This window comes from Streptomyces sp. NPDC048361, assembly GCF_040651795.1.
Lineage (GTDB): Bacteria > Actinomycetota > Actinomycetes > Streptomycetales > Streptomycetaceae > Streptomyces.
In genome coordinates this window covers 58691-115559 of sequence record NZ_JBEZKW010000017.1, presented here as the reverse complement: position 1 = coordinate 115559, position 56869 = coordinate 58691, and the positions used below count along the sequence as shown (strand labels likewise).

Sequence of the window (56869 nt, the reverse complement as noted above, 5' to 3'; positions counted from 1 at the left end):
GCGGTCTCTTCGATGTTCTTGCGGGGCGACACCACGGTGGGAGCGCTCTCGGGCTCGGACATGTCGGTCCCGTCCTCTCAGCTGTGCGGGTGGTGCGGATGCGGATCAGGGCTCTGCAGCAGGGTGTGCACGAAGAGGAACTCGGCTCCGCCGTGCGAGGCGGCGGAGATCCGGTGCGGGGTCAGCGAGTCGAAGTGCGCGCTGTCGCCCGGGTCGAGTTCATGGGTGGCCTCTCCCAGGCTCAGCCGGAGCCGCCCGGTCAGGACGTAGAGCCACTCCTCACCCGGGTGCACCCGTACGAGCTCCTGCTGGGTGCCGTACGGGACCTCGACACGCAGCGTCTGCATGGCGCGGCCCGGTCCGCCGGTCTGGCGGTACGTCCAGCCGTCGGCCTCGCGCGGCGCCGCGCGGCCGGCCCGGATGACGGGCTCGCGCTCCGCCGGCATCTCGCCGAGCAGCTCCGAGACCGTCGTACCGTAGATACGGGCCAGCGCGAGGAGCATCGGCAGCGACGGCTGGCGTGCGCCCGTCTCCAGGCGGGACAGGTGGGCCGGCGAGAGTCCGGCCCGCTGCGCGGCGGCCTCCAGGATGAGTCCGCGTCGGCGGCGCAGTTCGCGCAGCCGGGGTGCGACGCCCGGGAGAGCGGCGATATCGTCGCCAGGAGTGCTCATGCACTCCATTCAGGCAGGCGCTTGCCTCAGAGGCAAACTTTTTGCCTCTGAGGCAAAACCACGAACCCTTCAGGTGCCGGTCAGCGGTTGGCTCAGGTGCCGGTCAGCGGTTGGCGACCGCCTGCTTCACCAGGGTCCGGCCGAAGTCCCACATCAGTCCGCCGCCGGCGTGGGCGTCGTCCATGACGGCGGTGAACGCCTCGACGAACCGGTCGACCTCGCGCTCGGTGACGGTCAGCGGCGGGATCAGCTTGATCACTTCCAGGTGGTCGCCCGAGACCTGGGTGAGGATCCGGTGCTTCTGGAGCAGCGGCACGACCACCATCTGAGCGAACAGTCCCTTGCGGGCGGCCTGGAGCATCGTCCAGCGGCTGCGCAGCTTGAGCGAGGACGGCCGGCCGAACTCGATGCCGATCATGAGCCCACGTCCTCGTACGTCCGAGAGCAGCTCATAGCGGTCGGTCAGGGCGGCGAGCCGGGTGCGCAGCAGATCACCGGTGACGCGCGCGTTCTCGACGATCCCCTCCTGCTCCATCACCGACAGGACGGCGAGCCCGGCCGCCATCGCCTGGGCGTTGGAGCCGAAGCTCGCCGAGTGCACCAGGACGCGGTCCATCGACGAGTAGACCTTCTTGAAGATCCACTCCTTGCCGAGGGTGGCGCCGACCGGAACATAGCCGCCTGAGAGCGCTTTCGCGACGCACACCAGGTCCGGCTCGACGCCCGCCTCGTGCTGGTAGGCGTAGAAGTCGCCGGTGCGGCCCAGGCCGGTCTGCACCTCGTCGGCGATGAGCAGCGCCTTGTGCCGGTGCAGCAGCTCCTGCGCTGCGAGCAGATAGCCGGGCGGCGCCGCGTGGACGCCCTTGCCCTGGATCGGCTCGACGATGAGGGCTGCGACGTCGCCCCGCTTCAACTCCCTTTCCAGCGCGGCCAGATCACCGAGCGGCACCGCCGTGTCGGGCAGCAGCGGCGCGAAGCCGTCGCGGAAGCCGGACTCGCCGTTCACCGAGAGCGAGCCGGTCGTCAGGCCGTGGAAGGCGTGCGAGCAGTAGAGGACCCTGGGCCTGCCGGTGGCGTAGCGGGCGAATTTGAGAGCGGTTTCAACGGCCTCGGTGCCGCTGTTGCCGAAGAAGACCCGGTCCAGGTGCGGGCTGTGCGCGAGGAGCTTCTCGGCGAGCAGGCCGGGCAGCGGCTGGCAGTCGAAGCGGGTCAGGTCCGCGAGCGAGGCGTCCAGGACGTCGTGCAGCGCCTTGCGCACCACGGGGTGGTGGCGGCCGAGACCCATGACGCCGAACCCGGCGAGCATGTCGAGGTAGTCGTTGCCCTCGCTGTCCCAGAAGTACGCGCCCTCGGCCCGCTCGTAGACCTTGTCGAAGCCGATGGTGTGCAGCATCCGGGGAAGCTGGTGGTTGAGGTACTTGGTGTGCAGTTCGTAGCGCTCTCCCCCGCGCTCGGCGAGAAGCCGCGCCAGGTCGAAGGCCTTGCCCTGCGGGGCCGCCGCCTCGGTGTCCGGGACGGGGAAGCCCTTGCCCGGGGAGGTCGCCTCCGTGTCCGGCACCGGGGCACCCGTGCCCCGCGAGGTCGCCTCCGTGTCCGGCACCGGGAAGCTCTCGCCCCGCGAGGTCGCCTCCGTGTCCGGTGCTGATGCGAAGGCCTGCGGATCGCCGTCGGTCATGCGTCGTTCTCCTTCCCGGCCGCCGCGGCGGCTTCCTCCGTGGCCGCGAGCGCGGCGCCGATCCGTCCCGCGATCTCCACCGGGGTCAGCCCGATGTCGGCCAGCACCTCGTCGCGCTTGGCGTGCGCGAGAAACTGGTCGGGGATGCCGAAGCCGCGCAGCGGCACATCCACACCGGCATCCCGCAGGGCCTGTCCGACGGCCCAACCGACGCCGCCGGTACGGACGTTGTCCTCCACCACCGCGACCAGGCGGTGCGCCGCGGCGAGCGGGGCGAGCTCTTCGTCGACGGGTTTGACCCAGCACGGGTCGACCACCGTGCAGGTGATGCCGCGCCCGGCGAGCAGCTCGGCCGCCTGGAGACAGACGGGGGCGAGCACGCCGACCGCGACCATCAGCACATCGGCGTCCTCGTCCCGGCGCAGTACGTCCATGCCGCCGAGCCGGGCCAGCGCCGGGATGTCGGGGCCGGCCGACTCCTTGGGGAAGCGCAACACCGTGGGTGCGTCCGTCACCTCGACGGCTTCGCGCAATTGCGCTCTCAGCCGGCCGGCGTCGCGCGGCGCGGCGATCCTGAGACCGGGCACGACCTGGAGCATCGACAGGTCCCACATCCCGTTGTGGGAGGGACCGTCGACGCCGGTCACGCCGGCCCGGTCCAGGACGAACGTCACTCCGCACCGGTGCAGCGCGACATCCATGAGCACCTGGTCGAAGGCCCGGTTGAGGAAGGTCGCGTACACGGCGACGACCGGGTGCAGGCCGCCGGTGGCGAGCCCGGCCGCACTCACCGCGGCATGCTGTTCGGCGATCCCGACGTCCCACACCCGCTCCGGGAAGCGCTCGGCGAACGGACCGAGGCCCGTGGGGTGCAGCATGGCGGCGGTGACGGCGACGATGTCGGGCCGTTCGGCGCCGAGCACGACCATCTCCTCGCCGAACACCGCGGTCCAGGAAGGCCCGTTGGACGGTGTGAGCGGCGCGCAGGTCAGCGGGTCCATCGCGCCGACCGTGTGGAAACGGTCGGCTTCGTCGTCGAGGGCCGGCTGGTAGCCGCGGCCCTTCTCGGTCAGGCAGTGCACGAGGACCGGCCCGTGGAAGCACTGCGCGCGGCGCAGCGCCGACTCGACGGCCTCGGTGTCGTGTCCGTCGATCGGGCCGAGGTACTTCAGGCCGAGGTCCTCGAACATGCCCTGCGGTGCGAACGCGTCCTTGAAGCCCTTCTTCGCCCCGTGCAGCGACCCGTAGAGCGGCTGCCCCACGACGGGCGTCTGCTGGAGCACCTCCTTGCCCCAGGCCAGGACCCGCTCGTAGCCGTCGGTGGTGCGCAGGGTCGCGAGGTGCCCGGCGAGACCGCCGATGGTCGGCCCGTAGGAGCGCTCGTTGTCGTTGACCACGATGATCAGCGGGCGGTCACGGGCGGCAGCGATGTTGTTGAGCGCCTCCCAGGCCATGCCCCCGGTGAGCGCGCCGTCCCCGATGACGGCGACGACGTGGCTCTTCCCGCCGAGCACCTCGTTGGCTTTGGCGAGGCCGTCGGCCCAGCCGAGCACGGTGGAGGCGTGGCTGTTCTCGATGACGTCGTGCTCGGACTCGGCGCGCGACGGGTAGCCGGAGAGGCCGCCCTTGGTGCGCAGCTTCGAGAAGTCCTGCCGCCCGGTGAGGAGCTTGTGTACGTAGCTCTGGTGGCCGGTGTCCCACAGGATGCGGTCGGCCGGGGAGTCGAAGGCCCGGTGCAGGGCGATGGAAAGCTCGACCACGCCCAGGTTGGGCCCCAGGTGGCCCCCGGTGCGGGCTACGCCGGCGATGAGGAACTCCCTGATCTCCAGGGCGAGTTGGCCCAGGTCGGCCTGGTCGAGCGCTTGCAGGTCGTGCGGCCCCCGGATGTTCTCCAAGATCGTCACGTTCGGGCCCCCTCCTGTGGATCCTGTTCAGCTCACGATCGTCCTCGGGTGCGCTCGACGGCCGCCGGCCGAGGGCGCGGCGAGTCCCGGGCTGGGCTCGACGGCCGCCGGGTCTGCGGCATGGCGAGCCCTCGGCCGGGCTCGCCGGCACCGCCGGGCCGGCGACGCGGCGAGCCCCGAAGAGACCGGCTCTCCGGGGCTCACGACGTCACGCGCGGTTGGCCTGGATGGTCTCGCGGACCGCCCTGAGCGACTCCTTCAGGGACCCCATGGTGGCGAGCACGGCGGTCGGCTCGTAGCCGCAGTGCGCCATGCAGTTCGCGCACCGGTCGTCCTTGCCGCGGCCGTACTTGTCCCAGTCGGTCTCCTCGACCAGCTCACGGTAGGTCGGCACGTACCCGTCGCTCATCAGGTAGCAGGGACGCTGCCAGCCGAAGAGCGAGTAGTTGGGGATCGCCCACGCGGTGCAGGGGAAGTCGGCCTTGCCCTCCAGGAAGTCCAGGAAGAGCGGCGAGTGGTTGAGCCGCCAGCGGGCGCGGTTGCCGCCGGAGAAGGCCTTCTTGAAGAGCTCCCGGGTCTGCTCGACCCCCAGGAAGTGCTCCTGGTCGGGCGCCTTCTCGTAGGCGTAGGCGGGCGAGATCATCATCTCGTCGACCTTGAGGTCGTCATTGAGGAAGTTGAGCACCTCGATGATGGTCTGCGGGGTGTCGGTGTTGAAGAAGGTCGAGTTGGTGGTGACCCGGAAGCCCTGCCGCTTGGCCTCCTTGATCGCCTCGACCGCCTCGTCGAACACCCCCTCCTTCGCCACCGACTCGTCGTGCCGCTCGCGCAGCCCGTCGATGTGCACGGCGAACGCGAAGTACGGCGACGGCGTGAACTTCTCCAGCTTCTTGCGCATGAGGAGCGCATTGGTGCACAGGAAGACGTACTTCTTCTTGGCCACCAACTGGCGCACGATCTCATCGATCTGAGGGTGCATCAGCGGCTCGCCGCCGGCGATGGACACCATCGGGGCACCGGATTCCAGGACGGCGCCCACGGCCTGGGCCACCGGCATCCGCTGCTTCAGGATCCCGGCCGGATGCTGGATCTTGCCACAGCCCTCACATTTCAGGTTGCAGGCGAAAAGCGGTTCCAGCTCGACGATCAGCGGGAACTTGTCACGCTTGCGCAACTTCTGTTCAAAAAGATAGGTCCCGACCCTGATGGACTGACGAAGCGGCATGGCCATCTGGCTCACCTCCTGGGGAGCAGCAAAGAACGGTGCCATTCAAAGAAAGCGGGAAGAACGGCACGAAGAACGCGGAAGGCTGATATTCCACCGCGTACCGTGCCAATTCGGACGAGTTCATGTTCTGGAGCGTCCACGACCACTCGGACGGCCGCAACCGGACGCGGTCCGGTCTGCCGGGCGGCCCACAGCGTGGCGGCGGACTCCATGTCCACCGCGATCGCCCCGGTCGCCCTCAGATCGGCCCGCTCAGGTCCGCGTACGACGTGGTCGGAGCCCGCGAGCGGGCCGGTGTGGACCGTACGGCCCGGCAGCGCCTCGGTGAGTGCCCTGGCGAGCACCTCGATGGAGCTGCACACGGTGGTGCCCCGCGGATCGCGGGTTTCCTCGGCGACGACCAGGTCCCCGGGGTGCATCCCGGGGACGAGGCCGGCGCAGAAGCCTGAGGCGATGACCGCGGCGTCCTGGGTGGCGGCCGCGCTCAGCGTGCGTCGGAGAGCGCGTTCGGCCGCCATGGGGCCCATGCCGCTGCGGACCACCGTGACCGGGGCCGCCGCGCCGCGGGCGCCGCGCAGCGCGAGCCGCTCGATGGTGAGCGCGCACGCGATCACCAGCGGAACGGGCCGCGGGGCCTGGGGTGTGTCCATCAACCCCCCTTGGCCGCGTGGAGGGAGAACGGTTCTCCGTGGAGATAGCGGCCGAGCGCGGTCAGCGGGAAGACCTGCCGGTAGAGGTGGTAGTTGATCGAGAAGTCCCAGGGGAACCCGGTTCCGGTGAAATACGGCTCGTCCCAGGAGCCGTCCTCGCGCTGGTTCTCGGCGAGCCAGGCGATGCCGCGCTCGGTGGCCTTCTTGTCCCGCTCCCCCGCCGCGAGGAGCGCGAGCAGCGCCCAGGCGGTCTGCGAGGCGGTCGAGGGCCCGCGGCCCACCCATTCGGTCTCGCCGTAGGAGCGCAGGTCCTCGCCCCAGCCGCCGTCGTCGTTCTGCACGGACTCCAGCCAGCTCACCGCGCGGCGGATCGCGGGGTGCGATACGGGGATGCCGGCGGCGGTCAGTGCGGGCACCACCGACCCTGTGCCGTATACGTAGTTGACGCCCCAGCGCCCGAACCAGGCACCGCACGGCTCCTGTTCGGCGAGGAGCCACTCGATGCCGCGCCGGGTGCGCGGATCGTGGGCCTTGCCTTCGTGGGCGAGCATCTCCACGACGTGGGCGGTGACGTCGGCCGACGGCGGGTCGATGACCTCACCGAAGTCGCAGAACGGCAGCCGGTTGGGGAAGGCGCTGGTGTTGTCCGCGTCGAACGCGGCCCAGGCGCCGTTCTTCGACTGCATCCCGAGAGTCCAGCGCGCCCCGCGTTCGACGGCCGCGTCCACCCTCTCCTGCTGAGGGTGCTTGACGCGGCGCAGCGCCAGGATCACCTCGGCGGTGTCGTCGATGTCCGGGTAGTTGTCGTTGTGGAACTCGAACGCCCAGCCGCCCGGCTCCAGTTGGGGCCTGCGCACCTTCCAGTCGCCGGGCCGGGTGATCTCCTCGGCGAGCATCCAGTCGGCCGCCTTGACCAGCGCGGGGTGGTCGGCCGGCACGCCCGCGTCGGCGAGCGCGATGGCCGCCAGGCAGGTGTCCCACACCGGGGACTGGCAGGCCTCGACCATCCGGGCACCGTCCTCGCGCCACACCGCGAACCGGTCGAGCGAGGCGAGTCCGGCCCGCATCACCGGATGGTCGAGGTCGTAGCCGAGCAGATGCAGGGCGATCACCGAGTACACGGCGGGGGGCTGGATGCCGCCCCAGCAGCCGTCGTTCTCCTGGCGCTCCACGATCCAGCGGGCGGCGCTGCGCATCGCCGCCCGGCGCAGCGTGCGGGGCGCCACCCTGCGGTAGGCGTGCAGCACCTTGTCGAGCCGCTGGAACGCTCCGCTCCAACTCGCCACGGACGCAAGGGGCTTGGGAGGGTTGGGCCGGGCGGCATCGGTGTGCAGCTCGTCGAGCGCGAAGGGCGCGGGGCGCACCGGGCGCTTGGCCGACACCACGGTGAGCGGCACGATGGTCTGCCGGGCCCAGCAGCCGAAGTCGTAGATGTTGAGCGGGACCCACGGCGGCAGGAAGATCAGCTCGGGCGGCAGCTCGGGCAGGTCGTCCCACTTCCACCAGCCGAACAGGGCCAGCCAGATCCGGGTGAACACCCGGGCGGAGGCGATCCCGCCCCTGGCCCTGATCCAGGCGGAGGCGCGGGCCATGTGCGGGTCCTCGGGCCGGTCGCCGGCGAGCCTGAGGGCCACGTACGCCTCGATGGTGGCGGACAGTTCGCCGGGCCCGCCGTAGAAGGTGGCCCAGGTGCCGTCGTCACGCTGCTCGCCCCGGATGAACAGGGCCGCCGCCCGCAGCGTCCGTTCGTCCTGGATTCCGAGGAACTGACGCAGCAGCAGGTCCTCGGCGTCCATGGTGACGTTGGTTTCCAGGTCGCCCTTCCACCAGCCATCGGCGTCCTGTCTCGCCAACAGGTGCGCAACGCCGCGATCCGTTGCCAGCCGGGCGGCGTCGAGCACCTCGTGCGCGCCGGGGGCCGTCCCGGCGGTCGTACTGGCCGCGGCTGCCCGGGGCTGGGTGGCCCCGGCGCTTCCGTCGGTCGTCGCTGTCATGGCTTCCCCTTAGTGCAGTGGCTACTTCTGCTGTGCTGGGGTCTCCGTCGGAGCGAGCCCGGTTGCCCGGGCCCCTCCGGCGACTGCGAGTCATATGCGAATGGCAATCATCTCTTTCGTACGACGACGAAGTCGGCCAGCGCGGTGAGCTGGGCTCGGACGAGTTCCGGCATGTCGACGCGGCGGAGCGCCTCGATCGCGACGGTGTGCTGCCTGCGGGCCTCCTGGGAGGTCCACTCGCGGCCGCCGGCCTCCTCGATCAGGGCCGCCCGGGTGGCGAACTCCGCCTCGGAGAAGCTGTCGAAGTCGTTGCTCTTGGCGTCGGCGGCGAGCAGCTCGGCGAGGCGGGTGGAGGCCGGGCCGCCCGCGGCGAGCGCGGCGACGACCGGCAGTGACTTCTTGCGCTGGCGCAGGTCGCTCCAGGTCTGCTTGCCGGTGGCGTCCGGGTCGCCCCAGATGCCGAGGAGGTCGTCGACGGCCTGGAAGGCGAGGCCGAGGTGGTAGCCGTACGCCTCCAGGGTGTCGGCGGTCTTGTCGTCGGCGCCGCCGAGGACCGCGCCGATCGAGCAGGCGCAGGCGAGCAGAGCGCCCGTCTTGTTGCCCTCCATCTCCAGGCACTCCTCGACGGTGACCCGCTCGCGGTGCTCGTAGGAGATGTCCTGGGCCTGACCGTCGATCAACTTCAGTGTGGCGCTGGTGAGTCGGCGGGTCGCGCGGCCCGCTTCGACGGTGCCGAGCTCCAGGAGGACCTCGTTGGCGAGGGCGAACAGGGCGTCGCCGACGAGGATCGCCTGCGCGGGGCCGTGCACCTTCCACACCGTGTCGCGGTGGCGGCGCTGCTCGTCGCCGTCCATGAGGTCGTCGTGCAGAAGCGAGAAGTTGTGGACGAGCTCGACGGCGACCGCGCCGGGCACGCCGACCTCGGCGGCGGCGCCGGCCGCCTCCGCGGAGAGCAGGGCCAGCGCGGGCCGTACGGCCTTGCCGCCGTCACCGGTCGAGGGGCGGCCCTGGGCGTCGATCCACCCGAAGTGATAGGCGGCGACGGTGTCCATGGGAGCCGCGAGCCGGTCGACGGCCGCCCGCAGCTCCGGAGTCGACAGCGCGCGCCCCCGCTCCAGCAGGGCGGTGACGTCCACGGTGTCCACAGCCGGATTCGCCGAAGCCGAAGGCACAGTCGGCACAGTCTCTCCTCTTGTTCCAGTACTGCTAACAGTCATGCCGCCTCCTGAAGCGGATGAACGTGGGGGCGGCCCAGAGCGGCGAGCGCGGCGCCGGCGGCGCTGAATCCGCTGCGTACGGCGCCTTCCATGGTCGCGGGCCAGCCGGTCGCGGTCCACGCGCCGGCCAGGTACAGGCCGTCCGCGCGGGTCCGTGCCGACGGCCGCAGCCGGCCGACGCCGGGGGTGGGGGCGAACGTCGCTGTCCGCTCCCGGGTGACGAAGAAGTCGAGGATCCCGGCGCCGCGCGCCGCGGGCAACAGCTTTTCCAGCTCGGGCAGGTAGCGGGCGCGCAGTTCGGCCACGGGCAGCTCGATCTCGTCGCCTGCGTTCGACTGCGAAAGCGCCAGGTACTGGCCTTCTCCGGTGAGCCCCGATGAGTCCGTACGGTCGAAGACCCACTGCACCGGGGTGCCGAGCGCCGCGAAGAAGGGCTGTGGCAGCACTTTACGGTCGTAGACGACGTGCACGTTGAGGATGGGCGCGGTCCCGATGGAGAGCAGCTTGTCCGGCTCGTCGAGGGCGCCGTCGGGCAGCAGGTCGTACGTCTCCTTCTGCGCTGTGGCGAGCACGACGACCTCGGCGTCGAGCGTCTCGCCGCTCAGCGTCACCTGCCAACCGCCGTTGTCCGTACGGGAGATGGCCTCGGCCTTGGTGCGCGTCTCCACCCGTACGCCCGCCGCGTCGAGCGCCTTGCGGGCGAGGGTGTCGTGGAGGTCGCCGAGCGGTACGCGGGCCCACCCGATGTCGGCGGCGCCCGCCTCGGAGAGCAGGCCGGTCTTGAAGACCATGGCGGCGAGCCCGAGCGAGGCGTGCGGGGCGGTGGCGTTGAGGGTGGCCACGCCCACCAGGTCCCACAGCGCCTCGATGGTTCGCTCGGACTGGCCGTGCCGGCTGAGCCAGCTCGCGAAGTCCACGCCGTCCAGGGCCGGGTCGGCGGGGTCGAGCTTCTTCAGGGCGAGCGCGGCACGTCCGACGGAGGCGCGCTCGGCGAGCGAGAGGTGCGGGTAGGTCGCCAGGCTCCGCGCCAGGTGCAGCGGCACCGGCAGCGCGTCGCGGCGCAGCCGGCCGAGCCGGGGGCCCCTGGGGTGCGCCACGTCGAGGACGGGCACGTCCAACTTGGCCTGGACGGGGGCGAGTTCGGCGCCGCCGACCCGGTCGAGGAACCAGCGGTAGGCGGTGCAGCAGCGCAGATAGACGTGCTGGCCGTTGTCGACGGTCAGGTTGCCGCGCCGGAAGGAGAACGCGAGGCCGCCCAGGCGCGGCCTGCCCTCGGCGAGGGTCACGTCCAGGCCCGCGTCGGCGAGTTCGAGCGCCGCGGTGATGCCGGCGAGGCCGCCGCCGACGACCACGGCGCGCTGGGGCCGGGTGCCGTTCATACGTCCTCCCCTCGGAACGTCCGGGCCGCGCCGGTGGGGTGCGTATGGCGCGCCGATGCCGTCAGGGACGCGGCGGTGTGCCCACAGGTTGCACGCAGGGCCCGTGTCATGACGCTCGGCCCTTCGTCGGGGTACGCGTGGTGCATCAGGCGCGCCTCCTGGCGCTCTGGCGGGACACGTACCGGGTGTCGAGCCCGGAGAGGCCGCGGACGGCGACGTACGCCTTTTCGCGGCCGGGCAGCGAGACCCGGCCGCGGAGCACGGCCTCGGGGTCGCGTTCGATGCGGTCGAGCAGGCGGCGGTAGATGCCGGCCATCGCGGCGACGCAGGCGCCGCTGCGCCGGTCCAGCATGGGCAGCAGCCGGTAGCCCTCGGCGAACAGGGCGCGGGCGCGCCGCACTTCGAAGTGGACGAGGCCGGCGAAGTCGGAGCCGGGGGGCGGCAGCGGGCCGTCGAACCCGGTCGAGCAGCCGAACTTGGCGAGGTCGTCGGCGGGCAGGTAGGTCCGTCCGGTGCCGGCGTCCTCGCGAACGTCCCTGAGGATGTTGGTGAGTTGGAGCGCGAGCCCCAGCGTGTCGGCGTACTCGGCGGCGCGCTCGCTGCCGGGCGCGCCGGGCTGCGTACCGAACACGCCGAGCGAGAGCCGGCCGATGGCGCCGGCGACGCAGCGGCAGTAGGCCTTCAGGTCGTCCCAGGTCTCGTACGTCTCGCCGTGCACATCCATCAGGACGCCGTCGATGAGTTCGTCGAGGCCGCCGAGCGGGATCGGGAAGCGGCGTGCCGCGTCCGCGAGGGCCACCGCCACGGGGTCGGTGTCGTCCTCGTCGACCGCGCCGTCCCGGATCCGCCCGAGCAGCGCCCGGGTCTCTTCGAGCCGCGTCCGCTTGGCGTCCTCGGCCAGCGTGCCGTCACCGATGTCGTCGACCCGGCGCGAGAACGCGTACAGCGCCGACATCGCCTGCCGCTTGTCGGCCGGCAGCAGCCGGATGCCGTATGCGAAGTTGCGCGCCTGCTGCCCGGTCACGGCCTCGCAGTAGCTGTATGCGGCCTGTACCGGTGCGGACACGGGTGCCTGTGCCTCCACTGTCCGGCTCACCCCTCTCTACGCGCTGTTCGCAAGACGGCTCCCACCTCGCGCACCAGCCTTGCCTTGGTGGGCTTGGGCGGCCCCGGAAGTACGTCGTGGCCGGCGGCAGCCACCGCGTCGAGCGCGGCACGGCCTCCGGCCACGAATCCGGCCAGCAGTAGCTTGAGTCTGCCGTGGACGCTACCCACCAGGGGGGTGCCTTCATTCAGCAACGACCCGGCGCGTTCCGCTTCGAACGCGACCAGGGCGCGCACCGAAGCGCTCCCCCGGGGGGCGGCCAGATCGGCCTGTGTGACATGGAAACGTGCCATGTCCTCGGCCGGCAGATAGATCCGGTCGCGGCCGAGGTCCTCCTTCACGTCCTGGAGGTGTTCGACGATCTGCAACGCGGTGCAGATCGCGTCGGAGCGGCGGATCCGCTCCGGGCTCGCAGTGCCGGTGATGGCGAGGACGAGCCGCCCCACGGGATTGGCGGAGAGCTCGCAGTACGCGACCAAGTCCTCGTACGTCTCGTAGCGGCGCACCCGCTGGTCCTGGCGGTTGGCCTCGATGAGGCCGAGGAAGGGCTCGGGGGTGAGCGCGCGGCGGCGCACGGTCGGCTGGAGCGCCCGCAGGAGCGGGTGGTGCGGGACGCCCTCGAAGACCCGGTTCAGGTCCGTCTCGAAGGCGTCGAGCAGGGCGAGCCGGTCGTCGGCGTCGGCGGGGGCCACGCCGAGGTGGCGGGCGTCGGCGCCGCCGGGGGCGAGGTCGCCGTCGCCGATGTCGTCGACGAGGCGGGCGAAGCCGTAGATCGCCATCAGGTCGTCGCGCCAGGCGCGCGGCAGGAAGAAGGGGGCCACGGGGAAGTTCTCGTCGGCGGCCTTGTCGAGGGTGGCGCGCGCGGAGGGCACGGAGGGCGCGGAGGGTCCGGGGCGCACATCCCGGCCTTGGGTCACCGGGTACCGCCCGGGGCGGGAACGGCGGCCGTCCCTGGGAGCTGGAGATCTTCCGTAGCCATGGCCGTCACATCTCCCGTTCTACACCGCCGACCCAAAACATCCTATTTCGGACACGCCGCCTGACCTCCCCGGACGGGGCGTCCCGTCGCGCGAGGAGCCCGGGGCGTATTACCCCACTTGCCGCGAATCAGCACCGGTACAGCTTACGTTGTACAACGGCCGCCGACACGCGGGGGTGTTGCGAGCATTACAAGAACACTCCGATCGGGCCCAACTTTCTCCGCATACTGGCAACTTGACGGGATCTTGACTGCCGGACCACACCCTAGGACGCACAAGCCCCCGCCGGGGTTGATCGACAGGGGCTCGTTCTCCGCGGCGGCGCCGGGTGACTGAGCGTCAGCGGCCGGACTCCTTCTGGTACGCCTTGACGACCTCGTCGGTCGGCCCGTCCATGAGGAGCTCGCCGCGCTCCAGCCACAGCACCCGGTCGCAGGTGTCCCGGATGGAGCCGATGCTGTGGCTCACCAGGAAGACGGTGCCCGCGTGCTTGCGCAGCTCGCGGATCCGTTCCTCGGAGCGGATCTGGAACTGACGGTCACCGGTGGCGAGCGCCTCGTCGATCATGAGGACGTCGTGGTCCTTGGCCGCGGCGATGGAGAACCGCAGCCGGGCCGCCATGCCGGAGGAGTAGGTCCGCATCGGCAGGGAGATGAAGTCGCCCTTGTCGTTGATGCCGGAGAAGTCGACGATCTCCTCGTAGCGCTCCTTGACCTCCTCGCGCGACATGCCCATGGCCAGGCCGCCGAGGATGACGTTGCGCTCGCCGGTGAGGTCGTTCATCAGCGCCGCGTTCACGCCGAGCAGCGAGGGCTGGCCGTCGGTGTAGACGCGCCCGCTCTCGGGCGGCAGCAGGCCGGCGATGGCCCGCAGCAGCGTCGACTTGCCGGAACCGTTGGAGCCGATCAGGCCGATCGCCTCGCCGCGGTACGCGGTGAACGAGACGCCCTTGACGGCGTGCACCCGGCGCATGCCACGCGAGGTGCCGCCGGTCTTGTCCTTCTTGACGATGCGGCTCAGGGCCGCGGTGGCGCTGCCCCTTCCGCCGCCGCCACCGTTGACGGTGTACACGATGTGCACGTCGTCGCAGATGACGGTGGGAATCCGCGCGTCCTCGACCGCCACGCGGTCCTTGATGTCCTCAGCCACGGCCATAGCGCTCCTCAGCCTTCCAGAAGTACACGAATCCCAGGGCGCCCACGACGACGGCCCAGCCCGTCGCCAGGGCCCAGACGTGCGGGGGCAGGGACTTGCCGCCGTACCCGTCCAGCAGGGCGTACCGCGCCAGATCCATGTAGACCGCCGCGGGGTTGATCTGCAGCACGTGCTTGAGCCAGCCCGGCTTGTCGTGGAGCACGGCGGTGATGCTGAACATCACGCCGGACGAATACATCCACGTACGCATGATGAACGGCATCAGCTGCGCGAGGTCGGGTGTCTTCGCGCCGAGCCGCGCGAAGATCAGCGCGAGCCCGGTGTTGAAGACGAACTGCAGCGCGAGCACCGGAACGATCAGGATCCACGTCATGCCCGGTGCGAAGCCGGATGCGACCACGACGATCATCAGGACGATCATCGAGAACAGCAGCTGCTGGAGCTGCTGCAGCGCGAAGGAGATGGGCAGCGAGGCGCGCGGGAAGTGCAGCGCCCGCACCAGGCCCAGGTTGCCCGAGATCGCCCGTACGCCCGCCATCAGCGAGTTCTGCGTGAACGTGAACAGGAACACGCCGGTCACCAGGAACGGGATGAAGACATTGTTGGGAATGCCCTTCCTCGTTCCCATCAGCACGCCGAAGATGAAGTAGTAGACCAGCGCGTTCAGCAGGGGCGTCGCCACCTGCCAGATCTGGCCGAGCTTCGCCTCGCTGTACTGGGCGGTGAGCTTGGCCGAGGAGAACGACAGGATGAAGTGGCGCCGGCCCCAGAGCTGCTTGATGTAAGCGGTGAGCCCGGGCCGGGCACCGCTCACCGACAGCCCGTGCCGGGCGGCAAGGTCCGCCGGGGACAGGGTTGTGTCACTCACAAGTGGAAACTTTCGTGTGCAGGAAGTACGCCCGATGGTCTCAGAGCCGAGGCTCTCAGATGACGGGGGGACGGCCCAGCCGGGTGAGCTTCACGACCGTACGCCACTTCATGGGACGGCGCGGTCCGCACGGCGTCGTCCAGCCCTCCTTGAACCCGCCGAACCAGGCCTTCAGGGCCGGGCCCGAGGGCTTGCGCGCCAGGGTGAGGAGCAGCCAGACCCCGAGGTAGACCGGGACCAGGAGCGCCGGCAGGTTGCGCCGGGCGAGCCAGACCCGGTTGCGGGCCACCATCCGGTGGTAGACCGCGTGCCGGGACGGGGCGGTCGTCGGGTGGTTGAGGACCATGTCCGCGCGGTAGTCGATCATCCAGCCGGCGTCCAGGGCCCGCCAGGCGAGGTCGGTCTCCTCGTGCGCGTAGAAGAACTCGTCGGGCAGACCGCCGACCTCGGCGAAGACCCGGGTCCGCACGGCGTTGGCGCCGCCGAGGAAGGTCGTCACGCGCGAGGAGCGCATCGGGTCGGCGGCGCGCAGCCTCGGGACGTGGCGGCGCTGGGTGGCACCGGTCTCCGGGTCGGCGATGCGGAAGCTGATGATGCCGAGCTCCGGGTCGGCCGCGAAGGCCTGGCGGCACAGTTCGGCGGTGTCCTGATGGGCGAGGAGGCCGTCGTCGTCGAGGAAGAGCAGGATGTCCATCTCGGCGCCCGAGGGGCCGAAGGCCTCGATGCCGACGTTGCGGCCGCCCGGGATGCCCAGGTTCTCCGGCAGTTCTACGGTGCGTACGCCCTCGGGGACGTCCGGCACGGGGGCGCCGTTGCCGACCACGGCGACCTCGACCCGGTCGCCGTCCTGCTTGGCCACCGAGTCGAGCAGGGCGCGCAGTTCTGCGGGGCGGTTGCCCATGGTGATGATCACCGCGCCGACCTTCAGGGGGCCGCCCTGCACCGGGGCGCTCACTTCAGCCTGCTGGAGGCGAGGACGGACACCAGGTGCAGCAGCGTCTGAAGGAGCGCGATGCCCGCGAGCACCGCGACGCCCAGACGCGAGAAGTACAGGTCGCCGCGGATCTGGTCCAGGACGGCGAGGACCAGAATCAGCAGGGACGCCTCGATGCCGAGGACGAGCCGGTGGAACTTGAGCGCGGCGGCGGCCCTGCGGGCGAGCGCCATGCCGGACGAGCGCGGGGTGGCGGCCGCGTCCTTGACCTGCGGGAGCCCGGCCTGGTGGCGGGCGACGCCGACCAGGTCCGTCTCGGCCTTGATCAGGATCGCGCCGAGCGCGGCGAGCGTGCCGAGGAAGGCCCACAGCCAGTCGATGCGGCCGTGGCCCCACAGATCGGCGGCGCGCAGGCCGAAGCCGACCAGGACCGCGGCGTCGCACAGGTAGGCGCCGACCCGGTCGAGGTAGACGCCGGAGAGCGAGAACTGCTTCTTCCAGCGGGCCACTTCGCCGTCGACACAGTCGAGCAGCAGATAGCCCTGGACGGCGATGACGCCGAGGACGGCGCCCCACACCCCCGGCACGAGCAGGGCCGGAGCGGCGAGGACACCGCTGAGGGTCATCAGATAGGTCAGCTGGTTCGGCGTGACCTTGGTGGTGACCAGGACGCGGGTGATGCGCAGCGAGATCTCGCGCATGTAGAGGCGGCCGCCCCAGTGCTCGCCGCTGACCCGGTCCTTCACACCCGCCGGGTGCACGACCGGACGGAGCTCAGCTACGGATGGTCTTGGCATAGTCGGCGTACGCGTCCCTGATCTGGTCGGTGGACAGGTCGAGGTGTTCGAGGATGGTGTAGCGGCCGGGGCGGGTCTGCGGGGCGAACTCGACGGCCTGGACGAACTCGTCCACGCTGAAGCCGATTCCCTCCGGGGTGACCGGCAGCCGGTGCCGCTGGAGCACGCTCGCCATCAGCGCGGACTCCTCCACCGCGCCGCGCAGGTGCATGGCGAAGGCGGCGCCGAGGCCCACTTGTTCGCCGTGGCTCGCGGCCCGCTTGGGGAAGAGGAGGTCGAAGGCGTGGTTGATCTCGTGGCAGGCGCCCGACGCGGGGCGCGAGTCACCGGAGATCGACATGGAGATGCCCGTGAGGACCAGGCCCTCGGCGAGCACTTGGAGAAAGCCGTCGTCACCGACGCCGCCGGGATGGCGCAGCACCGCCTCGCCGGCCTGGCGGGCCATGGCCGCGGCGAGACCGTCGATGGACTCGCCGGTCTCCCGGTTCGACAGCTCCCAGTCCGCGATGCAGGAGATGTTCGAGATGGCGTCGCCGATGCCCGACCGCACGAAGCGGGCGGGAGCCTCGCGGATGACGTCCAGGTCGATGACGACGGCGATCGGCGTGGGCACCCCGTAGGAGCCGCGGCCCGCGTCGTTGTCGAGCGTGGCGACCGGCGAGCAGAGGCCGTCGTGCGCCAGGTTGGTCGGGACGGCGACCAGGGGGAGACCGATGCGCGCCGCGGCGTACTTGGCGCAGTCGATGATCTTGCCGCCGCCGAGTCCGACGACGGCGTCGTAGTGCCCCGACTTCATCGCGTCGGCGAGCTTGATGGCGTCATCGAGCGTGCCGCCGCCGACTTCGTACCAGTCGGCGCCGGGCAGTGCCGGAGCGATCCGCTCGCGCAGCACCGCCCCGGAGCCGCCGCTGATGGCCACCGCGAGCTTGCCCGACGCCGAGATGCGCTGATCGGCGAGGACGCACGCCAGATCGTCCAGCGCCCCGGCCCGGATGTCGACGACGACCGGCGACGGAATCAGTCGCGTCAGTACTGGCACGCGATCTCACGGCCCTTCGCCAGGTCGTCGTGGTTGTCGATCTCGACCCACGACACCTCGCCGATGGGGGCCACGTCGACGGTGAAGCCGCGGTTGACGAGCTCCTGGTAGCCGTCCTCGTAGTAGAGGTCGGGGTCGCGCTCGAAGGTGGTCTTCAGGGCGTCGGCGAGCTCTTCGGCGGCCTCGGCCTCGATGAGCGTGACACCGATGTACTCGCCGGTGGCGGTCGCCGGGTCCATCAGCTTGGTGATGCGCTGAACGCCCTTGCCCTCGGCGGTGATGACCTTCATCTCCTCGTCGGCGAGGGACTTCACCGTGTCGAGCGCGAGGATGATCTTCTGGCCCTGGCCGCGGGCGGCCAGCAGGGTCTTCTCGACGGAGACGGGGTGGACCGTGTCGCCGTTGGCGAGGATCACACCGCGCTTGAGGACCTCACGCGCGCACCACAGGGAGTAGGCGTTGTTCCACTCCTCGGCCTTGTCGTTGTCGATCAGCGTGATCGTGACGCCGTACGTGGCCTCCAGGGCCTCCTTGCGCGCGTACACGGCCTCCTTGCGGTAGCCGACCACGATGGCGACTTCGGTGAGGCCGACCTCGGCGAAGTTCTTCAGCGCGATGTCCAGGACGGTGGTGTCACCGTCGACAGGCACGAGGGCCTTCGGGAGCGTGTCGGTGTAGGGGCGCAGACGGCGTCCGGCACCGGCTGCCAGTACGAGGCCAATCATGCTGTTTCTCCTTCGTCATGTACGGCAGGTGCTCCGGAGGACACCCAGAAGCGGATGGACTCCACGAGCACCACGAGCGCGATGACCGCCGCAAGGGCGGTGAGCGCCAGGGTGAAGTCTGTGTCTCGCGTGGCGAGGACGGCGGCGAGCACGGTCACCACGAGCGTGCGGCCTTCCTGGCCGCCGATCACCCGCACCAGCCACTGCGGCGGCGCGCCGGAGCCGCCCTTGATGCGGTAGACCGTGTCGTAGTGATGGTAGGCGACCGCTGATACGAGTCCGAAAGCCGCGGGAAGGGCCCCGTTCACGTCCGAGCGGGCCGCCAGGATCAGGACCGTGCAGTATTCGGCCACCCGGAAGAGTGGCGGTACGAGCCAGTCGAGGGCGCCCTTGAGGGGGCCGGAGACGGCGAGCCCGGACAGGACCGCGTAGAGCACGGCGGCGCCGATCACCAGGCCGCTGCCGACGGGCAGCGTCAGAGCGGCGGCGATCAGTACGGCGGCGCCGAGGCCTGCGACGACGGGGGCGGCCGGGATCCGGGGCGCCTTCGCCGCGACGAGCTGCGCGAGCGGCCCGCTGTCGGCGAGCTCGGCAAGGGCCCGGGCGGCGCGGTCGGTGCGGGTGGCGCGGCGGGTCAGGGAGCGCAGGACGCGGCCCGCGGTCGTGTAGCAGGCGGCGAAGGCACAGCCGATGAGCAGCGCGTAGAAGACGATCCGGGGCGTGGTGGCCGCGGTCAGGATCGCGATCATGGCCCAGCGCTCACCGATGGGCAGCACGATCATGCGCCGCACCCACACCGTCCAGCCGACCGAGTCGAGCTTGTCGGAGAGGGCCGCGGTGGGGCTGGTGTTGGCGGACGCGTCGTGATTGGCCTCGTTGAAGGAGAAGTCCACGACGTGCCGGCAGGTCTGGAGGACCATCGCGCCGAGCGCGAGCGCCCACACGTCGTCACCACCCCGGGCGGCGCCGAGGGCGAGGCCGGCGTAGTACGCGTACTCCTTGGCGCGGTCGAACGTCGCGTCGAGCCAGGCGCCCATCGTCGAGTACTGGAGCGAGTAGCGGGCGAGCTGCCCGTCGGTGCAGTCCAGGACGAAGGAGAGGATCAGCAGGACGCCGGCCGCGACATAGCCGCCGCGCGTCCCGGTCGCCGCGCAGCCGGCCGCGATCAGGGCGGTGATCAGCGAGGCCGTGGTGACCTGGTTGGGGGTGAGCCCCCGGCGGGCGCACCAGCGGGCGACGTAACGGGAGTAGGGGCTGATGAAGTGGGTGGTGAAGAAGCCGTCGCGGGACTTGACCGCGTTGCGAAGGCGTACGGCCTCGTCGTCGACGGCGGCGACAGCGCGGGCCGCGTCGGCCGCCCCTTCGTCGTCGGCCGGGACGGTCGCGACGAGCGAGCCGAGCTCGGGGCGGTGCACCGCGACGCCGTCCGTCTCGATGGCCGCGGCCACGTCGTCGGTGAGGACGGAGGCGATGCGGACCGGAGTCGTGGGGACCGCGGCGGCGTCGGCCACGGCGCGGGCGAGCGCCGGCCGGGCCTCGGCCTGCACGGCGAGCGCGCCCGGGACACAGGCCGCGGGGAAGCGCGGGTCGGTCAGCGCGAGCCGCAGCGCGTGGAGGTGCCCGACGAACCGCGGGTCCACCAGGGCGACGCGCTCACCGGCCGGCACCTGGCCGACCAGGCGGGGCAGCTCGTCGGGGAGCAGGACTTCTCGTACGTCGAATCCCAGTGCGCGCAGATCGGGTCCGAGCTGCGATCCGGGTACCGGCGGACCGGTAAGGATGGCGGTCGACAGACGAATCCACTCCTTGCGACTGACATGGCTGAAGTCCGACGGCCCGGCCCGGCAGGGGGCGGGCGGCACGTCGGCAGAGGCTATCGGATGCACGGAAGCGGAAATTCACTGGCCGTTCACGCCCGATGGAGCCCGGGGGCTCCCGGTGCGGGGCGCCGCGATCATCATGGTGGATCAAGGGCGCGCCCCACAAACCAAGGGGGCGAGGTGCTCGTCCGCCGCGCGGCGCGGCCGGGCCACGGCGAGCGGCCCGCGATCGGTGCGACGCTCTGACCTGCGAGCATTTCCGCAGGTCAGAGCAGATGACAACGGTGTTCACTGCCGTGTTGCAGATACCCCCTACCCGTAGTTCACTGGCCCCCTTGAAGAGACGCGTGGAGACTCGTAAAGACGCGTAGAGACGTCGTTGTCGATCGGGAACGGATCCGGGAGGGCCTTTCATGGGGGCTGGGCACGACCACGGACACACACACGGCGGGCCGCCGCCGACGGGCACCGCGGCCGCCGCCTACCGGGGACGACTGCGGATCGCGCTCGGCATCACACTGACCGTGATGGTTGTGGAGGTCGTCGGTGGTCTCCTCGCGGACTCCCTCGCGCTCGTCGCGGACGCGGCGCACATGGCGACGGACGGCCTGGGGCTCGCGATGGCGCTGCTCGCCATCCACTTCGCCAACCGCCCCGCCGCCGGCAACCGCACCTTCGGGTTCGCCCGTGCGGAGATCCTCGCCGCGCTCGTCAACTGCATGCTGCTGCTCGGGGTGGGCGGCTACATCCTGTTCGAGGCGGTCGCCCGCTTCCTCGAACCGGCCGGCACCGCGGGGGGCACCGCCGTCGTCTTCGGCCTGATCGGCCTGGTCGCCAACTCCGTATCGCTCTGTCTTCTGATGAAGGGGCAGCAGGAGAGCCTGAACGTGCGCGGCGCCTTCCTCGAAGTGCTCTCCGACGCCCTCGGCTCGGGGGCCGTCGTGGTGGCCGGTCTGGTCATCATGACCACCGGCTGGCAGGCGGCCGACCCGATCGCATCCCTGGTGATCGGCGTGATGATCGTGCCCAGGACCGTCAAACTGCTGCGCGAGACCCTCAACGTCCTGCTCGAATCGGCTCCCAAGGGGGTCGACATGGCCGAGGTCCGCTCGCACATCGTGGAGCTGCCGGGCGTCGAGGACGTACACGATCTGCACGCCTGGACGATCACGTCCGGGATGCCGGTGCTCTCGGCGCACGTGGTGGTCAGCCAGGAGATGCTCGACTCGGTGGGGCACGAGAAGCTCCTGCACGAGCTGCAGGGATGCCTGGGCGATCACTTCGACGTCGAGCACTGCACGTTCCAGCTGGAGCCCAGTGGCCACGCCGAGCACGAGGCCCGGCTCTGCCACTGAGCAATGCTGTCACTGGAGCGGTGCCGGCACTGAGCGGTGCTGTCACGGGAGCGGTGCTGTCACGGGAGCGGTGCTGTCACCGATTCGGGGCGGTTCCGGCGGCACCGCGTGGGGCATGACATGCGGATGCCGGTCAATGGCGGACACACCGCTTTTGTACGGCAGACTGGGCAGCCGAGGACCGAAGCGAAGGATGGTTATGCCGAGCACACCAGCCACCACGGCGAACAACTCGTCGAACGGGACCACGGGCGCCGCCGCACCGGAGATCATGCTCGAACTCGTCGACGAGAGCGGCAACACCATCGGAACCGCGGAGAAGCTCTCCGCCCACCAGGCGCCCGGTCAGCTGCACCGGGCGTTTTCCGTTTTCCTCTTCGACCCGGCGGGCCGGCTCCTGATCCAGCGCCGGGCCCTCGGCAAGTACCACTCCCCCGGCGTCTGGTCCAACACCTGCTGCGGCCACCCCTACCCCGGCGAGTCCCCGTTCGCGGCGGCCGCCCGGCGCACCTACGAGGAGCTGGGCATCTCGCCGACGCTGCTCGCCGAGGCGGGCACGGTGCGCTACAACCACCCGGATCCGGAGTCGGGTCTGGTGGAGCAGGAGTACAACCACCTGTTCGTGGGGCTTGCGCAGTCACCCCTGCGGCCGGACCCCGAGGAGATCGGCGAGACCGCGTTCGTGACGCCGGAGGAGCTCGCCGAGCGGCACGCCATCGCCCCGTTCTCGGCGTGGTTCATGACGGTGCTCGACGCGGCGCGGCCCGCCGTGAAGGAGCTCACGGGGCCCGACGCGGGCTGGTGATGCCCGGCAGAGGGGCCAGCGGGAGTGCGGCCCACACGATCTTTCCGCCGCTCGCGGTCTGCTCGACGTCGCACACCCCGCCGGCCTCCTCGGTGATCTCACGGACCAGGAGCAGCCCCCGGCCGCCGGTCTGGGCGTAGTCCGCCTCCAGGGCCTTGGGCCGGTAGGGGTGGTTGTCCTCGACGGACACCCGGATCCATTCCGCCCCGATGGCCACCTCGACGGCGACCTCGGGCGAGAGCAGCGCCGCGTGTCTGACCGCGTTGGTGACCAGCTCCGAGACGATGAGCAGCAGCCCCTGTACGAGGTCGTCGTGGGCCGGCACGCCCTGGCGGCGCAGCAGGTCGCGCACCGCGTGCCGGGCCTGCGGCACGGAGACGTCGACGGCGGGGGCGGTGAACCGCCATACGCCTTCGTACGACTGCTGCCGGGCCGGGGCGGCGGGTTCGGGCGGGAGGCTCCCGCGGATCTCCATGTTCTGGCACCCACCTTTTGCGGCTCGACGGCACACCCCACTTCTCACGAGTGTCGGGAGTGCGCTGGTCCGGGCCGGCCCACTGAACAGAAGTCAGCATCTATCGACGCTTTTTGATGAGCGATGAGAGAGAAAGTCACCTCGGCGGCTGGTTCTGATCCCCTTCTGACGGCTTTGCCATGGCTTGCGGGGGTGTCGGAGCCATCGGCGGTGTGCTCTTCGCGGCCTCGGGCGATGTCACCGCGTCGCTCACAAGAGTGACGATTCTGCGTCCGCCGACTCCGATGGCGATCAGGCCCAGGCCGTCGAAGAGAAGAGCCAGCGAGAAGAAACAGCCGATGACGTACCGGCTGTTGCTCGGCCAGCTCACCAGCACCAGGATGCCCAGGAGCACCCCGAACGCGCCCTGCACCAGCGTCCAGCCGAACTGCGGCCCGCGCACCACCACGCTGCCGGCCAGCCGGAAGACCCCGCCGGTCAGGAAGAGCAGCGCCGCGAACATGGTGAGCGCCTCTGCGCTGCCCTCGGGGCGGCGGATGATGACGACGCCCGCGGCGAGGTTCAGTGCGGCGACCACGACGGCGAGCCAGAAGAAGTTCGAGCCGCGCGACTGGATCGCGTGGGCGAGGCCGACGACACCGCCGATGAGCAGCAGCCAGCCGAAAAGCAGCATCGTGGTGAGCGTCGCGAACTCGGTGTAGCCGAGGCCCACGATGCCGGCCACGACCAGGATGGCACCGAGCAGCGCGAGCAGACCGAAGCTGCGGCTCAGTCGTCTGCCTTCGCGCCCGGCGTCGGGCCTGCCGCCTTCGCCTTCGACGTTCCGCGTGGGTTTGGCCATCAGCGTCTCCTCAGCGAATCGCGTGCGACCCCCCTTGCGATCATAGGTAGCGGGTGCCCGGATAGCATCCGGCGCATGCAGCCGCAGCTACAGCAGAGCGTGAGCGAGGGCGTCGCCACCGTCGTCATCGACAACCCCGCCAAGCGCAACGCGATGACCTCCGCCATGTGGCGTGCGCTGCCGCCCCTGCTCGACGATCTGGCGGCCGATCCGGGCGTACGGGCGCTGGTGCTGACCGGAGCGGGCGACACGTTCTGCGCCGGGGCGGACATCTCCTCGCTGCGTGAGCCGGGCGAGGACCCGAGGGCGCTCGCGGTGCGGGCCGAGGAGGCACTGGCGGCCTTCCCCCGGCCGACGCTGGCCGTGGTACGCGGGCACTGTGTGGGCGGCGGCAGCCAGTTGGCGGCCGCCTGCGATCTGCGCTTCGCGCGTCAGGGCGCGCTCTTCGGCGTGACACCCGCCAAGCTCGGCATCGTCTACCCGGCGTCCTCGACCCGGCGCCTCGCCGCACTGGTGGGGCCCGCGACCGCGAAGTACCTGCTGTTCTCAGGGGAGTTGATCGACAGCGGGCGGGCGCTGCGCACCGGGCTCGTGGACGAGGTGCTGCCCGAGGGTCAACTCGCCGAGCGGGTGGCCGAGTTCACCCGCGTCCTGGTGTCACGCTCGCAGCTCACCCAGGCGGCGGCGAAGGAGTTCACGGACGGCCGGGACGAACGCGAGGCGTACTGGGCGGAGCAGGAGCGCGGCAGCGGCGACACCGCGGAGGGCATCGCCGCGTTCTTGGAGCGCCGGCCCCCGCGGTTCACCTGGCCACTCGAACCCGGAGGGCCACTCGGCCCCGGAGAGCCGCTCCGTCCCGGAGAGGCCTTCAGCCCCGAGGAGCCCCTCCGTCCCGGGGAGGCCCTCAGTCCCGAGGAGCCTCTCCGTCCCAGGGAGCCCCTCAGTCCCGGGGAAAGCCGTTCGACCTGAACTGCTCCACCAGATCGGCGGGCGCCTTGTGGGGCGAGCCCGCGTCGTAGGGCGGCTGCGGGTCGTACTCGATGAGGAGCTGTACGGCCTGCGCGTACCGGTCCCCCGCGATCGCCCCCAGCAGGGTGAGCCCCATGTCGATGCCGGAGGAGACACCGGCAGCGGTGACGTACTTGCGGTCGACGACGACCCGCTCCCCCGTCGTGCTCACCCCGAACGCGGCGAGCTGGTCGAGAGCGAGCCAGTGTGAGGTCGCCCTGCGCCCCTTCAGGAGCCCGGCCGCACCGAGCAGCAGCGAGCCGGTGCACACCGAGGTGGTCCAGGTGGAGGCGACGTCGGCAGCCCGCAGCCACTCCAGGAGCGGCCCGCCGTGCAGATGCGGCTCGACGGCCGCGGGCGGGGCGCCGGGCACCACCACGATGTCGGGCCGCAGCACCTCGGAGAACGCCTTCTCGGCAACGAGGGTCAGGCTGCCGTTGTCGTTGCGGACCGGGCCGGCCTGTTCCGCGATGAACACCGTCTCCGCACCGGGGAGCCGACTGAGGGTCTCGTAGGGGCCCACCGCGTCGAGCGCGGTGAACCCGGGGTAGAGGACGACGGCGATCAGCATGGGCTGTCCTTCATCGGGAGGTCGGTCGAGACGAGCTGGACGGACACGGGACGAGACCTCGGCGGAGGCACGGAAGCTAGACGGACGCGGGCCGGAAGCGGCGGCGGTACTCGGCCGGGGCGGTGCCCAGCGTTTTGACGAAGGCGCGTCGCATCGCCTCGGGCGTGCCGTAGCCCGCCGCGCGGGAGATCTCCCGCACCCCGTCGGGGGTCTCCTCCAGGAGGCGCCGGGCGTGTTCGAGGCGGACCCGCTCGACGTAGCGGCCGGGGGTCGTGCCGGTCTCGGCATGGAAGGCGCGGGCGAAGTGGCGCGGCGAGAGTCTGGCGCGCCGCGCGAGGGTCTCCACGCACAGGTCGTCGCCCGGGTGCTCGGTGATCCACTGCTGGAGTTCACGCAGCGGCTCCCGCCGTGCGGTCTGCGCGGCGAGCTGCGCGCTGAACTGGGCCTGGTTGCCCGGCCTGCGCAGGAACACCACGAGGATGCGGGCGACGGCCAGGGCGGTGTCCCTCCCGTGGTCCTCCTCCACCAGGGCGAGGGCGAGGTCGATCCCGGCGGTGACGCCGGCCGAGGTGGCGATGCGGCCGTCCCGTACGAAGATCGGGTCGGCCTCGACGCGTACCGCGGGATAGCGGCGCGCCATGTCGGCGCAGGACGCCCAGTGCGTGGTGGCCCGGTGCCCGTCGAGCAGTCCCGCCTCGGCGAGGAGCAGCGAGCCGGAGCACACCGAGACCAGGCGTTCGGCGCCGGGCCCGTTGGTCCGCAGCCAGGCGACGAGGCCGGGCGCGGGGCGGTGCGCGCCGTCGCCGCCCGGGACGAGCAGCACATCCGCGGCTCCGGCGTCCGCGAGGGCGCAGTCGGCCAGCAGACGCAGGCCGCTGTGCGAGGCGACGGGCCCCCCGTCGAGCGAGGCGAAGCGCGTCCGATAGGCGCCGGGGTCGCCCAGAACGCGGCCGGCCGTGGCGAACACCTCTGCGGGTCCGGTCACATCGAGACTCTGGACGGCGTCGAAGAGGACGACCAGGACGGAGCGCTGCGTCATGCTCCCCATCCTTCGGCTCGGCGGCCATGGCCGCAATGACAAGCAACCCACCTTTCCTGCCATCGTGGAGGAGGGTACGAGGCCGGGCACGACCTGTGCCGTGAGAGCGCCCCACCCCTTCACGGCGTACCGACCAGTCGGTAACGTGCTGGTCATGAGCTCTCTCCCGGCCCGCGCCGCACGCCGCTGTCACAGCCCCGTCAACTCGCTGCACTCCACGATCTACTTCTCGCCGGACCTCACCAAGGAGCTCGCCGGGCTCGGCATCGAGGACCGCAGCGCCGCCTACTTCGCCGGGCGGTCGGCCGCGATGGGAGCGGTGGGGCCGGGCGTCGTGGCCGCGACCTTCTACAACTTCAACTACGACCTCATCGCCCGGCACGTGCCCGCGGTGTGGCGCACCGCCTCCCCCGATGCCGTCCTCGCCGCCCGGCTGCGGGCCGTCGACAGCACGCTGCGCCGGCTGCTCGGCGAGGAAGCCTGCGGCTCCGATGAGATGGCCGAGGCGGCGCGGCTCGCCCTGCGCGCCGCCGAGGGCTGCACCCGCCACGCCCGCCCCCTGTACGCGGCCCACGCCGACCTGCCCGTACCGGACCAGCCGCACCTCGCCTACTGGCACGCGGCGACCCTGCTGCGCGAGCACCGGGGCGACGGCCACCTCACCGCGCTGCTCGAACTCGGACTGGACCCGCTGGAGGCGCTGGTCAGCCACACCGCGACCGGCAAGGGCATGGTGCCGCGCTGGGTGCTCGCGACCCGCGGCTGGCAGGAGTCGGACTGGGACGCGGCCGCCGCGCGGCTGCGTGAGCGCGGACTGCTCGACGCCGGGGGCGAGTTGACCGAGGCCGGGGTGGCGCTCCGCGCCGACCTCGAAGACCGCACCGACCGCCTCGACCTCGCCCCCTACGAACTCCTCGGCGAGCAGGACGTGGCGCGGCTCACCGAACTCGCCAAGGGGTTCCTGGTGACAGCGGCCCTGGCAGGCGGCTTCCCGGCCGACCTCGTCGGCAAGGGCTGATCGCCGATTGCCGTCGCCGCCTGCCACAATGGCGCCTCAGGCTCAGCGAGAAGGCGGTACGGCAACGTGACGACGTCCATCGAAGGCAGGATCGCCGGGGAACTCGGCGTACGGGAGCGGCAGGTGAAGGCCGCCGTCGAGCTGCTCGACGGCGGGTCCACCGTCCCGTTCATCGCTCGCTACCGCAAGGAAGCGACCGAGATGCTGGACGACGCCCAGCTGCGCACCCTCGAAGAGCGGCTGCGCTACCTGCGGGAGCTGGAGGACCGCCGCGCCGCGGTCCTTGAGTCGGTACGCGAGCAGGGCAAGCTCACCGACGCCCTCGAAGCGCAGATCCGGGGCGCCGACACCAAGGCCCGCCTGGAGGACATCTACCTGCCCTTCAAGCCCAAGCGGCGCACCAAAGCGCAGATCGCGCGGGAGGCAGGCCTCGAACCGCTTGCCGAGGGCCTGCTCGGCGACCCGTCGGTGGACCCGCTCGTGGCGGCCGCCGCGTTCGTGGACAGCGACAAGGGTGTCGCCGATGCGGCCGCCGCCCTGGAGGGCGCCCGCGCCATCCTCGCCGAGCGGTTCTCCGAGGACGCCGACCTGATCGGTGAGCTGCGCGAGCGGATGTGGACCAAGGGCCGCCTCGCGGCGAAGGTGCGCGACGGCAAGGAGGAGGCGGGCGCCAAGTTCGCCGACTACTTCGACTTCACCGAGCCGTTCACCGCGCTCCCCTCGCACCGGGTCCTCGCGATGCTGCGCGGCGAGAAGGAGGACGTGCTCGACCTCGTCCTGGAGCCCGAGGAACCGTCGGCCGAGCCCGGCCCGTCGACGTACGAGAACATGGTGGCGCGCCGCTTCGGTGTCGCCGACCGCGGCCGGCCCGGCGACAGGTGGCTTGCCGATACGGTGCGTTGGGCCTGGCGCACCCGGATTCTGGTACACCTCGGCATCGACCTGCGGCTGCGCCTGCGTACGGCCGCCGAGGACGAGGCGGTGCGCGTCTTCGCCTCCAACCTGCGCGACCTGCTGCTCGCGGCCCCGGCCGGCACCCGCGCCACGCTCGGCCTCGACCCCGGATTCCGTACGGGCGTGAAGGTCGCGGTCGTTGACGCGACCGGCAAGGCCGTGGCCACCGACGTGATCCATCCCCATGTGCCGGCGAACAAGTGGGACCAGGCACTGGCGAAGCTGGCCGCGCTCTGCAAGGAGCACACCGTCGAGCTGATCGCCATCGGCAACGGCACCGCCTCCCGCGAGACGGACAAGCTCGCCGGTGAACTCATCGCCAAACACCCGGAGTTGAACCTCGCCAAGGTGATGGTGTCGGAGGCCGGCGCTTCGGTGTACTCGGCCTCGGCCTTCGCCTCGCAGGAGTTCCCCGACATGGACGTGTCGCTGCGCGGCGCGGTCTCCATCGCCCGGCGCCTCCAGGACCCGCTCGCCGAACTGGTGAAGATCGACCCGAAGTCCATCGGGGTCGGCCAGTACCAGCACGACCTGTCCGAGGTGAAACTGTCTCGTTCGCTCGACGCGGTGGTCGAGGACTGTGTGAACGGCGTGGGCGTCGACGTCAACACCGCGTCGGCGCCGCTGCTTTCGCGCGTGTCCGGCATCGGCTCGACGCTCGCCGAGAACATCGTGGCGCACCGCGACGACAACGGCCCGTTCCGCTCACGGCGGGCGCTGAAAGACGTGGCGCGGCTCGGCCCGAAGGCGTACGAGCAGTGTGCGGGCTTTCTGCGGATCCGCGGCGGCGAGGACCCGCTGGACGCCTCCAGCGTGCACCCCGAGGCGTATCCGGTGGTGCGGCGGATGGTGAAGACCGCGGGCACCGAGGTCGCCGCGCTCGTCGGCAACACCGGGGTGCTGCGCTCGCTGCGGCCGGACGACTTCGTGGACGACACCTTCGGTCTGCCCACCGTCACCGACATCCTGCGCGAGCTGGAGAAGCCGGGCCGCGACCCGCGTCCGGCGTTCAAGACGGCCACCTTCAAGGAGGGCGTCGAGAAGATCGGCGACCTGGAGCCCGGGATGGTGCTCGAAGGGGTGGTGACCAATGTGGCGGCGTTCGGCGCGTTCATCGACATCGGTGTGCACCAGGACGGGCTCGCCCATGTCTCGGCCCTGTCGAGGACGTTCGTGAAGGACCCGCGCGACGTGGTGAAGCCGGGCGACATCGTCAAGGTGAAGGTCCTCGACGTCGATGTACCGCGCAAGCGGATCTCACTGACCCTGCGGCTCGACGACGACGCGTCGGCGCCGGGCGGCGCGCCCCAGCGGGATCGCGGTGAGCGCGGTGAGCGCGGCGGCGGGGGTCAGGGAGGCCAGAGCCAGGGCGGCCGGCCGCCGCGGCAGCGACAGGGGCAGGGTCAGGGTCAGGGTCAGGGTCAGACGGGCCAGAACCAGCAGCGCCGGGGTGGCGGCGGCGAGGCACGCGGCGGCAACCGTCAGGGCGGCGGCGGCCAGGGCCGCGGCTCGGCGCCTGCTCCGTCCAACAGCGCGATGGCGGACGCCCTGCGCAAGGCGGGCCTGGTAGACCCAAAGGGGCGCGGCGGCCGCTGAGCCAGCAGGGGGCGGCCGCGAGGGGCCGGGAAGCGAGGGCCGGACGCCCTGGCGCCAAGCCACCATGGCCCCCCGCGCAGCCACCCCGAGTCTCCGCCTGGCACCACGGTGGGCCTCCGCCCCGGCACCACCGCGGGCCGGGCGGCCCTCAAGGGCGCGAGGAACCGCGCGAGCAACCACCGCCGGCCCGCAGCCGAAGAGGTTTTTGGGGGCGCGAGGAACCGCGCGACCAGCCACGCAGGTCAGAGCTCGGTCACCCTCCCGGCCGCAACCTCCAGGCGGCGCGTCGTGGCAACGGCATCCAGCATCCTGCGGTCATGCGTGACCAGGAGCAGCGTGCCGGTGTACAAGTCGAGCGCCGACTCCAGCTGCTCGATGGCAGGGAGGTCCAGATGGTTGGTCGGCTCGTCGAGGACGAGGAGGTTGACGCCCCGGCCCTGAAGCAGGGCGAGCGCCGCACGGGTGCGTTCACCCGGTGAGAGCGATCCGGCCGGGCGCAGCACATGGTGCGCCTTGAGGCCGAACTTGGCGAGCAGGGTGCGGACTTCGGCAGGCTCCGTGTCGGGAACCGCCGCGCAGAACGCGTCGAGCAGTGGGTCGTCGCCCAGGAAGAGCCCGCGCGCCTGGTCGACCTCGCCAACGACGACGCCCGAACCGAGCGTGGCATGGCCCGCGTCCAGCGGCAGCCGGCCGAGGAGGGCGGCGAGCAGGGTGGACTTGCCCGAACCGTTGGCGCCGGTGATGGCCACGCGGTCGGCCCAGTCGATCTGGAGCGAGACCGGCCCGAAGGTGAATGCCTCGCGGTGTACCTCGGCGTGGCGGAGGGTGGCGACAACCGTGCCGGAGCGGGGCGCGGAGGCGATCTCCATCCGCAGCTCCCACTCCTTGCGGGGCTCGTCGACCACGTCGAGGCGCTCGATCATGCGCTGGGTCTGGCGCGCCTTGGAGGCCTGCTTCTCGCTGGACTCGCTGCGGAACTTCTTCCCGAGCTTGTCGCTGTCGGTGGCCTTGCGCCGGGCGTTCTTGACGCCCTTGTCCATCCAGGAGCGCTGCATCTGGGCGCGGCCTTCGAGCGCGGAGCGCTTGTCGGCGTACTCCTCGTAGTCGTCGCGCGCGTGCCGTCGCGCGGTGGCGCGCTCCTCGAGGTAGGCCTCGTAACCGCCGCCGTACAGGTTGATCTGCTGCTGGGCGAGGTCGAGTTCGAGGACCTTGGTGACGGTGCGGGCGAGGAACTCGCGGTCGTGGCTGACGACGACCGTGCCGGCCCGCAGCCCCTTCACGAACGCTTCGAGCCGTTCGAGGCCGTCGAGGTCGAGGTCGTTGGTCGGCTCGTCGAGCAGGAAGACGTCGTAGCGGGACAGAAGCAGCGAGGCGAGGCCGGCGCGGGCGGCCTGGCCGCCGGAGAGCGCGGTCATCGGCTGGTCGAGGCCGGTGGTCAGGCCGAGCGAGGCGGCGATTTCCTCGGCCCGCTCGTCCAGGTCGGCGCCGCCGAGCGCGAGCCAGCGCTCCAGGCTGTCGGCGTAGGCGTCGTCGGCGCCGGGCGCCCCGTCGACCAGGGCCTGCGTCGCGATGTCCATCGTTTCCTGGGCGGCGGCGACGCCGGTGCGCCGCGCGAGGAAGGCGCGGATCGTCTCACCGGGCCGGCGGTCGGGCTCCTGCGGCAGGTGGCCGACGCTCGCGCCGGGCGGGGAGAGCCTCAGCTCGCCCTCCTCGGGGGTGTCGAGCCCGGCGAGCAGGCGCAGCAGCGAGGACTTGCCCGCTCCGTTGGGGCCGACGAGGCCGATGACGTCGCCGGGGGCGACCACCAGGTCGAGCCCGGCGAACAGGGTGCGGTCGCCGTGGCCGGCGGCGAGTTCCTTGGCGACGAGAGTTGCAGTCATGAGATGACCGATCTTAGGCCGTCCCCCACCCACCCCGATTCCCCGCCCACTCCCTGACCCCCCGGCCCGCCCGCAACCCCGCCCGGACCCACTGGCCGGGGCGTGCCATGGCATCCAGGCCTGCCCGAACCCGAGCGGCACCCCGCCCGGATCCGGCACGCCCGTGCCGACCCCGGAACCGTCGCTCACGCACCCCCGCCTGCCGGATGTCCGCCGCCCGGATGTCCGCCTCCCCGCGGGGCCGGACCGCCCGCCCGGCTGCGTCGAGCAGGAACTCGTCGCTCCAGCGCCGCTCGTCGTGCTCGGCACCGGCACCGGCACCGACGCCCCGAAAACGCGACGCCGTGGCCAGAACGGGGCGGATGAATCGAGGCACGATGCGAGACTCATCGGTACGGGGGCCGGCCGCCGGCCGACGGGCGAGCGCCCGGGCGCGGAGCCGAACCCCGGCCGCCGTCCCCTCCACCCGCTCCCCACCCGTCCCCACCCGCCCGCTCCCCCACTCCCCCGGAGGTTCCCGCACCATGCACCCTGCCGCGCCGTCCAGCTGGCTCTTCGCCGGGAAGCCGCGCCCCGGCGCCCCCAAGCTCTACTGCTTCGCGCATGCGGGCGGTTCGGCCACGGAGTACCTGCGCTGGGGCCGTGACCTGCCGAACGCGGAGTTCCACGCCGTGCAACTGCCCGGCCGCGGCTCCCGGTACGGGCAGCCGATGTACGCGTCGATGGAGGAGCTCGTCGCGGCGTTCGTCGACGAGGTGACCCTGAGCCCGCAGCCGTACGCCTTCTTCGGCCACAGCCTGGGCTCCCTCGTCGCCTACGAGGTCACGCGCGCGCTGCGGGACGCGGGCCGGCCGCTGCCCGCGCGCCTGATCCTCTCTGCCTTCCCCCCGCCGCACCACCGTCACCCGCGCGCGATGAACCCGCTGCACCGCCTCGGCGACGACGACCTCCTCGAACGCGTCGCGAAGATCCACGGCGGCATACCGCAGGAAGTCCTGGACAGCCCGGAGCTGCGGGCGCTGGTCATCGATGCGCTGCGGGACGACTACCGCATCCTGGAGACGTACACATGGCGGGAGGCCGACCCGCTGCCCGTGCCCCTCACCGTCTTCGGGGGCCGCGCCGACCCCACGCACGGGCGGCTCGACGACTGGCGGAGTCACACCAGCCGTGAGCTGACGGTACGTCAATTCCCAGGCGGACACTTCTACTTGCGTGAGGAGCCGGGTCCGGTGCTGCTGGCCCTCGCCGAGGCGCTGTCGGACGTACGCACCCCGGCGCCGGGTGGGCCGGCGTACTGACACCACCGTCACACCCGTACGACACGGCCGGGGTGACGGCGGCGTCCGCACCGTCACCCCGGCCGCCGTCGGGCGTCCTGGCCGGTCCTGGCCTGACCGGTCCCGGCCGGCCTCGACCGGTCCTGGCCTGGCCGGTATGTCAGGGCGTCCTGGCCGGTCCTGGCCGGTCCGTCAGGGCGCGATGTCGCCGGGGAGCCGCTGAGTCGTCCGCGGCACTGGCACCCCCTTCGGCGCCACCAGGCTCTGCGCGTCGGCCGGCACGCGCGAGCCCGCGCCCGAGGTCGCCCAAGCGAACGCCTCCGCGCCACCGACGAACGGCACCCGGGCCCCCGAGTGCGCCAGGTCGAGCGTGAGCGTGGGCCTGCTCGCCGGCGGGTCGATGAGACCGTTGTCGGTGCCCGCGACGATCAGCGCGAGCCGGTGCCCGGCCGGTACGACATGATCGGTCGCGGCCAGGTCCAGGGTGATGGTGTACGGCTTTCCGGGCGTCAGCGGCACTCCCTTGCGGGCGTTCGCGTAGGTCCCGAGGTCGGCCCAGCCGCGGCTGAAGACGGTGAAGCCGACCGCGGTCCTGTCCGCGGAGGTCGTCAGATAGCAGGAGCTGTCCCCGGCCGTGCTCGCGCCCCAGCAGGTGCGGTCGGTGCCGGTGAGGATGCCTTCGCCCGGCCCCGCGTAGTTGCGGATCGTGTCGGGCCCGAGGTCGACGAGGACCGCGGAGAGATGGGCGCTGCTCGTGGTCGGTGTCGCGGTGACGGTCACCTTGGACGACCCGGACACGCGCAGGTCCCTGGTGAGCGGCTTGGTGGTGAAACCGGCCTTGTCGGGTGTCGACTTGTCGATGTCAGCGGCCCAACCTGTCTCGTCGAGCGCGGGGTTGTCGGTGAAGGAGGCGGTCTGCGCCGCCGGGGCCCGGCCGAGCGAGAGTGCTCCGACGCCCGCAACGGGGCCGTTGACGGGATGCACGGTGGTCGCCGCGGTGCCCGACGGGGGCCACACCCGGTCGGTTGTCCACTGGTCGGGGTGGCGCTCGATGTCGGCCATCGGCTGCCGCTCGACGCCGTTGTCGTAGCCGAGCAGGTAGTGGTCGAACCACTGGTGGAGCACCGGCACCCAGTCGGCGCGCCGGTAGTCGAACGGGTCGACGTGACCGGTCTGCGACAGCCAGATCTTCCGCTCGACCCCGTTCGCGGCGAGCGCGTCCCACCACTGGCCGAAGTTCTTGGTGCGGACGTTGAGGTCCTGCATGCCGTGGACGACGAAGACGCTGGCCTTGACGTGGTCGGCGCGCAGCACGTAGTCCCGGTCGGTCCACAGCTTGGTCCAGTCGCCGCTGCGGGGCGAGCCGGCGATGATCTTCTGCTGGACCGCGGCGCAGTGCGCCTGCGCGTCCGGGCTCTCCACGGCGTCCGCCAGGTCGGCGGGGCCGCCGTCGTACAGCGGGGCACCCTGGGCGAAGTAGTAGTCGTACCAGGAGGAGATCGAGCTGATCGGCACGATGGTCTTGAGGCCCTCGACGCCGGTCGCGGCGACACCGTTGGCGATGGTGCCGTCCCAGCTCTTGCCGATCATGCCGGTGCGGCCGTTGGTCCAGCCGGCTGTGGCGCGCACGCCGCCCGTACGGGTCGTGTAGGCGCGGGCCCGGCCGTTCAGCCAGTCGACGACCGCCTTGGCGGACAGGATGTCGGAGCGCCCGCCGACGTCGACACAGCCGTCCGAGCGGTTGGTTCCGGCCAGGTCCACGCCGACGAAGGCGTAGCCGCGCGGCACGAAGTAGTTGTCGTAGAACAGCGGCATCTGCACGACGTCGCCGTTGGCGTCGTAGGTCTTGAGCTGGCTCTCGTTGCCGCGCCCGCAGCAGGAGTAGTAGGGGCTCGCGTCCATGATGACCGGTACCTTGCGGCCCTGTTGGGCGGGCCCGCGCGGGCGGACGATGTCGACCGCGACTCGGTCGTCCCTGCCGTCCCCGTCGGCGTCCAGACCGGTGTCGACCCAGACCGCCTCGCGGATCGCGTTCTCGTACGAATAGACGGGTTGGCTCTCCTTGGCGCGGGCGGCCTGGGCTCCCGTGGGCGCGAGGAGCACCGCCGCCAGCGCGGCCACGGCCGCGAGGACGAGGGCTCTCAACGGCCTGCCGGGACTGTGCGTCCCGCGGAACCGGGATGACCTCGACGATCTGGACCTGGGGCGGGTGAACCGCGCGCGTATCGGCATGGGCGGAAGGTACTCCGGTCAACTCCCGCGCAAAAGGGGGCAGTAGAGGGCGGTCGAGGGCCGCGAAGCGGCCCGGAGCGGGCGGGACGGCGCTGGTCGAGGATGTCGGCCGAATGGCGATCGTGTGACAGCAGGGGCCATGGACATGACCGGGGCGGCACGGGCTGAATAAGGTCCGAAGAGATCGTTCACCCTCGTGCACCCCACGACGACACTGACGACTTGGAGCTTTTGTGCACCGCAAAATCATCGCCCCGAGCGTGCTCGCCGCCTCCCTGCTGCTGGTGATCCCGGCGTCGGCCGCGGACTTCACTCCGGGCGCCCCGGGCATCGGCGACCCCTACTACCCGGCCAGCGGCAACGGCGGCTACGACGTCTCGCACTACGACCTGAAACTCAAGTACCAGCCCGCCACCGACCTGTTGGAGGGCACGGCCACCCTGCTGGCCACCACCAAGCAGGATCTCTCCCGCTTCAATCTGGACTTCGGTCTCGCCGTCAGCGAGGTACGGGTCAACGGTACGAAGGCGACGTTCACCACGTCCGGCAGCCACGAGCTGGAGATCACCCCGGCGACACCGTTGCCCAAGGGGAAGTCCATCACCGTGGTGGTGAAGTACGCGGGCAAGCCGTCGGAGTTGAAGGTCGACGGCTGGACGGCGTGGCAGCGCACGCCGGACGGCGGCGTGGCGGCACAGGAGCCCGACTCGGCCGTGTGGTGGTTCCCGTCCAACGACCACCCGCTGGACAAGGCCACGTACGACGTGTCGGTGAAGGTGCCCGACGGCACCCAGGCCATCAGCAACGGCGTGCTGCAGGGCCAGAGTTCGAAGATCGGCTGGACGACGTACAACTGGCGCTCCAACAAACCGCAGGCCTCCTACCTGGCCACGCTCGCGGTGGGCAAGTTCGACATCACCACCGACAAGACCGCGAGCGGCCTCCCGGTCATCAACGCGTACAGCAAGGACCTCGGCGACAACGACGGCGCCGTGCGCGCCAGCATCGAGCGCACCAAGGACGTGACGGAGTGGCTTGAGAGCGTTTTCGGGCCGTACCCCTTCAATGCGGTCGGCGGGTACGCCCCCAACGTGCCGAGCCACTTCGCGCTCGAAACGCAGACCCGTCCGTTCTACAGCCCCGTCCAGTTCGCCAAGGGCGCCAACGTCTCGGTGGTCGTGCACGAGCTGGCGCACCAGTGGTACGGCGACAGCGTCTCCGTCAAGGGCTGGAAGGACATCTGGGACAACGAGGGCTTCGCGTCCTATGCCCAGTGGCTGTGGTCGGAGAAGGAGGGCGACGGCACCGCGCAGGAGCTCGCGGACTGGGTCTACTCCCAGCACCCCGCGGACGACCCCTTCTGGCAGGTCAAGCCGGGTGACCCGGGCCCGGACAACCAGTTCGACGGGGCGGTCTACGACCGGGGTGCGCTCGCCATCCAGGCGTTGCGCAACACGGTCGGCGACGCGTCGTTCTTCACGATCCTCAAGGGGTGGCCGGCCGAGCACGCCTACGGCAACGCGGCCGTCGGCGACTTCGTCAAGTACGCCGAGAAGGTCTCGGGCAAGCCGCTCGCGGAGCTCTTCGACACCTGGCTCTTCCAGCCCGGCAAGCCATCCAACTCGGCTGCGGCAAAAGCCCGGTTGGGCGCCCGTGCCGGGGTCACGAAGGCACCGACCGCACCGTCGGCGCAGCCGGTCAACCCAGGCGGGTCCGTGACACCGGTCGAACCGAAGTCGTGGAAGAAAATCGTGGAGTCGCATGCGGGGGGCGCTCAGCGCTGAGGCCGGGGGCGAACTCGACGGCGGGGCAGCGGCGGGGCGATGGTGGGGGGATGACGGGGCGAGAGAGCGCTCTCGGCGGCGAATCCGTACCCGATACGCTGCCGGGCGACGCGGTGCCGCTCAGCGGGCGTTGGCGTGCGCGGCCACAAGTCGCACACGCCGCGTCGCACCACCGGGCGCCGCCGTCGCTCCGCTACCTCTCGCCGATGAGGAGAACTCGCCGTGACCGAGCAGTACTTCGGGACGCGCCCCACGCTCGAAGCCGTCGCGGCACTCGCGGGCGTCTCCCGGGCCACCGCATCCCGCGTCGTCAACGGTGGTACGGGGGTACGCCCGCCCCTCGTCGACAAGGTGCGCCAAGCCGTCGAAGAGCTGGGCTACATCCCCAATCCGGCGGCCCGCTCCCTGGTCACCCGGCGGACCGGCGCGGTCGCGGTGATCGTCGCCGAGCCGGAGACGCGGTTCTTCTCCGACCCGTTCTTCTCCCAGCAGATCCGCGGCATCGGCAAGGAACTCACCGCCCACGACACCCAGTTGGTGCTGCTGCTCGTCGAGGACGCGGACGACTACGGCAGGGTGTCGCGCTATCTCGCGGGCGGCCATGTCGACGGGGCGCTCGCCTTCTCACTGCACGACGACGACCCGCTGCCCGGAATCACCCGCGGAGCGGGCGTCCTCACGGTCTTCGGCGGCCGGCCGGGCTTCCCCACGAAGGTTCCCTACGTCGACGCCGACAACCGGGGCGGCGCGCGCGAGGCCGTACGCCATCTTCTCTCCATCGGCCGCAAGCACATCGCGCACATCGCGGGCCCGCTGGACCAGACCGCTTCGACGGACCGACTCGCCGGATACCGCGACATGCTCCCCGAAGCGGATCCGTCACTGGTCGCCGAGGGCGCCTTCACCTCCGAGAGCGGGGCGGCGGCGATGACCCGACTGCTGCTGCGGCGGCCCGACTTGGACGCCGTGTTCGCGGCCAACGACCTGATGGCCTCGGGTGCGCTGCGGGTGCTGCGGGAAAGCGGCAGACGCGTGCCGCACGACGTCGCACTGGTCGGCTTCGACGACATGGCATCGGTCGCCGAGGCCACCGACCCACCGCTGACGACCGTACGTCAGGAGATCGAGGAGATGGGCCGCCTGATGGCACGGCTGCTGCTGCGCGGACTCGACCAGGGCGGCGCCGAAGTGGCCCCGCCCGCCTCGGTGATCACCCCCACGGCACTGGTCCGACGCGCGTCGGCCTGAGCCCCGCTGGAGGCCGGCAGGGCGCGCCGAGTCCGGAGGAGCCGCCGAGAGCGCTCCCGGCCACCGCGCCGAGCGCGCGCCTGAACCCTGCTCGCGCCCAGCGGGCAAACGACCTCCGACTACCGCGCCGAGCGCCTGAACTCGGCTCGCGCCCGGCGCGCGAGCGGCAGGTAGCGCAGCCGCTCCGGCAGTACGGGCCCGACCAGGCGGACCACCCGGCCCAGGCGGCGCAGCTTCCGCTCCTGCTCGTCCGTCCACTCCAGGCCGATCGCCTCGCGCGCGTCCGGCGGCATGAAACCGATGGTGACGAATCGGCGGAAGCGCGCGAAGGGCGGCAGCAGTACGGGCCAGAGCGCTTTCAGGAGCAGCCGCAGCGGCAACGGCCCGCGGTCGGGCGCCGGAACGGCGACGTCGACGGCCAGGAGCTCCTCCACCACGGCGTTGGACCGGATCTCGTCCGCGAGGACCTTGCGGTAGTAGGGCCAGAACTCCTCGATCGTTCCCGGCATGTCCCGGTCGTGGACGCCCAGGATCCGGCCGACCTGCAGCCACTCGGCATACAGCGTGCGGTGCTCGGCGTCGGTGAAGGGCCGCCGACCGATGTACTGCTGGGCATGGGCGTAGACGGGGTAGCCGGTCGCGTGCACCCACGCGTAGTAGGCGGGGGTCAACGCGTGGTAGCGCCGCCCGGTGGCGTCCGTGCCCTGGATCATCTTGTGGAGTTCCCTGAGCCGGCGCCCCTCCTCCGCGGCCTGGTCGCCGCCGTAGACCCAGAGCTGGAGGGACCGGAGAGACCGCTCTCCGCGCCCCCAGGGATCGGTACGGAACACCGAGTGTTCGTCCACGCCGGCACCGACCGCGGGATGCGCGACCTGCAAGGTGAGCGCGGCGGGCAGCGCGAGAAGCATCCTGATGTCTCCGGCGAGACTCCACAGCACGCCCCCGGGAGGTGGCGGCGCGGGCGCGGCGTCGCGACGACTCATCGCTGGGCTCCCTGGGGCTGGCGGATCGGGTGCTGATGCCCTGTTTCCAGGGATTCCAGTATGCGGTCGGTGAGCGGCGCGGGGTGCCGGGTGCGCTGGTGCCGGGTGCCGGGTGCGCTGGTGCCGGGTGCCGGGTGCCGGGTGCCGGGTGCGCAGGGTATGCCGGGTGCACAGGGGGCCGGGTGCGCAGGGTATGCCGGGTGCACAGGGGGCCGGGTGCGCAGGGTATGCCGGGTGCACAGGGGGCCGTCCCCCTCCGACCTCGCGCGTCTGCCGGGCGGCCGTTCTCGCGCAGTTCCCCGCGCCCCTGGCGGGGTCGGCGCCGGCCCGCATCCGCATAGCCGGCCCGTCCGGCGTTTGAGGACGAGCGCCGTTCAGGCGCGAACGGGGTGTGGGGCGGAGCCCCAGGAGCCCCGCCGGAGCCTTCGTACTCCTGATCGTACGACAGGGGAAAGTCTGTGGACGCAGGGAGGTTACCTCTAGGTAACCGCAGCTGCTTTGATGTGCGCGCCGGTCCAATCCCCACGCCAGCCACAGGAGTTCACGTGCCGCAATCCTCGCTCCGCCGGGTCCCCGGGGCAGCACTCGCCGCCGCGCTCGCCACCGTCACCGCCCTGACGGCCACGCCCGCCACCGCGGCGGCGGCGACCGCACCTCCCCACCTCAAGGTGCTGACGTACAACACGTTCCTAATGAGCCAGAGCCTCTATCCGAACTGGGGCCAGGACCACCGGGCCCAGGCGATCCCCGCAGCGCCGTTCTTCCAGGGCAACGACGTCGTGGTGCTGCAGGAGGCGTTCGACAACTCCGCCTCGGACGCGCTGAAGCGGAACGCCTCGGCCCAGTACCCGTACCAGACGCCCGTCGTCGGCCGGAGCAAGGACGGCTGGGACGCCACCGGCGGCTCGTACTCCTCGACCACGCCCGAGGACGGCGGCGTCACCCTCCTCAGCAAGTGGCCGATCCTGCACAAGGAGCAGTTCATCTACAAGGATGCCTGCGGCTCCGACTGGTGGTCCAACAAGGGCTTCATCTACGCCGTGTTGGACGTGAACGGCACCAAGGTCCACGTCGTCGGCACCCACACCCAGTCGACGGACTCGGGATGCGGCTCGGGTGAGGCGGTCAAGGACCGCGCCCTGCAGTTCAAGGCGATCAAGTCGTTCCTCGACGCCAAGCACATCCCAGCGAGCGAAGAAGTCATGGTCGCGGGCGACTTCAACGTCGATTCCCACGGTTCCGAGTACGCCTCCATGCTCGCCAACGGCAACCTGGTCGGCGCGGACTCGCGCACCGGCCACGCCTACTCCTTCGACACCGCCGAGAACTCGATCGCACGCTTCCGCTACCCCACGGACCCGAGCGAGGACCTGGACTACGTACTCCACGTCGCGGGCCACGCCCGCCCGTCCGACTGGAACAACGACGTGGTGCAGGAGTCCACCGCGCCCTGGACGGTGAGCAGTTGGGGCACCGATTACACCTACACCAACCTCAGCGACCACTACCCCCTCCAGGCGGGACGGACCCCGTAAGGGCGGAGCACCTATGGCCGGATCAGAACCTGCTTTCAGAAACGTGTTCTAGATCTGGCTATCGTGCGCGACAGGCCGCCCCGCGTTCTCTTCACGCGTGGCCGGCCGCTACCAGTCGGCGGTTGTACGGGGGAGGCGTCCAGTGAAGCTCTACGTTCATCGAATACGGACCGGCGGGGGTACCTGGTGAAGGCCGACCGGGACCCCTGCGGAGCCCGGCGCGGGCTGCTGCGCGTCAAGGCCGTGCTGGCCGCGGCCGCAAGCGCCCTCCTCCTGCTCGGCGCGCCCGCGGCGCACGCCGCACACACCGCCGCCCCCGCCCCCGCGCCCCCGGTCCTTGCCGACGGGTTCGGCCTGACCCAGGTCGGTACCGCGACCGGGAGCGCGACCAACTTCGTCATCACGGTCAAGACGGCCGAGGTGGCACAGGAGCACCACATCCGGATTCTGCTGCCCGCCGGCTACGCCGACGAGCCCACCCAGCGGTATCCGGTGTTCTACTTCCTGCACGGCGCGTCCGACGACCCGGCCAATCCCTTTGTGGCCTATCCCGCCCTCACCCGGTCCACTGCGATGATCACGGTCATTCCTGACGGCGGGCTCAGGGGCTGGTACACCAACTGGCTCGACCAGAACACCGCCGCCGGGGCGCAGAACTGGGAGAACTTCCACATCAACCAGGTGATCCCGTTCATCGACGCCAACCTGCGCACCCTGGCGAGCAGGCAGACCCGCGCCGTCGGCGGGCTCTCCATGGGCGGCTTCGGCGCCCTGCACTACGCCCAGCGGCATCCCGATCTGTTCGGTCAGGTCGCCACCTTCTCCGGCGCCGACGACCTGTCGGTGGACCACATGGTGATGCGTGGAGCCGTGGTGGCCACCCTCACCAATGCCGGCGCCCCGCTATGCGGCAACGCTGCCACCACCGTCAACGCTGCGGACACGGGCACCGCCGCCAACGCCGTCAACGCCGTCAACGCCGTCAACGCCTCCTGTTCCCTCACCTTCGGCCCCACGGTGTCGAGCGATGCCATCTTCGGCACGCCCTACCCGGTGTTCGACGCCGACTGGCGCTGGAACGAGGCGGACCCCTCCGCCCACATGGCCGCGCTGGCCGGAACGGGCATCGCGATCTACACGGGCAACGGCAACAGCGACCCCTCCGCCATGGAGTTCTGGGTCGAGTCGGCCGCCCAGCATGCCAAGGACCATCTGGACGCACTCAAACTGCCGTACGACTACGTCGATTACGGCAACGGATCCACCTGGGGCGCCGCCTGCCACGGCGGCCATGAGAGCGGTTGCTGGGCCCAGGACCTCGTGGACTACGTGCCCCGCCTCGAAGCGGCGTTCGCCGCCGCCACTCGCTGAGCCACGCGCAAGAGAACCACTCGCTGAGACACGGCACCAAAAGCCCTCTTTCTCCAGCACCTGGAGCGGTTCGACCAGTGTCAACAACAGCGTCACGGTGCCCGTTCCGGCCAAGAACTACGGCTGGGTGCGCAGGCCTTCTCTGTGACCAACCAGACCGGCTGGTCCAATACGATCGGCGACAGACGCTGTCGGTGCTGGCCAGGAAGGTCACCGGTACGTGGACGTTCGACACCCACGGCTTTCCCTGGACCGCCGAGGACACCGTCACCGTTCCTCTGAAGGACGACCCCAGCGGCGGCGCGACGATGTACATCGCGAACACCAGCCCGTCGTTCTCCTCCTGCACCTGACCCACCCCTGAGTTCCACCCAGGCCGCACCCGAGCCGGCCCTTCCGCCAACCCCCGTGCGAAAAAAGCATTACTGATCGGCCCTCAGCCCGTGCCGGCCACCAGTGCCTCGCCGAGCGGGGTACGCCGGTAGAGCACCGACCGTCCGGACCTGGCGCGGACGAGCAGTCCCGCGCCTCGCAGGATGGCGAGGTGGTCCCCTACCGCACCGGGCGCCATGGCGAGGCTTCGGGCGAGGTGGCTGGTACTGGCCGGGGCGTCCAGCGCCAACAGCAGCCGAGCTCGGGCCCGGCCTACCAGGGCGGGCAGCGCGTCAAGTTGGGGGGTGGTCTCCTGTTCGCCCCACAGGGCGGCGGTGCCGCGGGCGCCATAGATCAGAGTCCGGGGCCATGGGTCTTCCGTGTGGGCGGCAATATTCCTGACAAAGACTGAAGGGATCAGCAGGAGCCCGTCGCCGGCCAGGCGCACTGTTCCGACCTGGGGGAAGTGCCCGATCTCGATGCCGCCGGCTTGCCAGGTGATGCTCGGGTGCAGGCCCTTGATGGCCGTGATCCATCCGTGTTCGCCGATCACCCCCACCCGGTGCACGACGTCACGCTCACAGATCGCGCGCAATTGCGGCCAGTCCGGGGCAAGCAGTTCGTGCCATGCCCGGTCCATCGCCTCCGCGATCCTGGAGACGGCGTCCGTCGAGTCCAGCACCGCGCGCACGTGGGGATCGCGGGCGGACGGGCCGAGCGCGGTGGTGGCAAATTCGCGGCGGGCCGCTTCCAGCGGTGTGGCCCGGATCACGGCCAGGTCGTCCGCCCAGGACTGGTTGAGGCCGCGCGGGGGCGGAGCGACGAAGTTCGGTCCGCCGTGCGAGCTGTGCAGGGCGAGGGCGGCGTCCAGTTCGCTCTCGCGGCGAAGCCGTTCAAAGGCCGGCAGGAGCCGGGTGGCCGTGGCTCGCGGCAGCGGCCTGTCTCGGCCGGCGAGCGAGGCCAGCAGGAAGCACAGGTCCATCGCGGGCGACAGTGCGAAGCGGCTGCGCAGCAGGTCATCGACGGAGACTTCGAAGCGCAACACCCGGCCATGTTAACGCCGGACGTCTGCCTTGATTCGTCCAGCGACGAATCATTGGTGAGTGGTGTGGGCGCACGGCGAGGCTGCGCGTCATGACCGCAACCACCGAGCCCGCACAGGACAACCACCGGGCCACTTACCGGGAGGTGCTGGCCGAGCCGCGTTTCCGGCTGCTCTTCTCAACCCGCACCGTCGCGATCACTGCGGACGCGCTGCGAATCACCACGTTCTCGGTGCTGGTCTTCTCGGCCACCGGCTCCGCGCTGCTGAGCGCACTGGCCTTCGGCATCGGCTTCATCCCGCAGCTGTTCGGCTCCCTGCTGCTGGGCTCACTGGCCGACCGACTGCCGCCCCGCGCGCTCATCACCGGCGGGTACGCCTTGACGTGCGCCACCGCCCTGCTGCTCGCACTGGTGCGGATGCCGAGCGCGGCAAGCCTCGGTGTCGTGGCGCTGGTCTCTCTCGCCACACCGGTGTTCCACGGCGCGTCAAGTCGGCTGGTCGCTCAGTCGCTGGAGGGCGATGCCTACGTACTGGGCCGGTCACTGAACAACATCGCCGGCGCCGGCGCGCAACTGTGCGGGCTGGCGCTGGGAGGTGCGGCCGTCGCGGCACTCGGCCCACGCCGGGCACTCGCGGTAAGCGCCGCCCTCTACCTCGGCTGCGCGCTCGCCATCCGCATCCGGCTACCCCGGCTGCAGCCCGGAGAGTTCGGCGGCACACCTGGCAGCGCTCGGGGCGACAGCGGGGCCGTCCGCGCAAGCCTGCAGGGTGCAGGCCTGCTGCTGCGCGGACGCACAGTGCGACGACTCATGCTGGCCCAGTGGCTACCCGTCGCTCTCGTAGCGGGCGCGGAAGGCCTCATCGTTGCCTACGCGGGAGAACACCAATTCGCGCCCGGCTGGTACGCGGCGCTGATGGGCTGTCTTCCGGTCGGCATGCTTGTCGGTGATCTGCTGGTAGGTCGACTGCTACGGCCACGCACCCGGGAGCGACTGGTAGTCCCGTTGGTTGCGCTGGCGGGGCTGCCTCTGATCGGCTTTGCTGCCGAGCCCGGGGTCGGCGTCTCGTCCTGTCTGCTGTTGCTCAGCGGCCTCGGATACGCCTACGGTCTCGGCCTGCAACGCCCGTTCCTGGACGCCCTGCCGCAGGACGGCCAAGGTCAGGCCTTCGGCTTGCTCGGCTCCGGCGGCATGACGCTACAGGGCGTCGGACCGGTTTGCTTGGGCGCGTTGACCGCAGGCATGGGAACAGGCGGCGCAATCGCCCTGGCAGGCGGCGCCGTAGTACTTGCCGCCGGCTGGATTCTCACCTGGCACCCGGCCGCGTCGCCACTCCCCGCCCCCCACCTGACAAGCAGTACCGAGCTCATTGTGTAAGGAGTTCTCAGCTGTTCCCGGAGCGTCGCTGCTGATGCCGTCTCTCCCACGAGTGGAACGTCCGGCCCTCTGGCGAGCGAGGCGGCAGAAGCATGACAGACGTCGTACGGAGCACCCATCCGGGGCAGCACGGCCTTCCCTGCAGTCGGCACCGATCACCGCAGTTGTTCGTGACTCTGGCCGAGTTGATCGCTCGCTGATGCCGGTTCGCCAACTGTCGCGACCGTCCGCCCTATCGCGAACGGTCACAACGGCCGGGCTTTCGCGTCGGGCGGGAATGCCTCACCTTGAGCAGTGGTGGTGAGACAGCAATACTGTTGCACCGGATCGGCCGCGCACGGGTGGGCCGGAACACCGTTGGCCGGGAACACCGGGGAAGCGAGGCACTGCCATGGCGACGGAGACCGAGGAGCCGACACTCACGGTCGACGAGCTGGCCGCGCGGGCCGGTGTCACCGTCCGCACCATCCGCTTCTACAGCACCCGGGGGCTTCTGCCGCCGCCCGTGATCGGACCGCGCCGCGTCGGGCACTACGGGCCGGCCCATCTGTCCCGGCTCGCGCTGATCGAGGAGTTGCAGCACCACGGGATGACGCTGGCCGCCATCGAACGCTACCTCCAGCAGCTGCCGGCCGATCTGAGCGCCCACGACCTGGCCATTCACCGGGCGGTGGTCGCCTCCTGGGCGCCCGACACGGCGGACGACGCGAGCCTCGCCGATCTGGAGCGGCGGGCCGGACGGCCGCTGTCCGCCACCGACATCGACCGGCTCGCCGCGATGAACGTCCTGGAACGGATCCCGGGCTCCGCCGACACCTTCCGTGTCGACCCGGGGCTGCTCGCGCTGGGTGTTCAGCTCCTGGACGTGCCGATCGCGCACGAGACGATCCTGGCGGCCCGTACGGTGCTGATGGAGCACACCCGCTCGGCCGCGCACGAGCTGACCCGGCTCTTCCGTGACGAGGTCTGGAACCCTTATCGCGAGCGGGAGTCGGACCCCGATCACGTCGAGGCGATGAAATCGCTCTCGGCCCATATGCAGCCGATGGTGCTCCAGGCTCTGGTGACCGCGTTCCAACGCTCCCTCAAGGAAGAACTGAGAGCCGCGTTCGGCACAGCGGCCCACCAGGACAACCACCCGGACGAGTAGCTCCACCACGCGCGCAACCGCTCGCCCCGAGCGCCCCACAGGGACGCGGCAAGCCACCAGACGCCCGCAACCACTCCACCCCGAGCGCCCCCAGGGGCGCGGGGAACTGCGCGTCCAGCCACCCACGGCGGGCACCCGAAGACCGGGCCCCTGGGGCCCCGCCCGAAACCCCGGTCACACCTGAACGGCGCTTACTCTCAAACGCCGGACGGGCTGAAGATCCGCATGCCGCCCGGCACCACGCAGCCGGACACGCTGAAGATCTCCACGCAGCCGGACGAGCTGAGGATCTCCACACCGCCCCGCACCGCGCAGCCGGACCAGCTGAAGAGACCAACGCCGCCCGGCACCGAGTAGTCAGGGGCGCGGGGAACTGCGCGCAGCCGCCTCCGCCGCGCCCAGCACGGACCACCGCACCCCCCAACTCCCGCGGAGCGCCTACGCGTCGCCGAACGTTTCGCCCCGCTCCGCCTTCTCCACCAGCAGCGCCGGCGGCTGGAAGCGCTCTCCGTAGCGTTCGGCCAGCTCGCGGGCGCGGGCCACGAAGCCGGGCAGGCCGCCTTCGTACCCGTTGATGTACTGGATGACGCCGCCCGTCCAGGCGGGGAAGCCGATGCCCATGATCGAGCCGATGTTGGCGTCGGCGACCGAGGTGAGGACGCCCTCCTCGAAGAGCCGCACCGTGTCCAGGGACTCCGAGAAGAGCATCCGCTCCTTCATGTCCTCGAACGGGATCGCGTGCTCCGCCCCCGCCCGCGTGAAGTGCTCGCGCAGACCGGGCCAGAGCTTGCCCCGCTTACCGTCGTCGCCGTAGTCGTAGAAGCCGGCGCCGCCGCTGCGTCCGGTGCGGCCGAACTCGTCGACCATACGGTCGATGACCGCGTCCGAGGGGTGGCCGGGCCAGACGCCGCCCGCCTCCTCGACCGCCCGCTTCGTCTCGTTGCGGATCTTGCGGGGCAGCGTCAGGGTCAGCTCGTCCATCAGGGAGAGGACCTTGGCCGGGTAGCCTGCCTGGCCCGCCGCCTGCTCGATGGAGGCGGGCTCGATGCCCTCGCCGACCATCGCGACGCCCTCGTTGATGAACTGGCCGATCACCCGGGAGGTGAAGAACCCGCGCGAGTCGTTCACGACGATCGGCGTCTTCTTGATCTGGCGTACGAGGTCGAAGGCGCGGGCCAGGGCCTCGTCGCCGGTGCGCTCGCCCTTGATGATCTCCACCAGCGGCATCTTGTCGACGGGCGAGAAGAAATGCAGCCCGATGAAGTCCGCCTGCCGCGCGACGCCTTCGGCGAGACCGGTGATCGGCAGCGTCGAGGTGTTGGAGCAGAGCAGCGCGTCGGGCTCGACGATGTCCTGGATCTCCTGGAACACCTTGTGCTTGAGAGCGGTGTCCTCGAAGACCGCCTCGATGACGGCGTCGCAGCCCGCCAGCGCCTGCGGGTCGGCGGCCGGCGTGATCCGGGCGAGCAGCGCGTCCCGCTCGGTCTCGGTCGTACGTCCCCGTGAGAGCGCTTTCGCGAGCAGCTTCTCGGAGTACGCCTTGCCCTTCTGGGCCGCTTCGAGCGACACGTCCTTGAGGACGACCTCGATGCCGGCCCGGGCACAGGAGTACGCGATGCCCGCGCCCATCATGCCCGCGCCGAGGACCGCGACCTTGCGGACTCGGCGCGGCTCGATGCCCTGGGGGCGGCTGACGCCGGAGTTGACGGCCTGGAGGTCGAAGAAGAACGCCTGGATCATGTTCTTCGAGGTCTGCCCGGTGACCAGCTCGGTGAAGTACCGGGCCTCGATGGTGAGAGCGCTCTCGAAGTCGACCTGGGAGCCCTCGACGGCCGCCGCCAGGATGTTGCGCGGCGCCGGGTAGGGCGCGCCCTGGAGCTGCTTCTTGAGGTTGGCGGGGAACGCCGGCAGGTTGGCGGCGAAGCGGGGGTTGGACGGCGTACCGCCCGGGATCTTGTAGCCCTTGACGTCCCACGGCTGGTGGGACTCGGGGTGGGCGTCGATGAACGCGTGTGCCTTGGCGATCATCTCCTCGGGCGTGGCGGCGATCTCGTGGACGAGAGCGTTCTCAAGGGCGCGCCGCGGGGAGTACTGGGTGCCCTGGAGCAGCACCTTGAGCAGGGCGTCGGCGATGCCCATGAGGCGTACGGTGCGGGTCACGCCGCCGCCCGCGGGGAGCAGACCGAGCGTGACCTCGGGCAGGCCGATCTTGGAGCCGGGCGCGTCGAGCGCGATGCGGTGGTGGGCGGCGAGAGCGATCTCGTAACCGCCGCCCAGGGCCGCGCCGTTGATGGCGGCGACGACCGGTTTGCCGAGGGTTTCGATGCGGCGCAGCGAGTTCTTGATGGCGGTGCCGGTGTCGAAGGCCTGCTGGGCGAGGTCGGGGCCGACCTGGATCATGTCCTTGAGGTCGCCGCCCGCGAAGAAGGTTTTCTTGGCGGAGGTGTAGATGATGCCGCGGATGGAGTCCTTCTCGGCTTCCGCGCGGTCCGCGATGGCCGCGATGGAGTCCTTGAAGGCCTGGTTCATCGTGTTGGCGGACTGGTCGGGGTCGTCGAGTACGAGGGTGACGACGCCGGTCTCGTCCTGTTCCCAGCGGATGGTCGTGCTCTTCGTCATTGCTTCAGATCTCCGTGTGAGGTGTGCCGGGACGGGACGGGCGGTCAGACACGCTCGACGATGGTGGCGACGCCCATGCCGCCGCCGACGCAGAGGGTGGCGAGCCCATAGCGCAGGTCGCGGCGTTCCAGCTCGTCGACGAGGGTGCCGAGGATCATCGCGCCGGTCGCGCCGAGCGGGTGGCCCATGGCGATGGCGCCGCCGTTGACGTTGACCTTGTCGAGGCTGAGGCCCATGTCGTCGACGAAGCGGAGCACGACTGCGGCGAACGCCTCGTTGATCTCGACGAGGTCGATGTCGTCGATGGTCAGACCGGCCTTGGCGAGCGCCTTGCGGGAGGCGGGCGCCGGTCCCGTCAGCATGATGGTGGGCTCGGATCCGGAGACCGCGGCGGAGACGATGCGTGCCCGCGGTGTCATGCCGTAGCGCTCTCCGACCTCGCGGGAGCCGACGGCGACGAGGGCCGAACCGTCCACGATGCCGGAGGAGTTGCCCGCGTGGTGGACGTGGTCGATCTCCTCGACCCAGTGGTACTTCTGCAGCGCGACGGCGTCGAAGCCGCCCATGTCGCCGATGCCGGCGAACGACGGCTTGAGAGCGGCGAGGGAGTCGGCGGTGGTGCCGGGGCGCATGTGCTCGTCGTGGTCGAGCACGACGAGGCCGTTGCGGTCCTTGACGGGGACGACGGAGCGGGCGAAGCGGCCGTCTTTCCATGCCTCGGCGGCGCGCTCCTGGGAGAGCGCGGCGTACTCGTCGACGTCGCGCCGGGTGAAGCGTCCCATGGTGGCGATGAGGTCGGCGCCGATGCCCTGGGGGACGAAGTTGGTGGAGAAGTTGGTCATGGGGTCGGCGAACCAGGCGCCGCCGTCGGAGGCCATCGGGACGCGCGACATCGACTCGACGCCGCCGGCGAGCACCAGATCCTCCCATCCCGAACGGATCTTCATGGCGGCCAGGTTGACGGCTTCGAGGCCGGAGGCACAGAAGCGGTTCTCCTGGACGCCGGCCACCGTGTCGGGCAGTCCGGCGGCGATCGCCGCGATGCGGGCGATGTCGGAGCCCTGGTCGCCGACGGGGCCGACGACGCCGAGCACGATGTCGTCGATGGCGGCCGGGTCGAGGCCCGGGAAGCGCGTGCGCAGTTCGTGGATCAGGCCGACGACGAGGTCGATCGGCTTGGTGCCGTGCAGGGCGCCGTTGGCCTTGCCGCGGCCGCGCGGGGTGCGGATCGCGTCGTATACGTACGCTTCGGTGCTCAACGTCGGGCCTTTCGGATGAGGGTGGTTCGGGGAGGCGGGAACGCGTGAGACTGCGCTTGGGGACGGCTGAGAGCGCGATCAGCCGAGCAGGGAACGGCCGATGATTTCCTTCATGATCTCGGTGGTGCCGCCGTAGATCGTCTGGATGCGGCCGTCCGTGAAGGCTTTGGCGACCCGGTACTCGGTCATGTAGCCGTAGCCGCCGTGGAGTTGGAGACAGCGGTCGGCGACGCGCTTTTGCAGTTCGGTCGCCCACCACTTGGCCATCGAGGCGTGCACGGCGTCGAGCTCGCCGTTGGAGTGGTCGACGATGCAGCGGTCGAGGAAGGTCCGGGTGACGGCGCACTCGGTGGCCATCTCGGCGATCTCGAACCGGATGTGCTGAAGCTTGGAGAGCGGCCGGCCGAAGGCCTCGCGCTCCTTGACGTAGGTCGTGGTGATCTCCAGGAGGTGTTCCGCCGCGGCGATTCCGGCGACCGCGATGCCCATCCGCTCCTGGGCGAGGTTGGTCATGAGGTGGATGAAGGCACCGTCGAGTTCGCCGAGGAGATTGTCCTTCGGGACGCGTACGTCATGGAAGAACAGCTCGGCCGTGTCCTGCGACTTCTGGCCGATCTTGTCGAGGTTGCGGCCGCGTTCGAACCCTTCGGCGCCGCGCTCCACCACGATGAGGGAGAGGCCCTTGGCGCCGCCGTCGGGGGTGGTCTTGGCGACCACGACGACCAGGTCGGCGAGGATGCCGTTGGAGATGAACGTCTTGGAGCCGTTGAGCAGCCAGTGATCGCCCCGGTCCTCGGCGGTGGTGCGGATGCCCTGGAGGTCGGAGCCCGCCCCGGGTTCCGTCATGGCGATCGCGGTGATCAGCGAGCCGTCGCAGAACCCGGGCAGCCAGCGGCGCTTCTGGTCCTCGGTGGCGAGCCCGGTCAGATACGGGCCGATGATGTCGTTGTGCAGGCCGAGCGCGAGCCCGGCGGCCCCGGCGCGGGTGAACTCCTCGGCGAGGACGGCGCTGTAGCGGAAGTCGGCCTGGCCGCCGCCCCCGTACTCCTCGGGCACGGCGAGCCCGAGCAGCCCCTGCCGGCCCGCCGCGAGCCACGCCTCGCGCGAGACGATGCCGTCCTTCTCCCACTGTTCGTAGTGCGGCAGGACCTCCTTGGCGAGGAAGGTGCGGACGGTCTCGCGGAACGCCTCGTGCTCGGCACTGAAGATCTGCCGTTTCAACTCAAGCCTCCTGTACGGGAGTTGGTGCCGGGACGGCCGTGAGCGCCGGCAGGTCCCAGTCGCGGGCGACGTCGGCGGTGTGGGCGCCGGGCAGGGCGGGGGGCCGCCGGATGGAGCCGGGGGTGGCGGAGAAGCGGGGTGCGGGCGCGGGCTGGGTGGCCCCGTCGTGGGTGGTGAAGGTGGCGCGGGCCGCCAGATGGGGGTGGTGCGGGGCCTCCTTCAGGGAGAGCACGGGCGCGACACAGGCGTCCGAGCCCTCGAAGACGGCGGTCCACTCCTCACGGGTCCTGGTGCGGAAGCGTTCCTCGATGGTGGTGCGCAGCTCGGCCCAGCGGGCGAGGTCCTTGCGGGCGGGTGCCTCGTCGTCGATGCCGAGGACGCGGACGAACTCGTCGTAGAACCGCTCCTCCAGGGCGCCGACCGCCATGTACTGGCCGTCGGAGGTCTCGTACGTGCCGTAGAAGGGGCAGCCGCCGTCGAGGAGGTTGGCGCCGCGCCGGTCCTGCCAGCCACCGGCCGCCAGCATGGCGTGGATCATCGTGGTGAGGTGGGCGGTGCCGTCGACGATCGCCGCGTCGACGACCTGGCCCGCTCCCCCGCGCCGCGCGTGCTGGAGCGCGGCGAGCACACCGATGACGAGGTAGAGCGAGCCTCCGGCGTAGTCGCCGACGAGGTTGGCCGGGACGACCGGCGCGCCGTCGGCGGCGCCGATCATGCCGAGGGTGCCGGTGATCGCGATGTACGCGATGTCGTGTCCGGCACGCTGGGCGAGCGGCCCGTCCTGGCCCCAGCCGGTCATCCGGCCGTAGACGAGGCCGGGGTTGCGGCCCAGGCACTCCTCGGGACCGACCCCGAGCCGCTCGGCGACGCCCGGCCGGTAGCCCTCGATGAGGATGTCGGCGCGCTCCACGAGGTCGAGGACGAGGCCGGGGCCGCCGGGCGCTTTGAGGTCGATGAGCACGGAGCGTTTGTTGCGGTTGGTGAGGTCGTGCGCCGGGTCGACGCCGAGGCCCGCGCCGCCCGGCCGGTCCACGCGCACCACGTCGGCGCCGAGGTCGGCGAGGAGCATGGCGGCGAACGGGCCGGGCCCGATGCCCGCCAGCTCGACCACACGCACCCCGGTGAGCGGGCCGGTTCCTGTCGCTGCCATCAAGTCCCCATCGCCGCCGTCAAGTCCCCATCGCCGCTGTCACGTTCCCTCGCTGCCGTCACGTTCCCTCGTCGCCGCCAAATCCACAGCACTGTGACACAACTGATGTAACACCAACGATGCTAAGAACACGTTCCACTCCGCACAACCCCCCATGAGCAACCGCTCAGCATGCCGGGCCGAGGGTGCGGAGCCGCTTGCCCCGATACGCCGGTTCTGCCCGGCGCTCCCCTCGTGCGAAGGTCGCCGCGGGAGCAGGCCCGGGTGCCTGGACCGGGCGCCGCACGCTAGCCTCACAACCCGGCATCGGCCGACGGCGTCACCAGGCAGCAGAAGTGCGGAGGCACAGGTGGAACCCACGAAGCGGCAATACGACATCGTGCTGTTCGGCGCGACGGGTTTCGTGGGGGCGCTGACCGCCCAGTACCTCGCGGTCCACGCGCCCGACGAGTGCCGATGGGCGATCGCCGGCCGCAACCGCACCAAGCTGGAGCGGCTGCGCGAACGGCTCACGGAGCTCAATCCCGCCTGCGCCACGCTGCCGCTGGTCACCGCCGACGCCACCAGCACCGGCTCGCTGCGTGCGCTCGCCGAGTCGACGCGCGTCCTCGCCACCACCGTCGGCCCCTACGTCTGGTACGGCGAGGGCCTGGTCGAGGCGTGTGCCGAGGCGGGCACCGACTACCTAGATCTGACTGGGGAACCGGAGTTCGTCGACACGATGTACGTCCGGCACGACGCGCGGGCCCGTGAGCGGGGCGCCCGTCTGGTGCACGCCTGCGGCTTCGACTCGGTGCCGCACGACCTCGGAGTCCAGTTCACCGTGGACCAGCTCCCCACCGGAGTTCCGCTGCGCGTCGACGGCTTCGTACGGACCAACGCGTCCTTCTCCGGCGGCACGCTCGCCTCCGCGCTGACCGCGCTCGGCCGTGGCGCGCAGACCGCGCGGGCCGCGCGCGAGCGGCGCCTGCACGAGCCGCGGCTCGCGGGGCGGCGCGCCCGCGCCCAGTTCGGCGCGCCCCACTTCAGCAAGGAGACCGGTGTCTGGGCGCTGCCCATGCCGACCATCGACCCTCAGGTCATCGCCCGCTCGGCGGCGGCCGACGACCGGTACGGACCGGACTTCCGCTACCGGCACTTCGCCGCGGTCAAGCACCTTCCGGTCGCCATCGGCGGGGTCGCCGCGGTGGGCGCCGTCGCCGTCGCCACCCAACTCCCGCCCGCCCGCGCATGGTTGATGAGCCGTTACGAGGCGGGGCAGGGCCCGGACGAGGCGCGCCGGCGGCGCAGCTGGTTCACGGTGCGCTTCGTCGGCGAGGGCGGCGGCCGCCGGGTCTTCACGGAGGTGGCCGGAGGAGACCCGGGCTACGACGAGACGGCGAAGATCCTCGCCGAGGGTGCGCTCTGCCTCGCCTTCGACGAACTCCCCGAGCGTGCGGGCCAGTTGACGCCCGCGACCGCGATGGGCCCGGCCCTCACCGGGCGGCTGCGGGCCGCCGGGATGCGGTTCCGGGTCGCGGACACGCGCTGACCGCGCCGGGCCCGGGATGCGGTTCCGGGTCGCGGACACGCGCTGACCGCGCCGGGCCCGCGTCCCGGACGCGCGCCGACCGCGCCGGGCCTCACGAGTCAGATGCGTCCGACGAGGCCGACGAGTCCGACTGGGCTTGTTGCAGGGCCCGTTGGGCGTCCTTGAGGGCTTGACGGCACAGCGAGTCGGCGTGCCGCGTGGTCTCGGGGAGCCGGTAGCGCCGCGCGAGCGCGAGGGTGTGGGCGACGGCGCCGTCGAGGCTCACGCGGTGGCCGACCGAGACGAAGACCGGCTTGGTCGCGTCCTGGGTGCGCAGGGCGCGGCCGACCTCCGCGCCATCGTCGGCGACGAGCGGCGAGCTGTCGCCCCGGCGGGGCCCGGGCGGCTCGTAGGTGAAGGTGAACGGGTTCTTCGCGACGCCGATGACGGGGAGCCCGGTGAGGACGCCGAGGTGGCTCGCCAGGCCGAACCGGCGCGGGTGGGCGAGCCCGTAACCGTCGCAAACGACCGTCCCGGGTCCGGAGTCGAGCCGTTCGAGGGCCGCGAGCACGGTGGGGATCTCACGGAAGGCGAGCAGCCCGGGAACGTAGGGGAAGGCCACCCGGCCGACGGCGGTGGCCTCTTCGACCACGTCCAGGGTCTCGGCGTCGAGCACCACGGCGGCCGCGACGACGAGGTCGTGTTCGTCGTCGTACGCCACATCCACCCCGGTGACGAGCCCGCTGCCCGGTGGCGGCCCCGGCTCGTCGCGTACGACCTGTCCGCGCAGCTCGTCCTGGACGGCGAGCGCGGCCGCCTCGTCTCCCGGCCAGCCGCGCGGAACCCCCGTAATGATCTCCATGCCGCCACCCTAGGCGCTCCGCCGACGGTGCGGATGTGCGGCCCCGGGTCGCTTCGGGCACCCCGCGCCGTTGCGTACTCGCGGGCACCCTCGGACCACGACAGGCCGCCGAGTAGCCTGGCGATCATGTTCGTACTCGAGTTGACATACACCGTCCCGCTGGACCACGTCGACGCGCTGCTCGACCAGCACGTCGTCTGGCTGAACGAGCAGTACGCCGCGGGCGTCTTCATCGCATCCGGTCGCAAGGAGCCCCGCGACGGCGGAGTCATCCTGGCCGTCGGGGACGACCGCGCCGCGATGGAACAGCTCGTGGCGAGCGACCCGTTCCTGGTCAACGGCGCGTGCACCTACCGGATCACCGAGTTCCTCGCGACCATGGTGGCGCCGCAACTCGCGCCGTACCGGCAGACGTTGCCGAGCTAGTCGGCCAGGCGCGCCACCCGGCCCTGCTCCCCCGCGGCCCAGCACGCCCCGTCGGCGGCGCAGTCGACGGTGTCGTACGAGCCGGTGTCCACGGTCCGCCAGGTGCGGCCACCGTCCCGGGTGATGTCGGTGCCCGTCGGTCCCACGGCGAGCGCGGCCGAGCGCGAGTGCGCGAGCCAGGCGACGCCCGAGCGGTAGCCGGCCACCGGTGTCGTCGCTCCGCGCCAGCGTCGGCCGCCGTCGCCGGTGACCGACGCGGCCTTCGGCGACGGCTGCCCCGCGCGGTAGTCGCCGCCGACCGCGATGCCGTGCGTACGGTCGCGGAAGGCGAGGCCGAACACCCCGCGGGCCGGGTCGCCGGCCGGGATGCCCGACTCGGCCGCCGTCCAGGTGAGCCCGCGGTCGGCGGAGTGCAGGACCCGGCCGGTCGCGCCACCGCCCGTGGCGAGCCAGACGTCCCTGGGCCCCGAGGCCACCAGACACTGGCCGCTGGCGGCGAACCCGGCCTCCCCCGGCTGCGCGGCCGGCATGCCCGCGCTGGGCAGGACCGTCCAGGAACGGCCGCCGTCCGCGGTGGACAGGATGCGGTACTTGCCGTCGACGGGATCGCTCATCGCCACTCCGTGGCGCGGGTCGAAGAACGTCAGGCAGTCGTAGAACGCCTTCGGGTCGGTGTTGCGGAACGACTCACTCCAGCTGGCTCCGCCGTCCTCGGTGCGATAGACGCGGGACGCCTCGCCCTCACCGATCGCCAGCACCACGGCGCGCCGCCCGTCGAAGGCCTCCACGTCCCGGAACTCCAGAGCGCCCGCTCCGGGCGGCGAGACGTTCTGCCACGTACGGCCGCCGTCCGCGGTCCGCAGGACCGTGCCCTTGGTGCCGGCGACCCACGCGGTCGACCTGCCGACCGCGGCGAGCCCGCGGAAACGGGCATCGCTCCCGGTGTCCCTCACCTGCCACGTGGGCGTGGAGTGTCCGTGCGCCTGGGCCGGTACCGTCAGCGCCGCCACCATCGCCACCCCGCCGAGCCCCGCCGCCAGCATGCGTCGCGTTTTCCCCATGGACCTCATGGCGTCGGAAGCTAGCCGAGCCCACCCCACCCGTCCAGAGTGCCTAAGCCACCGGTCCCGGGCGCCCGGGCAAGCTGCCGTACGCAGGTCACGCCGAGCGCCACCTCGCCCACGTCCCCGCCGGCGCTCGACGACGATCAAATGCGATCAACGGCGGTGATTGACGCGCCGGTCGACGCCGGCCAGGGGAAGAATTGAGCCGTACGAGACAGGGGTGATCCGGTGTGGCCGCAGGGATAGCGGGAACGAGCCCCATGACGACTGATCCGCCCCGGGCGCCACGCGCCGATGGTCGTCAGTGATGCAGGTCACGTGAACCTCCGGTGCACGGAACGCTGAATTTCGACGTCTCTCCGGGCGGCAGGAGAGAACCCCCGAGGCTGAGGGAGCAGGGCTTTGTCCACCGTCATCGAGCAGCCGGTCCAGGTACGTCTGATCGCGTCCGCACCCCGCATGGAGACCGTGCCCGCGACACTGCGCTACGACCCCGACGATCCCTTCGCCGTGCACATGGCCTTCCCTGCACCGGCCACCCTCGAAGGCACCGACGTCTCCTGGGAGTTCGCCCGCGAACTGCTCGAAGCCGGTATCGACGCGCCCGCCGGGTTGGGCGATGTGCGGGTGCGCCCCTACGGCTACGACCGCACCGTCCTGGAATTCCACGCCCCCGAAGGCGTCGCCATGGTCCACATC

48 protein-coding genes and 1 pseudogene (2 of these 49 cut by a window edge) are annotated in these 56869 nt (G+C 71.2%); 17 read left to right on the top strand and 32 right to left on the bottom strand.

The window, feature by feature from the left end:
• The 18 genes from AB0D31_RS12925 to AB0D31_RS12840 all read right to left on the bottom strand — a co-directional run.
• Nucleotides 1-62: the 5' end (the start) of a DUF6126 family protein gene (locus tag AB0D31_RS12925; protein WP_362721038.1), read on the bottom strand. It extends 109 nt beyond the left edge of the window; only the first 62 of its 171 coding nucleotides appear in the window; its start codon is at nt 60-62; the stop codon falls past the left edge of the window.
• 15 nt (nt 63-77) lie between these two features.
• A complete protein-coding gene (locus AB0D31_RS12920) occupies nt 78-671 on the bottom strand; it encodes a helix-turn-helix domain-containing protein (protein ID WP_362721035.1) in 594 nt (197 codons plus the stop codon).
• A 103-nt stretch (nt 672-774) separates the two neighbouring features.
• The gene (locus tag AB0D31_RS12915; RefSeq protein WP_362721032.1) at nt 775-2346 is read right to left on the bottom strand and encodes an aspartate aminotransferase family protein; all 1572 of its coding nucleotides are present in this window, start codon (nt 2344-2346) and stop codon (nt 775-777) included.
• Complete coding sequence (dxs, locus tag AB0D31_RS12910) at nt 2343-4250, bottom strand: 1-deoxy-D-xylulose-5-phosphate synthase (protein ID WP_362721030.1); 1908 nt, start codon at nt 4248-4250, stop codon at nt 2343-2345. Before dxs ends, AB0D31_RS12915 begins: the two co-directional genes overlap by 4 nt.
• A gap of 208 nt (nt 4251-4458) precedes the next feature.
• The gene (gene hpnH / locus AB0D31_RS12905) at nt 4459-5481 is read right to left on the bottom strand and encodes an adenosyl-hopene transferase HpnH (protein WP_362721027.1); all 1023 of its coding nucleotides are present in this window, start codon (nt 5479-5481) and stop codon (nt 4459-4461) included.
• Nucleotides 5482-5486: 5 nt separating this feature from the next.
• Nucleotides 5487-6128, bottom strand: coding sequence for a 1-hydroxy-2-methyl-2-butenyl 4-diphosphate reductase (locus AB0D31_RS12900; protein ID WP_362721024.1), 642 nt, complete (start codon nt 6126-6128; stop codon nt 5487-5489).
• Nucleotides 6128-8122, bottom strand: a complete 1995-nt coding sequence (shc, locus tag AB0D31_RS12895; protein WP_362721021.1) for a squalene--hopene cyclase — start codon at nt 8120-8122, stop codon at nt 6128-6130. Before shc ends, AB0D31_RS12900 begins: the two co-directional genes overlap by 1 nt.
• A 107-nt stretch (nt 8123-8229) precedes the next feature.
• The gene (locus AB0D31_RS12890) at nt 8230-9339 is read right to left on the bottom strand and encodes a polyprenyl synthetase family protein (protein WP_362721019.1); all 1110 of its coding nucleotides are present in this window, start codon (nt 9337-9339) and stop codon (nt 8230-8232) included.
• Entirely contained in the window at nt 9336-10718 is a 1383-nt protein-coding gene (hpnE, locus tag AB0D31_RS12885; protein WP_362721016.1) for a hydroxysqualene dehydroxylase HpnE, read from the bottom strand. Before hpnE ends, AB0D31_RS12890 begins: the two co-directional genes overlap by 4 nt.
• 145 nt (nt 10719-10863) lie before the next feature.
• A complete protein-coding gene (gene hpnD / locus AB0D31_RS12880; RefSeq protein WP_362721013.1) occupies nt 10864-11814 on the bottom strand; it encodes a presqualene diphosphate synthase HpnD in 951 nt (316 codons plus the stop codon).
• Nucleotides 11811-12695, bottom strand: a complete 885-nt coding sequence (gene hpnC / locus AB0D31_RS12875) for a squalene synthase HpnC (RefSeq protein ID WP_362721010.1) — start codon at nt 12693-12695, stop codon at nt 11811-11813. The genes hpnD and hpnC overlap by 4 nt, the downstream gene beginning before the upstream one ends.
• 447 nt (nt 12696-13142) lie before the next feature.
• A complete protein-coding gene (locus AB0D31_RS12870) occupies nt 13143-13958 on the bottom strand; it encodes an ABC transporter ATP-binding protein (RefSeq protein ID WP_362721007.1) in 816 nt (271 codons plus the stop codon).
• Complete coding sequence (locus AB0D31_RS12865; RefSeq protein WP_362721004.1) at nt 13945-14826, bottom strand: ABC transporter permease; 882 nt, start codon at nt 14824-14826, stop codon at nt 13945-13947. Before AB0D31_RS12865 ends, AB0D31_RS12870 begins: the two co-directional genes overlap by 14 nt.
• A gap of 55 nt (nt 14827-14881) precedes the next feature.
• A complete protein-coding gene (locus AB0D31_RS12860; protein ID WP_362721105.1) occupies nt 14882-15727 on the bottom strand; it encodes a glycosyltransferase in 846 nt (281 codons plus the stop codon).
• A gap of 50 nt (nt 15728-15777) precedes the next feature.
• Complete coding sequence (locus AB0D31_RS12855; protein WP_362721001.1) at nt 15778-16557, bottom strand: CDP-alcohol phosphatidyltransferase family protein; 780 nt, start codon at nt 16555-16557, stop codon at nt 15778-15780.
• Complete coding sequence (locus AB0D31_RS12850) at nt 16535-17596, bottom strand: iron-containing alcohol dehydrogenase family protein (RefSeq protein WP_362720998.1); 1062 nt, start codon at nt 17594-17596, stop codon at nt 16535-16537. Before AB0D31_RS12850 ends, AB0D31_RS12855 begins: the two co-directional genes overlap by 23 nt.
• Complete coding sequence (locus AB0D31_RS12845; protein WP_362720995.1) at nt 17584-18321, bottom strand: phosphocholine cytidylyltransferase family protein; 738 nt, start codon at nt 18319-18321, stop codon at nt 17584-17586. Before AB0D31_RS12845 ends, AB0D31_RS12850 begins: the two co-directional genes overlap by 13 nt.
• Nucleotides 18318-20114: a DUF5941 domain-containing protein gene (locus AB0D31_RS12840; RefSeq protein WP_362721102.1), complete on the bottom strand. Its 1797-nt coding sequence runs from the start codon at nt 20112-20114 to the stop codon at nt 18318-18320. The genes AB0D31_RS12845 and AB0D31_RS12840 overlap by 4 nt, the downstream gene beginning before the upstream one ends.
• 440 nt (nt 20115-20554) lie before the next feature.
• Here AB0D31_RS12840 and AB0D31_RS12835 point away from each other — a divergent pair, with 440 nt between their 5' ends.
• Nucleotides 20555-21496, top strand: coding sequence for a cation diffusion facilitator family transporter (locus tag AB0D31_RS12835; protein ID WP_362720993.1), 942 nt, complete (start codon nt 20555-20557; stop codon nt 21494-21496).
• 199 nt (nt 21497-21695) lie between these two features.
• Nucleotides 21696-22301, top strand: coding sequence for an isopentenyl-diphosphate Delta-isomerase (gene idi, locus AB0D31_RS12830; RefSeq protein ID WP_362720990.1), 606 nt, complete (start codon nt 21696-21698; stop codon nt 22299-22301).
• On the opposite strand, the gene AB0D31_RS12825 is transcribed toward idi, so the two are convergent.
• Together AB0D31_RS12825 and AB0D31_RS12820 are read right to left on the bottom strand one after the other, a co-directional pair.
• Nucleotides 22276-22776, bottom strand: coding sequence for an ATP-binding protein (locus tag AB0D31_RS12825; protein ID WP_362720987.1), 501 nt, complete (start codon nt 22774-22776; stop codon nt 22276-22278). The genes idi and AB0D31_RS12825 overlap by 26 nt on opposite strands.
• 136 nt (nt 22777-22912) lie before the next feature.
• The gene (locus tag AB0D31_RS12820) at nt 22913-23617 is read right to left on the bottom strand and encodes an HdeD family acid-resistance protein (protein WP_362720984.1); all 705 of its coding nucleotides are present in this window, start codon (nt 23615-23617) and stop codon (nt 22913-22915) included.
• 75 nt (nt 23618-23692) lie between these two features.
• Here AB0D31_RS12820 and AB0D31_RS12815 point away from each other — a divergent pair.
• A pseudogene (locus AB0D31_RS12815) lies at nt 23693-24433 on the top strand (enoyl-CoA hydratase/isomerase family protein); the annotation flags it as partial.
• Between the two features lie 124 nt (nt 24434-24557).
• Here the strand turns inward: AB0D31_RS12815 and AB0D31_RS12810 are convergent.
• Both AB0D31_RS12810 and AB0D31_RS12805 read right to left on the bottom strand, forming a co-directional pair.
• Nucleotides 24558-25196 carry a DJ-1/PfpI family protein gene (locus AB0D31_RS12810; RefSeq protein ID WP_362720981.1) on the bottom strand — a complete coding sequence of 213 codons (639 nt, stop codon included), beginning with the start codon at nt 25194-25196 and terminating at the stop codon, nt 24558-24560.
• Nucleotides 25197-25272: 76 nt separating this feature from the next.
• Nucleotides 25273-26235, bottom strand: coding sequence for a GlxA family transcriptional regulator (locus AB0D31_RS12805; protein WP_362720978.1), 963 nt, complete (start codon nt 26233-26235; stop codon nt 25273-25275).
• Between the two features lie 154 nt (nt 26236-26389).
• Here AB0D31_RS12805 and AB0D31_RS12800 point away from each other — a divergent pair, with 154 nt between their 5' ends.
• Both AB0D31_RS12800 and AB0D31_RS12795 read left to right on the top strand, forming a co-directional pair.
• A complete protein-coding gene (locus tag AB0D31_RS12800; RefSeq protein ID WP_362720975.1) occupies nt 26390-27253 on the top strand; it encodes a hypothetical protein in 864 nt (287 codons plus the stop codon).
• A gap of 66 nt (nt 27254-27319) precedes the next feature.
• On the top strand, nt 27320-29803 hold the full coding sequence (locus AB0D31_RS12795; protein ID WP_362720972.1) for a Tex family protein: 2484 nt from the start codon (nt 27320-27322) through the stop codon (nt 29801-29803).
• A 242-nt stretch (nt 29804-30045) separates the two neighbouring features.
• Here AB0D31_RS12795 and AB0D31_RS12790 read toward each other — a convergent pair whose 3' ends face one another.
• Nucleotides 30046-31683: an ABC-F family ATP-binding cassette domain-containing protein gene (locus tag AB0D31_RS12790; RefSeq protein WP_362720969.1), complete on the bottom strand. Its 1638-nt coding sequence runs from the start codon at nt 31681-31683 to the stop codon at nt 30046-30048.
• Nucleotides 31684-32207: 524 nt separating this feature from the next.
• Here AB0D31_RS12790 and AB0D31_RS12785 point away from each other — a divergent pair.
• A complete protein-coding gene (locus AB0D31_RS12785) occupies nt 32208-32984 on the top strand; it encodes an alpha/beta fold hydrolase (protein WP_362720966.1) in 777 nt (258 codons plus the stop codon).
• A gap of 171 nt (nt 32985-33155) precedes the next feature.
• Here the strand turns inward: AB0D31_RS12785 and AB0D31_RS12780 are convergent, their stop codons facing one another.
• Nucleotides 33156-35195, bottom strand: coding sequence for a Xaa-Pro dipeptidyl-peptidase (locus AB0D31_RS12780; protein ID WP_362720965.1), 2040 nt, complete (start codon nt 35193-35195; stop codon nt 33156-33158).
• 233 nt (nt 35196-35428) lie between these two features.
• Here AB0D31_RS12780 and AB0D31_RS12775 point away from each other — a divergent pair, with 233 nt between their 5' ends.
• Together AB0D31_RS12775 and AB0D31_RS12770 are read left to right on the top strand one after the other, a co-directional pair.
• Nucleotides 35429-36979, top strand: coding sequence for a M1 family metallopeptidase (locus tag AB0D31_RS12775; RefSeq protein ID WP_362720962.1), 1551 nt, complete (start codon nt 35429-35431; stop codon nt 36977-36979).
• Between the two features lie 222 nt (nt 36980-37201).
• Nucleotides 37202-38227, top strand: a complete 1026-nt coding sequence (locus AB0D31_RS12770; RefSeq protein ID WP_362720959.1) for a LacI family DNA-binding transcriptional regulator — start codon at nt 37202-37204, stop codon at nt 38225-38227.
• Nucleotides 38228-38346: 119 nt separating this feature from the next.
• Here the strand turns inward: AB0D31_RS12770 and AB0D31_RS12765 are convergent, their stop codons facing one another.
• Complete coding sequence (locus AB0D31_RS12765; protein WP_362720956.1) at nt 38347-39210, bottom strand: oxygenase MpaB family protein; 864 nt, start codon at nt 39208-39210, stop codon at nt 38347-38349.
• Between the two features lie 545 nt (nt 39211-39755).
• Here AB0D31_RS12765 and sph point away from each other — a divergent pair.
• The 3 genes from sph (at nt 39756) to AB0D31_RS12750 (ending at nt 42469) form a co-directional block, all read left to right on the top strand.
• Nucleotides 39756-40745, top strand: coding sequence for a sphingomyelin phosphodiesterase (sph, locus tag AB0D31_RS12760; protein WP_362720954.1), 990 nt, complete (start codon nt 39756-39758; stop codon nt 40743-40745).
• Nucleotides 40746-40931: 186 nt separating this feature from the next.
• Nucleotides 40932-42116 carry an alpha/beta hydrolase-fold protein gene (locus tag AB0D31_RS12755; protein WP_362720952.1) on the top strand — a complete coding sequence of 395 codons (1185 nt, stop codon included), beginning with the start codon at nt 40932-40934 and terminating at the stop codon, nt 42114-42116.
• 194 nt (nt 42117-42310) lie between these two features.
• Nucleotides 42311-42469, top strand: coding sequence for a hypothetical protein (locus tag AB0D31_RS12750; protein WP_362720950.1), 159 nt, complete (start codon nt 42311-42313; stop codon nt 42467-42469).
• Nucleotides 42470-42552: 83 nt separating this feature from the next.
• Here AB0D31_RS12750 and AB0D31_RS12745 read toward each other — a convergent pair whose 3' ends face one another.
• On the bottom strand, nt 42553-43533 hold the full coding sequence (locus tag AB0D31_RS12745) for a winged helix-turn-helix domain-containing protein (RefSeq protein WP_362720947.1): 981 nt from the start codon (nt 43531-43533) through the stop codon (nt 42553-42555).
• Between the two features lie 89 nt (nt 43534-43622).
• Here AB0D31_RS12745 and AB0D31_RS12740 point away from each other — a divergent pair, with 89 nt between their 5' ends.
• The 3 genes from AB0D31_RS12740 (at nt 43623) to AB0D31_RS12730 (ending at nt 46416) form a co-directional block, all read left to right on the top strand.
• Nucleotides 43623-44909, top strand: a complete 1287-nt coding sequence (locus tag AB0D31_RS12740; RefSeq protein ID WP_362720944.1) for an MFS transporter — start codon at nt 43623-43625, stop codon at nt 44907-44909.
• 391 nt (nt 44910-45300) lie between these two features.
• On the top strand, nt 45301-46059 hold the full coding sequence (locus tag AB0D31_RS12735) for a MerR family transcriptional regulator (RefSeq protein ID WP_362720941.1): 759 nt from the start codon (nt 45301-45303) through the stop codon (nt 46057-46059).
• Nucleotides 46060-46284: 225 nt separating this feature from the next.
• Nucleotides 46285-46416 (top strand): hypothetical protein, encoded by a 132-nt coding sequence (locus AB0D31_RS12730; protein WP_362720939.1) that lies wholly within the window; start codon nt 46285-46287, stop codon nt 46414-46416.
• Nucleotides 46417-46497: 81 nt separating this feature from the next.
• Here the strand turns inward: AB0D31_RS12730 and AB0D31_RS12725 are convergent, their stop codons facing one another.
• From AB0D31_RS12725 to AB0D31_RS12710, 4 genes are all read right to left on the bottom strand, one after another.
• Nucleotides 46498-48678, bottom strand: coding sequence for a 3-hydroxyacyl-CoA dehydrogenase NAD-binding domain-containing protein (locus AB0D31_RS12725; protein WP_362720936.1), 2181 nt, complete (start codon nt 48676-48678; stop codon nt 46498-46500).
• 44 nt (nt 48679-48722) lie between these two features.
• Nucleotides 48723-49937 (bottom strand): acetyl-CoA C-acetyltransferase, encoded by a 1215-nt coding sequence (locus AB0D31_RS12720; protein WP_362720934.1) that lies wholly within the window; start codon nt 49935-49937, stop codon nt 48723-48725.
• A 78-nt stretch (nt 49938-50015) separates the two neighbouring features.
• The gene (locus tag AB0D31_RS12715; RefSeq protein ID WP_362720932.1) at nt 50016-51158 is read right to left on the bottom strand and encodes an acyl-CoA dehydrogenase family protein; all 1143 of its coding nucleotides are present in this window, start codon (nt 51156-51158) and stop codon (nt 50016-50018) included.
• A 1-nt stretch (nt 51159) separates the two neighbouring features.
• Nucleotides 51160-52308 (bottom strand): CaiB/BaiF CoA-transferase family protein, encoded by a 1149-nt coding sequence (locus tag AB0D31_RS12710; protein ID WP_362720929.1) that lies wholly within the window; start codon nt 52306-52308, stop codon nt 51160-51162.
• Nucleotides 52309-52657: 349 nt separating this feature from the next.
• On the opposite strand from AB0D31_RS12710, the gene AB0D31_RS12705 reads away from it, so the two are divergent.
• On the top strand, nt 52658-53839 hold the full coding sequence (locus tag AB0D31_RS12705; protein WP_362720926.1) for a saccharopine dehydrogenase NADP-binding domain-containing protein: 1182 nt from the start codon (nt 52658-52660) through the stop codon (nt 53837-53839).
• A gap of 91 nt (nt 53840-53930) precedes the next feature.
• Here the strand turns inward: AB0D31_RS12705 and AB0D31_RS12700 are convergent, their stop codons facing one another.
• The gene (locus AB0D31_RS12700; RefSeq protein ID WP_362720923.1) at nt 53931-54680 is read right to left on the bottom strand and encodes an endonuclease V; all 750 of its coding nucleotides are present in this window, start codon (nt 54678-54680) and stop codon (nt 53931-53933) included.
• Between the two features lie 126 nt (nt 54681-54806).
• Here AB0D31_RS12700 and AB0D31_RS12695 point away from each other — a divergent pair, with 126 nt between their 5' ends.
• Nucleotides 54807-55106 carry a YciI family protein gene (locus AB0D31_RS12695; RefSeq protein ID WP_362720920.1) on the top strand — a complete coding sequence of 100 codons (300 nt, stop codon included), beginning with the start codon at nt 54807-54809 and terminating at the stop codon, nt 55104-55106.
• On the opposite strand, the gene AB0D31_RS12690 is transcribed toward AB0D31_RS12695, so the two are convergent.
• Nucleotides 55103-56176: an oxidoreductase gene (locus AB0D31_RS12690; protein WP_362720918.1), complete on the bottom strand. Its 1074-nt coding sequence runs from the start codon at nt 56174-56176 to the stop codon at nt 55103-55105. The genes AB0D31_RS12695 and AB0D31_RS12690 overlap by 4 nt on opposite strands.
• Before the next feature lie 396 nt (nt 56177-56572).
• On the opposite strand from AB0D31_RS12690, the gene AB0D31_RS12685 reads away from it, so the two are divergent.
• Nucleotides 56573-56869, top strand: partial view of an SsgA family sporulation/cell division regulator gene (locus AB0D31_RS12685; protein ID WP_362720915.1) — the 5' portion only. It continues 120 nt past the right edge of the window; the window shows 297 of its 417 coding nt (coding positions 1-297); the start codon lies at nt 56573-56575; its stop codon lies off the right edge, out of view.

Excerpts from the sequence above, each read along its gene's own strand:
- AB0D31_RS12920 (WP_362721035.1), bottom strand. The coding sequence starts at position 671 with ATGAGCACTCCTGGCGACGATATCGCCGCTCTCCCGGGCGTCGCACCC.
- AB0D31_RS12915 (WP_362721032.1), bottom strand. The coding sequence starts at position 2,346 with ATGACCGACGGCGATCCGCAGGCCTTCGCATCAGCACCGGACACGGAG.
- hpnH (WP_362721027.1), bottom strand. The coding sequence starts at position 5,481 with ATGGCCATGCCGCTTCGTCAGTCCATCAGGGTCGGGACCTATCTTTTT.
- AB0D31_RS12900 (WP_362721024.1), bottom strand. The coding sequence starts at position 6,128 with ATGGACACACCCCAGGCCCCGCGGCCCGTTCCGCTGGTGATCGCGTGC.
- shc (WP_362721021.1), bottom strand. The coding sequence starts at position 8,122 with ATGACAGCGACGACCGACGGAAGCGCCGGGGCCACCCAGCCCCGGGCA.
- AB0D31_RS12890 (WP_362721019.1), bottom strand. The coding sequence starts at position 9,339 with ATGACTGTTAGCAGTACTGGAACAAGAGGAGAGACTGTGCCGACTGTG.
- hpnE (WP_362721016.1), bottom strand. The coding sequence starts at position 10,718 with ATGAACGGCACCCGGCCCCAGCGCGCCGTGGTCGTCGGCGGCGGCCTC.
- AB0D31_RS12870 (WP_362721007.1), bottom strand. The coding sequence starts at position 13,958 with ATGGCCGTGGCTGAGGACATCAAGGACCGCGTGGCGGTCGAGGACGCG.
- AB0D31_RS12860 (WP_362721105.1), bottom strand. The coding sequence starts at position 15,727 with ATGGGCAACCGCCCCGCAGAACTGCGCGCCCTGCTCGACTCGGTGGCC.
- AB0D31_RS12855 (WP_362721001.1), bottom strand. The coding sequence starts at position 16,557 with ATGCCAAGACCATCCGTAGCTGAGCTCCGTCCGGTCGTGCACCCGGCG.
- AB0D31_RS12845 (WP_362720995.1), bottom strand. The coding sequence starts at position 18,321 with ATGATTGGCCTCGTACTGGCAGCCGGTGCCGGACGCCGTCTGCGCCCC.
- AB0D31_RS12835 (WP_362720993.1), top strand. The coding sequence starts at position 20,555 with ATGGGGGCTGGGCACGACCACGGACACACACACGGCGGGCCGCCGCCG.
- idi (WP_362720990.1), top strand. The coding sequence starts at position 21,696 with ATGCCGAGCACACCAGCCACCACGGCGAACAACTCGTCGAACGGGACC.
- AB0D31_RS12825 (WP_362720987.1), bottom strand. The coding sequence starts at position 22,776 with ATGGAGATCCGCGGGAGCCTCCCGCCCGAACCCGCCGCCCCGGCCCGG.
- AB0D31_RS12820 (WP_362720984.1), bottom strand. The coding sequence starts at position 23,617 with ATGGCCAAACCCACGCGGAACGTCGAAGGCGAAGGCGGCAGGCCCGAC.
- AB0D31_RS12810 (WP_362720981.1), bottom strand. The coding sequence starts at position 25,196 with ATGCTGATCGCCGTCGTCCTCTACCCCGGGTTCACCGCGCTCGACGCG.
- AB0D31_RS12805 (WP_362720978.1), bottom strand. The coding sequence starts at position 26,235 with ATGACGCAGCGCTCCGTCCTGGTCGTCCTCTTCGACGCCGTCCAGAGT.
- AB0D31_RS12800 (WP_362720975.1), top strand. The coding sequence starts at position 26,390 with ATGAGCTCTCTCCCGGCCCGCGCCGCACGCCGCTGTCACAGCCCCGTC.
- AB0D31_RS12790 (WP_362720969.1), bottom strand. The coding sequence starts at position 31,683 with ATGACTGCAACTCTCGTCGCCAAGGAACTCGCCGCCGGCCACGGCGAC.
- AB0D31_RS12785 (WP_362720966.1), top strand. The coding sequence starts at position 32,208 with ATGCACCCTGCCGCGCCGTCCAGCTGGCTCTTCGCCGGGAAGCCGCGC.
- AB0D31_RS12780 (WP_362720965.1), bottom strand. The coding sequence starts at position 35,195 with ATGCCGATACGCGCGCGGTTCACCCGCCCCAGGTCCAGATCGTCGAGG.
- AB0D31_RS12765 (WP_362720956.1), bottom strand. The coding sequence starts at position 39,210 with ATGAGTCGTCGCGACGCCGCGCCCGCGCCGCCACCTCCCGGGGGCGTG.
- AB0D31_RS12740 (WP_362720944.1), top strand. The coding sequence starts at position 43,623 with ATGACCGCAACCACCGAGCCCGCACAGGACAACCACCGGGCCACTTAC.
- AB0D31_RS12735 (WP_362720941.1), top strand. The coding sequence starts at position 45,301 with ATGGCGACGGAGACCGAGGAGCCGACACTCACGGTCGACGAGCTGGCC.
- AB0D31_RS12730 (WP_362720939.1), top strand. The coding sequence starts at position 46,285 with ATGCCGCCCGGCACCACGCAGCCGGACACGCTGAAGATCTCCACGCAG.
- AB0D31_RS12725 (WP_362720936.1), bottom strand. The coding sequence starts at position 48,678 with ATGACGAAGAGCACGACCATCCGCTGGGAACAGGACGAGACCGGCGTC.
- AB0D31_RS12710 (WP_362720929.1), bottom strand. The coding sequence starts at position 52,308 with ATGGCAGCGACAGGAACCGGCCCGCTCACCGGGGTGCGTGTGGTCGAG.
- AB0D31_RS12700 (WP_362720923.1), bottom strand. The coding sequence starts at position 54,680 with ATGGAGATCATTACGGGGGTTCCGCGCGGCTGGCCGGGAGACGAGGCG.
- AB0D31_RS12695 (WP_362720920.1), top strand. The coding sequence starts at position 54,807 with ATGTTCGTACTCGAGTTGACATACACCGTCCCGCTGGACCACGTCGAC.
- AB0D31_RS12690 (WP_362720918.1), bottom strand. The coding sequence starts at position 56,176 with ATGAGGTCCATGGGGAAAACGCGACGCATGCTGGCGGCGGGGCTCGGC.